At 74.3% G+C, this 43,811-nt stretch carries 42 protein-coding genes (1 of these 42 only partly in view); 27 read left to right on the forward strand and 15 right to left on the reverse strand.

Going from position 1 to position 43,811, the window contains the following annotated elements:
• Both BM165_RS14200 and BM165_RS14205 read right to left on the reverse strand, forming a co-directional pair.
• Window positions 1–697, reverse strand: the 5' portion of a protein-coding gene (locus BM165_RS14200) for a methyl-accepting chemotaxis protein (RefSeq protein WP_075014160.1). Its footprint begins 254 nt before the window's first position; only the first 697 of its 951 coding nucleotides appear in the window; it begins with the start codon at window positions 695–697; its stop codon lies beyond the left edge, outside the window.
• A gap of 1 nt (window position 698) precedes the next feature.
• Window positions 699–1,277 (reverse strand): PAS domain-containing protein, encoded by a 579-nt coding sequence (locus tag BM165_RS14205; RefSeq protein WP_208976742.1) that lies wholly within the window; start codon window positions 1,275–1,277, stop codon window positions 699–701.
• A gap of 177 nt (window positions 1,278–1,454) precedes the next feature.
• Between BM165_RS14205 and dcd the strand changes: the two genes are divergently transcribed.
• Window positions 1,455–2,045, forward strand: coding sequence for a dCTP deaminase (dcd, locus tag BM165_RS14210; RefSeq protein WP_075014161.1), 591 nt, complete (start codon window positions 1,455–1,457; stop codon window positions 2,043–2,045).
• Here the strand turns inward: dcd and BM165_RS14215 are convergent.
• From BM165_RS14215 to BM165_RS14225, 4 genes are all read right to left on the reverse strand, one after another.
• Complete coding sequence (locus BM165_RS14215; RefSeq protein ID WP_075014162.1) at window positions 2,011–3,285, reverse strand: CynX/NimT family MFS transporter; 1,275 nt, start codon at window positions 3,283–3,285, stop codon at window positions 2,011–2,013. The genes dcd and BM165_RS14215 overlap by 35 nt on opposite strands.
• 67 nt (window positions 3,286–3,352) lie before the next feature.
• Window positions 3,353–3,889, reverse strand: coding sequence for a DUF389 domain-containing protein (locus BM165_RS25200; protein WP_208976743.1), 537 nt, complete (start codon window positions 3,887–3,889; stop codon window positions 3,353–3,355).
• An 8-nt stretch (window positions 3,890–3,897) separates the two neighbouring features.
• On the reverse strand, window positions 3,898–4,323 hold the full coding sequence (locus BM165_RS25205) for a hypothetical protein (RefSeq protein WP_208976744.1): 426 nt from the start codon (window positions 4,321–4,323) through the stop codon (window positions 3,898–3,900).
• Between the two features lie 152 nt (window positions 4,324–4,475).
• Window positions 4,476–6,767: a (Fe-S)-binding protein gene (locus BM165_RS14225; RefSeq protein ID WP_075014163.1), complete on the reverse strand. Its 2,292-nt coding sequence runs from the start codon at window positions 6,765–6,767 to the stop codon at window positions 4,476–4,478.
• 545 nt (window positions 6,768–7,312) lie between these two features.
• On the opposite strand from BM165_RS14225, the gene BM165_RS14230 reads away from it, so the two are divergent.
• The 6 genes from BM165_RS14230 to BM165_RS14255 all read left to right on the forward strand — a co-directional run bounded on the left by BM165_RS14230 (window position 7,313) and on the right by BM165_RS14255 (window position 13,485).
• Entirely contained in the window at window positions 7,313–8,329 is a 1,017-nt protein-coding gene (locus BM165_RS14230) for a type IV toxin-antitoxin system AbiEi family antitoxin domain-containing protein (RefSeq protein ID WP_075014164.1), read from the forward strand.
• A gap of 316 nt (window positions 8,330–8,645) precedes the next feature.
• Window positions 8,646–10,517: a molecular chaperone DnaK gene (gene dnaK / locus BM165_RS14235; RefSeq protein ID WP_075014165.1), complete on the forward strand. Its 1,872-nt coding sequence runs from the start codon at window positions 8,646–8,648 to the stop codon at window positions 10,515–10,517.
• On the forward strand, window positions 10,514–11,230 hold the full coding sequence (gene grpE, locus BM165_RS14240; RefSeq protein ID WP_075014166.1) for a nucleotide exchange factor GrpE: 717 nt from the start codon (window positions 10,514–10,516) through the stop codon (window positions 11,228–11,230). Before dnaK ends, grpE begins: the two co-directional genes overlap by 4 nt.
• Before the next feature lie 46 nt (window positions 11,231–11,276).
• Window positions 11,277–12,497: a molecular chaperone DnaJ gene (dnaJ, locus tag BM165_RS14245; protein WP_075014167.1), complete on the forward strand. Its 1,221-nt coding sequence runs from the start codon at window positions 11,277–11,279 to the stop codon at window positions 12,495–12,497.
• The gene (locus BM165_RS14250) at window positions 12,494–12,970 is read left to right on the forward strand and encodes a heat shock protein transcriptional repressor HspR (protein ID WP_075014168.1); all 477 of its coding nucleotides are present in this window, start codon (window positions 12,494–12,496) and stop codon (window positions 12,968–12,970) included. The genes dnaJ and BM165_RS14250 overlap by 4 nt, the downstream gene beginning before the upstream one ends.
• A complete protein-coding gene (locus BM165_RS14255) occupies window positions 12,967–13,485 on the forward strand; it encodes a MarR family winged helix-turn-helix transcriptional regulator (RefSeq protein WP_075014169.1) in 519 nt (172 codons plus the stop codon). The genes BM165_RS14250 and BM165_RS14255 overlap by 4 nt, the downstream gene beginning before the upstream one ends.
• 108 nt (window positions 13,486–13,593) lie before the next feature.
• On the opposite strand, the gene BM165_RS14260 is transcribed toward BM165_RS14255, so the two are convergent.
• Together BM165_RS14260 and BM165_RS14265 are read right to left on the reverse strand one after the other, a co-directional pair.
• The gene (locus BM165_RS14260) at window positions 13,594–14,037 is read right to left on the reverse strand and encodes an OsmC family peroxiredoxin (RefSeq protein ID WP_075014170.1); all 444 of its coding nucleotides are present in this window, start codon (window positions 14,035–14,037) and stop codon (window positions 13,594–13,596) included.
• A 94-nt stretch (window positions 14,038–14,131) separates the two neighbouring features.
• Window positions 14,132–14,563: a MarR family winged helix-turn-helix transcriptional regulator gene (locus tag BM165_RS14265; protein WP_075014171.1), complete on the reverse strand. Its 432-nt coding sequence runs from the start codon at window positions 14,561–14,563 to the stop codon at window positions 14,132–14,134.
• A 231-nt stretch (window positions 14,564–14,794) separates the two neighbouring features.
• Here BM165_RS14265 and clpB point away from each other — a divergent pair, with 231 nt between their 5' ends.
• The 8 genes from clpB to BM165_RS14305 all read left to right on the forward strand — a co-directional run bounded on the left by clpB (window position 14,795) and on the right by BM165_RS14305 (window position 24,595).
• A complete protein-coding gene (gene clpB / locus BM165_RS14270) occupies window positions 14,795–17,380 on the forward strand; it encodes an ATP-dependent chaperone ClpB (protein ID WP_075014172.1) in 2,586 nt (861 codons plus the stop codon).
• 120 nt (window positions 17,381–17,500) lie between these two features.
• Window positions 17,501–18,223 (forward strand): hypothetical protein, encoded by a 723-nt coding sequence (locus BM165_RS24800; RefSeq protein ID WP_075014173.1) that lies wholly within the window; start codon window positions 17,501–17,503, stop codon window positions 18,221–18,223.
• Window positions 18,224–18,359: 136 nt separating this feature from the next.
• A complete protein-coding gene (locus BM165_RS14280; protein WP_083427350.1) occupies window positions 18,360–20,018 on the forward strand; it encodes a molybdopterin-dependent oxidoreductase in 1,659 nt (552 codons plus the stop codon).
• Window positions 20,019–20,188: 170 nt separating this feature from the next.
• The gene (locus BM165_RS14285; protein ID WP_075014174.1) at window positions 20,189–20,881 is read left to right on the forward strand and encodes a fasciclin domain-containing protein; all 693 of its coding nucleotides are present in this window, start codon (window positions 20,189–20,191) and stop codon (window positions 20,879–20,881) included.
• Between the two features lie 124 nt (window positions 20,882–21,005).
• Window positions 21,006–21,560 carry an orotate phosphoribosyltransferase gene (gene pyrE / locus BM165_RS14290; protein ID WP_075014175.1) on the forward strand — a complete coding sequence of 185 codons (555 nt, stop codon included), beginning with the start codon at window positions 21,006–21,008 and terminating at the stop codon, window positions 21,558–21,560.
• A 116-nt stretch (window positions 21,561–21,676) separates the two neighbouring features.
• Window positions 21,677–23,071: an FAD-binding oxidoreductase gene (locus BM165_RS14295; RefSeq protein ID WP_075014260.1), complete on the forward strand. Its 1,395-nt coding sequence runs from the start codon at window positions 21,677–21,679 to the stop codon at window positions 23,069–23,071.
• Window positions 23,072–23,151: 80 nt separating this feature from the next.
• A complete protein-coding gene (gene fbaA, locus BM165_RS14300; RefSeq protein WP_075014176.1) occupies window positions 23,152–24,186 on the forward strand; it encodes a class II fructose-bisphosphate aldolase in 1,035 nt (344 codons plus the stop codon).
• Between the two features lie 4 nt (window positions 24,187–24,190).
• Entirely contained in the window at window positions 24,191–24,595 is a 405-nt protein-coding gene (locus BM165_RS14305) for a DUF3151 domain-containing protein (protein ID WP_075014177.1), read from the forward strand.
• A gap of 42 nt (window positions 24,596–24,637) precedes the next feature.
• Here the strand turns inward: BM165_RS14305 and BM165_RS14310 are convergent, their stop codons facing one another.
• The 3 genes from BM165_RS14310 to BM165_RS14320 all read right to left on the reverse strand — a co-directional run bounded on the left by BM165_RS14310 (window position 24,638) and on the right by BM165_RS14320 (window position 27,230).
• A complete protein-coding gene (locus BM165_RS14310; protein ID WP_244274228.1) occupies window positions 24,638–25,438 on the reverse strand; it encodes an ATP-binding cassette domain-containing protein in 801 nt (266 codons plus the stop codon).
• An 8-nt stretch (window positions 25,439–25,446) separates the two neighbouring features.
• A complete protein-coding gene (locus BM165_RS14315) occupies window positions 25,447–26,511 on the reverse strand; it encodes an ABC transporter permease (protein WP_083427351.1) in 1,065 nt (354 codons plus the stop codon).
• A gap of 104 nt (window positions 26,512–26,615) precedes the next feature.
• Complete coding sequence (locus BM165_RS14320) at window positions 26,616–27,230, reverse strand: hypothetical protein (RefSeq protein ID WP_075014179.1); 615 nt, start codon at window positions 27,228–27,230, stop codon at window positions 26,616–26,618.
• Between the two features lie 66 nt (window positions 27,231–27,296).
• Between BM165_RS14320 and BM165_RS14325 the strand changes: the two genes are divergently transcribed.
• Window positions 27,297–28,586, forward strand: coding sequence for an adenylosuccinate synthase (locus tag BM165_RS14325; RefSeq protein ID WP_075014180.1), 1,290 nt, complete (start codon window positions 27,297–27,299; stop codon window positions 28,584–28,586).
• Between the two features lie 31 nt (window positions 28,587–28,617).
• Here the strand turns inward: BM165_RS14325 and BM165_RS14330 are convergent, their stop codons facing one another.
• Window positions 28,618–29,658, reverse strand: a complete 1,041-nt coding sequence (locus BM165_RS14330; protein ID WP_075014181.1) for a glycerophosphodiester phosphodiesterase family protein — start codon at window positions 29,656–29,658, stop codon at window positions 28,618–28,620.
• Between the two features lie 105 nt (window positions 29,659–29,763).
• On the opposite strand from BM165_RS14330, the gene rsgA reads away from it, so the two are divergent.
• Together rsgA and purD are read left to right on the forward strand one after the other, a co-directional pair.
• The gene (gene rsgA, locus BM165_RS14335) at window positions 29,764–30,795 is read left to right on the forward strand and encodes a ribosome small subunit-dependent GTPase A (protein ID WP_083427352.1); all 1,032 of its coding nucleotides are present in this window, start codon (window positions 29,764–29,766) and stop codon (window positions 30,793–30,795) included.
• Window positions 30,796–30,817: 22 nt separating this feature from the next.
• Window positions 30,818–32,074 (forward strand): phosphoribosylamine--glycine ligase, encoded by a 1,257-nt coding sequence (gene purD / locus BM165_RS14340; protein ID WP_075014183.1) that lies wholly within the window; start codon window positions 30,818–30,820, stop codon window positions 32,072–32,074.
• A 120-nt stretch (window positions 32,075–32,194) separates the two neighbouring features.
• On the opposite strand, the gene BM165_RS14345 is transcribed toward purD, so the two are convergent.
• Window positions 32,195–33,622 (reverse strand): AI-2E family transporter, encoded by a 1,428-nt coding sequence (locus BM165_RS14345; protein ID WP_075014184.1) that lies wholly within the window; start codon window positions 33,620–33,622, stop codon window positions 32,195–32,197.
• A gap of 102 nt (window positions 33,623–33,724) precedes the next feature.
• On the opposite strand from BM165_RS14345, the gene purB reads away from it, so the two are divergent.
• From purB to BM165_RS14385, 8 genes are all read left to right on the forward strand, one after another.
• Entirely contained in the window at window positions 33,725–35,032 is a 1,308-nt protein-coding gene (purB, locus tag BM165_RS14350; protein ID WP_075014185.1) for an adenylosuccinate lyase, read from the forward strand.
• 14 nt (window positions 35,033–35,046) lie between these two features.
• Window positions 35,047–35,904: a phosphoribosylaminoimidazolesuccinocarboxamide synthase gene (locus BM165_RS14355; RefSeq protein ID WP_075014186.1), complete on the forward strand. Its 858-nt coding sequence runs from the start codon at window positions 35,047–35,049 to the stop codon at window positions 35,902–35,904.
• Between the two features lie 129 nt (window positions 35,905–36,033).
• Entirely contained in the window at window positions 36,034–36,906 is an 873-nt protein-coding gene (locus BM165_RS14360; protein ID WP_075014187.1) for a DUF559 domain-containing protein, read from the forward strand.
• Window positions 36,907–37,040: 134 nt separating this feature from the next.
• Window positions 37,041–37,280, forward strand: a complete 240-nt coding sequence (gene purS / locus BM165_RS14365; protein WP_075014188.1) for a phosphoribosylformylglycinamidine synthase subunit PurS — start codon at window positions 37,041–37,043, stop codon at window positions 37,278–37,280.
• A gap of 3 nt (window positions 37,281–37,283) precedes the next feature.
• Window positions 37,284–37,955: a phosphoribosylformylglycinamidine synthase subunit PurQ gene (purQ, locus tag BM165_RS14370; RefSeq protein ID WP_075014189.1), complete on the forward strand. Its 672-nt coding sequence runs from the start codon at window positions 37,284–37,286 to the stop codon at window positions 37,953–37,955.
• Window positions 37,952–40,285 (forward strand): phosphoribosylformylglycinamidine synthase subunit PurL, encoded by a 2,334-nt coding sequence (gene purL / locus BM165_RS14375; RefSeq protein WP_075014190.1) that lies wholly within the window; start codon window positions 37,952–37,954, stop codon window positions 40,283–40,285. The genes purQ and purL overlap by 4 nt, the downstream gene beginning before the upstream one ends.
• Window positions 40,285–40,680, forward strand: coding sequence for a sterol carrier family protein (locus tag BM165_RS14380; protein WP_075014191.1), 396 nt, complete (start codon window positions 40,285–40,287; stop codon window positions 40,678–40,680). The genes purL and BM165_RS14380 overlap by 1 nt, the downstream gene beginning before the upstream one ends.
• 85 nt (window positions 40,681–40,765) lie before the next feature.
• Window positions 40,766–41,644, forward strand: a complete 879-nt coding sequence (locus BM165_RS14385; protein ID WP_208976745.1) for an ATP-grasp domain-containing protein — start codon at window positions 40,766–40,768, stop codon at window positions 41,642–41,644.
• On the opposite strand, the gene BM165_RS24805 is transcribed toward BM165_RS14385, so the two are convergent.
• Window positions 41,634–41,792, reverse strand: a complete 159-nt coding sequence (locus tag BM165_RS24805) for an MFS transporter small subunit (protein ID WP_177225185.1) — start codon at window positions 41,790–41,792, stop codon at window positions 41,634–41,636. The genes BM165_RS14385 and BM165_RS24805 overlap by 11 nt on opposite strands.
• Window positions 41,789–43,204, reverse strand: coding sequence for an OFA family MFS transporter (locus BM165_RS14390; protein ID WP_075014193.1), 1,416 nt, complete (start codon window positions 43,202–43,204; stop codon window positions 41,789–41,791). Before BM165_RS14390 ends, BM165_RS24805 begins: the two co-directional genes overlap by 4 nt.
• 153 nt (window positions 43,205–43,357) lie before the next feature.
• On the opposite strand from BM165_RS14390, the gene BM165_RS14395 reads away from it, so the two are divergent.
• Window positions 43,358–43,811, forward strand: a 454-nt coding sequence (locus tag BM165_RS14395; protein ID WP_177225197.1) for an alcohol dehydrogenase catalytic domain-containing protein, incomplete at its 3' end; no start/stop codon positions are given.

The following is a 43,811-nucleotide window of genomic DNA, read 5'->3' on the forward strand; positions in this document are numbered from 1 at the left end:
GGTCGGCGAGGTCCTTGACCTCGGAGGCGACGACGGCGAAGCCCTTGCCGGCCTCCCCCGCCCGCGCCGCCTCGATCGTGGCGTTGAGGGCCAGCAGCCGGGTCTGCGCGGCCACCGACTCGATGAGCGCGATGACCTCGCGGATCTCGGCGGAGGTGCGGGTCAGCGAGGTGAGGGTGCCGGAGGCGTCGGCGACCGCGTCCGACGCCGCCGTCGACGCCGAGGTCAGGCCCGCGGCCGAGGCGCTCATCTCCGTGGCGGCCGTGGCCACCTGCTCGCTCATCGCGAGCACGACGGCCTCGAACTCGTCGGCCAGCCGCAGCCGGGAGGTCGTGGCGTCGGTGACCCGGCCCGCGGTGGCCCGCATGGCGTCGCGGGCGGTGTTGATGTCGGTGGCGGCCTGGCGGTAGGCCCCCTGCAGTCCGGTGAGCAGCACCTCGCGGTGGTACCGGCCCTCCGCGGCGGCGGTCAGGGCGGCACGGGACTCGCGGACGAAGGCGTCGCTGACGTCGAGCGCCCGGTTGACGCCGCGCTGCAGGGCGACGAGCTCCGGGACGGCGTCGGAGCCGTGCACGGGCATCGCGCGGGCCTCGAGGTCACCGCGCGCCACGGCCTCGCAGGTCTCCGTCACGCGGCGGACGAAGGCGCGGTAGGCGGCGAGCTCCCCGGCGTCGGAGCGGTTGCGGGTGCGGGTCACGTCAGTTCTCCTCCTGGCCGATGACCGTCCACACGAAGTCCTCGTAGGAGGCGGCCTGCTCGGCGATCAGCCGGTCGAGCAGCTCCGAGGACGCGGCGACCGCCGCGCGGGCGTTCGGGTGGCGCCGCTCCTCGACCAGCAGGCGCTCGTAGAGCGGGCGGACCCGGTCCAGGGCCCGCGGGGAGGGCCGGCGGCGGCTGGAGTGGTAGCCCACCACCGAGCCGTCGGGGCCGTAGGACGGCGTCACGTGGGCGAGCACCCAGTAGTTCGCGCCGTCGGCGGCGAGGTTGTTGACGTAGGCGAACAGCTCCTGGCGGGCGGCCAGGGTGTCCCACAGCAGCTTGAACACCGCGCGCGGCATGTCCGGGTGCCGGATGAGGTTGTGCGGCTGACCGATGACCTCGTCGAGGGAGTAGGCGCCCACGCGGAGGAAGACGTCGTTCGCGTAGGTGATCACCCCGCGCGGGTCGGTCTTGGACACGATCAGCTCGTCAGCCGGGAAGCTGCGCTCCTCGCCGGTCGGTCTCACGGCGGGGCGGCCGCTGCGCGGCGCCGCCGTCCGGGGTCGGGTGTTCAGCACGCGCTCTCCTCTGCCTCCGGTGCGTCCACCGAGGTATCGGCAGGCGGAGAGCCGGGACGAGGCGAACCGCCCGGACCGGGACCTCCGTCCCGGTCCGCGCGGGGCGGAAGGCCCTCGGGGAGCGGGCCGCAGGGAACCCGGACGGGGAAGGCCGGGGCGCTCCCTAGACTCCGCGCCATGCTGCTGTCCGACCGCGACATCCGCGCCGCGATCGCCGAGGGGCGTCTCGGCATCGAGCCGCACGACGCGGGGCTGGTGCAGCCCTCGAGCATCGACGTCCGGCTCGACCGCTACTTCCGGGTGTTCAACAACGCCCGCTACACCCACATCGACCCGGCGCAGCAGCAGGACGACCTGACCACGCCGGTCGAGCCCGACGGCGACGAGCCGTTCGTGCTGCACCCCGGGGAGTTCGTGCTGGGCTCGACCCTGGAGGTCGTCTCGATCCCCGACGACCTCGCAGCCCGGCTCGAGGGAAAGTCGAGTCTGGGACGTCTCGGATTACTGACCCACTCCACCGCGGGCTTCGTCGACCCGGGCTTCACCGGCCACATCACGCTGGAGCTGTCCAACGTGGCGAACCTGCCCATCACGCTGTGGCCGGGCATGAAGATCGGCCAGCTGTGCCTGTTCCGGCTCACCTCGGCGGCCGAGCACCCGTACGGCTCGGCGGTCTACGGCTCCCGGTACCAGGACCAGCGGGGCCCGACACCGTCGCGGTCCTACCGGAACTTCAGCCGCGCGGAGACCCGGCCGGTCCCGGACTGACCGCTGCGGGCGACCAGCCGGGCACCTCGTCGTCGACGAAGCGATCGCGGGTGGCCAGCCAGCCGGTGACGGTCAGCCCGACCGTGGCGAGGCCCACCAGCACGAACATGCCGGTGTAGCCGCCGGTGGCGCCGCGGAGTACGCCGACGAGCAACGGGCCGGTGCCGGCCAGGAGGTAGCCCCAGCCCTGGGTCACCGTCGACAGGGCGGCCACCGTCTCCGGCGTCCGGGCGCGCATGCCCAGCAGCGCCAGGACCATCGAGAACGTCCCCATGCCGACGGCGAGCACGCTCATCCACAGCCACGGCACGGTGCGCGGGGCCAGCCACAGGCCGGTCCAGCCGACCGCGTAGCAGGCCATGAACCCCAGCAGCAGCGGCCGCTGCCACCGCTGCCGCACGGTCAGCGAGGGCACGACGGCGTTGATCGGGATGACGACGACGGAGTTGACGCCGAGCAGGAGGCCAGCCGTGGCGGCGCTGAGGCCGGAGTCGCGCAGGTACTGCGCCGACCAGCCCATCACCACGTAGGCCTGCATCGCCTGCAGGCCGAAGAAGGCCGCGAGGGTGAGCGCCAGCGGGCTGCGCAGCAGCGGCGCCATCCGCACCGCCCGGTGCGCGCCCCGGGAGGCGCCGGGACGGCTCGGGGTCACCAGCCACGGCAGCGCGGCGACCAGCGCGAGCACCGCCCAGATGCCCAGCGACCAGCGCCACCCGCCGGGTCCGACGGCCGCCGCGATCGGCGCGGTGCTCACGGCCGCGACCGCTCCGCCGATGGCCATGCTGGCGCTGTAGGCGCCCACCAGCAGGCCGGTGCGTGCGGGGAACCAGCGCTTGACCAGCCCGGGCAGCAGCACGTTGCCGAGCGCCCCGCCGACCATCGCCAGCGTCGTCCCGACGAGGAACAGCGCGAAGGAGTCGACGACGGCGCGCAGCACCAGGCCCGCGGCCATGGTGAGCAGGGCGCCGGCGAGCACGTGGGCGTCCCGGAAGCGGGCGGCCAGCGGAGGGCCGGCGAACCCGATGGCGGCGAAGCAGACCACTGGCATCGTCGTCAGCACGCCCGCCGCGGCGCTGGAGACCCCCAGCCCCGCCTCGATCTCCTCCAGCACCGGCCCGACCGAGCTGACCGCCGTCCGCAGGTTCGCCGCCGTCAGCACGATCGCGACGGCGACCAGTGCCAGGCCGCGCCGTCGGTCGGTGGCGTCCTGGGGGAGCGGGGCGTCGGCCGTGCGGGTCACCCGTCGATGGTGCGCCCCGTGCCGGCTCCGCCGGCAGTCGGGTGCACCACACAACCATCTGTGCTGGTCAGGTGCGCGAGCGCTCGCGGGTGGTGGTCTCCAGCCGCGGCACGACCTGCGGCACCCGCCGCCACAGGGCCCGCTGCAGGGCCAGGGTGACGACCGCGGCGACGAGGATCCCGGCGAGGTCGATGCCCAGCTGTGCGGAGGCGCGCCAGAACTCGTCGCCGCCCTCGAGGGCCAGGGAGACGGCCATGTCGGCCGCGGCCGGCACGGTGGTCACCGAGATGAAGACGCCGACCAGCGCGCTGCTCCTGGCCGACGTCAGCGAGAGCACCCCGGCGACGCCGACGAGCACCGCGACGACGACCGACCAGCGGTCCGGGCGGGTGATGAAGCCGGTCTGCGGGCGCGCCGTGTCCAGGACCTCGGGGCCGAACCAGCCCAGACCGCGCGCGGCCAGGGTGACCAGCGCGGTCAGCGCGATCGCCACGACGAAGCCGACGGCCAGTGCCTTCGCCGCGGCCCGGGCGATGCCCCGCCGCCGGTGGACGAGCGCCACGGCGAGGCCGGCCAGCGGGGCGAACTCCGGGCCGAGCACCATCGCGCCGATCAGCAGGACCGCCGAGTCGTTGACGACGGCACCGCGGCCAGGAGCGTCGCGATGGTGAGGAAGGCCAGGTAGGAGACCGACAGCGACGAGTCCGCCGCTGTCGTCCGTACCACCTGCTCCCACACGACGGCGTCCGAGCCGTCGCCGGGCGCCTCCTCCTCGGCCCGCTCGGCGCTGGTCGACACGGCGGTGTCGACGGCCTCGATGGTGATCCCGCCGTCCCGGTCGACGCGCAGGGCGCGCAGGCCGGCCACCAGGGCGTCGGCGGACTCGCGGGCGACGTCGGCGAGCACCATGTCGCCCGGCGGGGTCACCGAGACGCCGGGCAGCACGGCCAGGTGGGCCGTGCCGGGGCAGCGGTCGAACAGGTCGCGGACGGCGTCGGTGCGGTCGGCCGGCACGGTCACCCGCAGTTGCAGCAGCACGCGGGCCGTTCTACCGGAGCGGAGGGCCCCGCAGCCGACGGACGCCGCCGGCGAGGTGGTCCTCGCCGGCGGCGTCCTGGAGACATGCTGGAACGGCCCCCTGCAGGGCCCCGCCGCGAGCGTGCGAGTGGTGGGGGGCAGGGGGTCCTTCCTCAGGCCTGGCTGTGTCCCGTGGCGGCCGACCCGGTGCCGGCGACGTCGTCGTCGGCCGTGCCGACCTCGGCGCCGTGCTCGGTGCCCGGGGTGCCGGCCGGGGCCATCGAGCGGAGCAGGATCTGGCTGACGTCGAGGACCTCGACGTGCTCGGCGGCCTCGCCGTTCTGCTTCTTCGACGTCAGGGCGTCCGAGAGCATCGTGATGCAGAACGGGCACGCGGTGGAGATGACGTCGGGGTCGAGCCCCAGGGCCTCCTCCGTGCGCTCCACGTTGATCCGCTTGCCGATCTTCTCCTCCATCCACATGCGCGCGCCGCCGGCGCCGCAGCAGAAGCCGCGGTCCTTGCAGCGGTGCATCTCCTGGGTGGAGAGGCCCTTGACGCTGTCGAGGATCTCCCGCGGCGGCGTGTAGACCTTGTTGTGCCGGCCGAGGAAGCACGGGTCGTGGTAGGTGACCTTGCGGTCGACCGGGGTGACCGGGGTGAGCCGGCCCTCCGCCACCAGCTGGCTGAGCAGCTGGGTGTGGTGCACGACCTCGTACTCGCCGCCGACCTGCGGGTACTCCTTGCCCAGCGAGTTGAAGCAGTGCGGGCAGGTGGTGACGATCTTGCGGGTGCCGGGCACGCGGCCCTCGAAGACGCCGTTGAGGGTCTCGACGTTCTCCTGGGCCATCATCTGGAACACGAACTCGTTGCCCATGCGGCGGGCCGGGTCGCCCGAGCAGGTCTCGCCCGAGCCCAGGACGGCGAACTCGACGCCGGCGGTGTGCAGCAGCTCGGCGACGGCCTTGGTGACCTTCTTGGCGCGGTCGTCGATGGCGCCGGCGCAGCCGACCCAGAACAGGTACTCGACGTCGTAGGGCAGCGGGCCGTCGGCCATCCGCACCTCGAAGTCCATCTCCTTGATCCAGTCCTCGCGGGTGCTCGGGCTGACGCCCCAGGGGTTGCCGCGGTTCTCGAGGTTGCGCAGCATCACGCCGGCCTCGGACGGGAAGTTCGACTCGATGAGCACCTGGTAGCGGCGCATGTCCTCGATGTGGTCGACGTGCTCGATGTCGACCGGGCACTGCTCCACGCAGGCGCCGCAGTTGGTGCAGCTCCACAGGACGTCGGGGTCGATGACCCCGCCCTCCTCGAGGGTGCCGACCAGCGGGCGGTGCGCCTGCGCGTCGTTGGTGCCCTCGATGCGGGCGTAGCCCGACGCCCAGACCTGCTCGTCGCTGGGCTTGAGGACGTCGTAGTCCGGAGCGGTCTCGGCCGCCGTCTTCTCGCCGAGCAGGTACGGGGCCTTGGCGTACAGGTGGTCCCGCAGGTCCATGATCACCATCTTCGGGGACAGCGGCTTGCCCGTGTTCCAGGCAGGGCACTGGCTCTGGCACCGCCCGCACTCGGTGCAGGTGGTGAAGTCGAGCATCCCCTTCCAGGTGAAGTCCTCGATCTTGCCGCGACCGAAGACGTCGTCCTCGCCCGGGTCCTCGAAGTCGATCGGCTTGCCGTTCGAGGTCATGGGCTGCAGCGGGCCGAGGGCGACGCTGCCGTCGTCGTTCCGCTTCCAGTAGATGTTGAAGAACGCGCTGAAGCGGTGCCAGGCGACGCCCATGTTGAGGATGCGGCTGACGACCACGAGCCAGGCCAGCGAGACGACGATCTTGACGAACGCGACGACGCTGAGCAGGTCGGGGCTGTCGGGCAGCACGGTGGCCAGCAGGCTGGAGACCGGGTGCGACCAGGCCGGGGCCTCGGTGAGACCGGAGGAGACCTTGAGCGCGCGGATGAGCAGGATGCAGAGGCCGACGGTGAGGACGACGGCCTCGACGAAGTAGCCGCGGCCCTCGTTGGAGCCGGCGAAGCGACTGGTGCGGCCCTGGCGGCGCGGGTGGTCCTTCTGGCGCCGGTAGATCAGGTACAGGATCCCGAGGACCGTGCCCGCGCCGATGACGTCGGCGAAGAGGTTCCACAGGCCCCACTCGCCGATGAGCGGCAGGTGGAAGGCCGGGTCCCACACCTCGCCGAAGGCCTCGACCAGCGTGAGGAACAGGCCGTAGAAGCCGATGAAGACGAACCAGTGGGCGGCGCCGATGGCCGACCACTTGAGCATCCGGGTGTGGCCGAGCGACTCGACCGCCAGCGTCTTCAGCCGGGGGCCTACGGGTCCGTTGCGGGTGGCGTCCGGCTGGCCGGTGCGGATGATCCGCACCATCGCCCGGACGGCCCGGTAGGCGAAGACCACCGCCACGATGAGGAACAGCACGCTGATCGTGCCGAGCACGACCTGCAGGGGGCCCGTCATGTTTCCCTCTCCCCACGCCGCGTGGCGTCGGTTGGCTCGTCCGCACGGACGGCGCGAGGGGGGCCTCGCCGCCGTCGTCACCGGTCCGCGGGACCGGCGGCGGATCACGCGCGGGCGCCTGTGCCCACGCGACCCAGCACGATAGCTGCCGCGGGCTCAGGTTACCCGCCGGTAACCCGGTGCGCCGCGCCCTCGATCCGGCAGCCGGGACGGTGCTCCGAGCCCATGGCACGGCCCGCTGACCGGCGCGTTCACGTCCGCTCCCGGCCGGGTGCCGAGTCCCCTTCTGACGGGCCGGCGAGGGCGGAGGTGACCGGCCTCACGACGGCACGTCGCGCCCCCGTCCGCGGCCCGGTCAGTGTGCGGTGGGGCCAGCAGGATCAGGTGACCTGATCGTGCTGCGTCCTGGCTCACGGTCGGGGGCGAGCCAGGACGCCGTGCGGTGAGCCAGGACGCCGTGCGATGAGCCAGGACGGCGCAGGGTCGCCATCCACAGATCCGCCGCGGGTCTGGGTCGCCGGTCGTCCTCCTCGAACACTGCGGACGTGCACCCAGACCTCGCGTCCGCCGCTGCTCGTCGTCTCGGCGTCTTCACGGCACGCGACGCCGTCCGCGTGGGCTACCGACCCGACGAGATCCGCGCCGAACTCGCATCCGGCCGGTGGCACCGGCTGCGGCGGGGCGTCTACATCCGCGCTGTGGACCTGCAGGCGACGGCGGGGGACGCGCGCGCCCGACACGTCGTCGACTGCATCGCCGTGCTCGCGTCCCTGCGTCCCGGACCGGTGGTCAGTCACGCCTCGGCCGCGCGCGTGCACCGGTTGCTCGTGCCGGCCGGCGTCGACGACACCGTGCGCCTGACCGACGGGGTCCAGTGGCGCCGCGGGCGCGGGTACGTCGTCACCCGGGCGTCGCTGCCCACCGGCGACGTCGGTCGCCTCGAGGCGCACGGGGTGACGACGCCCGCACGGACCCTGGTCGACTGTGCCCGGGAGTGGGACCTGGTGGACTCCGTGGTGGCCATGGACGCCGCGCTGCAGCACGGGGTCCTCTCGCGGGAGGACCTGCACGAGGCCGTCCTCCGGGCGACCCACTGGGTGGGCATCGGGGACGCCGCCCGGGCGTTCGGGCTGGCCGACGGTCTGGCCGAGTCGCCCCTGGAGTCCCGCGGTCGCCTGGCGCTCCTGGCGGCCGGGCTCCCGCGGCCCGAGCTGCAGGTGGAGCTGCACGGGCCGCGGGGTCCCCTCGCGCGCGTGGACGCCTGGTACGAGCACGCGGCCGTCGCGATCGAGTTCGACGGTCGCGTCAAGTACCTCGACCCGTTCGACGGTCGCGATCCCGGTGAGGTGCTCTGGCGGGAGAAGCGTCGCGAGGACCTCGTCCGGGAGCTCGGCGTGCGCGTCGTCCGTCTCACCCAGGAGGACGTCCTCCCTCGCCGGCGGGCCGACCTCGCCGCCCGGTTGACGCCCCTCCTGGCTGCCCCGCTCGCCGGGGTCCGGCGCTTCACCGTCGTCCGCCGGCGCGAGCCCGCTGTCGGGGGCCTCGCGGGCGCTGTGCGCTGACCGCTGGCGTCCTGGCTCACCTCCACATGTCCTGGCTCACCTCCGCGCGTCCGGGCTCACCGTCGACGCTGAGCCAGGACGCAGCACGATCAGGTGACCTGATCCTGCTGCGGACGCACGAGACCTCCACCGCACCCGCGACGGCGGGGGTGTGGGCCACGTCACGGCGACGTCGTCCCGTGTCCCCGGGAACACGCACCTCGGGTGTGCCGTTAGGGTGGGCAGGAAAGTTGAGCGGACCCCACGCAAGGTGAGTCGGTCCCTCGACCGGACCCCGAGACAGCACCACCCAGCTCACGGAAGAGGAGCCAGCTCCATGGCACGAGCGGTCGGTATCGACCTCGGCACCACCAACTCCGTCGTCACCGTCCTGGAGGGCGGCGAGCCGACGGTCATCGCCAACAGCGAGGGCTCGCGCACCACGCCCTCGGTCGTCGCCTTCGCCAAGAACGGCGAGGTCCTCGTCGGCCAGTCGGCCAAGAACCAGGCGGTCACCAACGTCGACCGCACCATCCGCTCGGTCAAGCGCGAGATGGGCACCAACTGGAAGACCTCCGAGATCGACGGCAAGCAGTACACGCCGCAGGAGATCAGCGCCCGCGTGCTGCAGAAGCTCAAGCGGGACGCCGAGACCTACCTGGGCGAGCCGGTGACCGACGCCGTCATCACCGTCCCGGCCTACTTCGAGGACGCGCAGCGCCAGGCCACCAAGGAGGCCGGTGAGATCGCGGGCCTCAACGTCCTGCGCATCGTCAACGAGCCGACCGCGGCCGCACTGGCCTACGGCCTGGACAAGGGCGAGACCGAGCAGACGATCCTGGTCTTCGACCTCGGCGGCGGCACCTTCGACGTCTCCCTGCTGGAGATCGGCGAGGGCGTCATCGAGGTGAAGGCCACCGCCGGTGACAACCACCTCGGTGGCGACGACTGGGACGAGCGCGTGGTCAAGCACCTCGTGCAGACCTTCAACGCGGCCAACGGCATCGACCTGTCCAAGGACAAGCTGGCCATGCAGCGCCTCCGCGAGGCCGCCGAGAAGGCCAAGATCGAGCTGTCGGGCGCGCAGTCGACCAACGTCAACCTGCCCTACATCACCGCCGGCGCCGACGGCCCGCTGCACCTCGACGTCACGATGACCCGCGCGGAGTTCCAGCGCCTCACGCAGGACCTGCTCGACCGCGCCCGCGCGCCGTTCAACCAGGCGATCCGCGACGCCGGCATCTCCGTCGGCGAGATCGACCACGTCGTCCTGGTCGGTGGTTCCACCCGCATGCCGGCCGTCAGCGACCTGGTCCGCGAGCTGACCGGCGGCAAGGAGCCCAACAAGGGCGTCAACCCCGACGAGGTCGTCGCCATCGGCGCCGCGCTGCAGGCCGGCGTCCTCAAGGGCGAGGTCAAGGACGTCCTGCTCCTCGACGTCACCCCGCTGTCCCTGGGCATCGAGACCAAGGGCGGGATCATGACCAAGCTCATCGAGCGCAACACCACGATCCCGACCAAGCGCTCCGAGATCTTCACGACGGCCGACGACAACCAGCCGTCCGTGCAGATCCAGGTCTTCCAGGGCGAGCGCGAGATGGCGATGTACAACAAGAAGCTCGGCATGTTCGAGCTGACCGGTCTGCCGCCGGCGCCCCGCGGCGTCCCGCAGATCGAGGTCGCCTTCGACATCGACGCGAACGGCATCGTGCACGTGTCCGCCAAGGACCTCGGCACGGGCAAGGAGCAGTCGATGACGATCACCGGCGGCTCCGCCCTCCCCAAGGAGGACATCGAGCGGATGATGCGCGACGCCGAGGCCCACGCCGAGGAGGACAAGCGCCGTCGCGACGAGGCCGAGACCCGCAACCTCGCCGAGTCGCTGCAGTACCAGACGGAGAAGTTCCTCGCGGAGAACGGCGAGCGGATCCCGGCTGACAAGAAGGAGGAGCTCGGCGAGGCCCTGACCGAGCTGCGCTCGGCCCTCGGCGGCTCCGACATCGCCGCGATCAAGTCGGCGCAGGAGAAGGTGGCCCGCGTCTCGCAGGAGGTCGGCGGGGCGCTCTACGCCCAGCAGGCCGAGGCCGGCGCGGCGGGCACCCCCGGTGCCGAGGGCGCGGCCGGCGCGGCCGGTGGCAGCACGGCGGCCTCCGGTGACGACGACGTCGTCGACGCGGAGATCGTCGACGAGGACACCGACCGCCGATGAGCCAGGGGGACGAGCAGCCGCGGGTCGTGATCCGTGACAAGCGGCGGATCGACCCCGTCAGCGGCGCGGTGCGGGCGCCGGCCGGCGAGCAGCCGGCCGGCGCCCCGCCGGGCCCCTCCGACCACCCATCGCCAGGGGAGCGCATGAGCGAGAACCAGACGGCCGCCGGTCCCGAGGTCACCGTGCAGGAGGCCGTCCCGGCCACCGGCGACGGCGACCTGTCGCGCCAGCTGGCCGAGCGGACCGAGGACCTGCAGCGGGTCACCGCCGAGTACGCCAACTACCGGCGCCGGGTCGACCGCGACCGCACCGTGGTCGTCGACCAGGCCGCCGAGCGGTTCGCCACCCAGCTGTTCCCGATCGTCGACGACATCGAGCGGGCCCGGGACCACGGCGACCTGACCGGGGCCTTCAAGGTCGTCGCCGACCGCGTGCTGGGGCTGCTCGACGGCCTCGGCGTCGAGGCCTTCGGCGTCGCCGGGGACCCGTTCGACCCGGCACTGCACGAGGCCGTCCTGCACGACACGTCCGACGAGGTGACCGTGCCGACCGCGACGACGGTCCTGCGGCAGGGTTTCCGCCGCGGGGACCGGGTGCTGCGCACCGCGATGGTCTCGGTGAGCGAGCCGTCCGGCGCGCCCGCGACCCCCGCGGACGTCAGTGGCGACCAGGTGGGCGACGAGGTGCCGGGGGAGACCCCGGCCGCCGGCTGACCGGCCCGGTGCAGACGGTGGGGACGCGCAGGAGAGGAGGCGCCCGATGAGCACTCGGGACTTCATCGAGAAGGACTACTACGGGGCGCTGGGCGTCTCCCAGAACGCCGACGCCGCGGAGATCAAGAAGGCCTACCGCAAGCTCGCCCGCGACCTGCACCCGGACAAGAACCCCGGCAACGCCGACGCCGAGGCCCGGTTCAAGGAGGTCTCCGAGGCCTACGACGTGCTCTCCGACCCCAAGCGGCGCGGTGAGTACGACGAGGCCCGGCGGCTCTTCGGCGCCGGCGGTGCCGGGGCGCGGGCGGGCTTCCCGGGCGGCTTCCCCGGCGCCGGCGGGGGCGGCCAGCCCTTCGACCTCGGCGACCTGTTCGGAGCCGCCGGCAACGCCGGCCGGGCGGGCGCCGGCGGGCTCGGCGACTTGTTCGGCAACCTCTTCGGCGGCGGCGGCGCCGGGACCCCGCCCGGCTCGGCCCGCGCCCGGCAGCAGGCGGCCTCCGGGCCGGCCCGCGGCCAGGACGTCGAGACCGAGGCCACGCTCTCGTTCGACGAGGCCGTCCTGGGCGTGACGGTGCCGCTGCGCATGCAGAGCCCGGGCACCTGCCCGACCTGCGCCGGCAGCGGCGCCAAGCCGGGCACCAGCCCGCACACCTGCCCGGTGTGCGACGGCGCCGGCGTGACCAGCCGCAGCCAGGGTGCGTTCGCCTTCTCCGAGCCCTGCCGCAACTGCCGCGGCAGCGGCCAGGTGGTCGACGACCCGTGCCCGACCTGTGCCGGCAACGGCGTCACCACGCAGACCCGCACCATCACGGTGCGGATCCCGGCGGGCGTCAAGGACGGCCAGCGCATCCGGCTGGCCGGCAAGGGCGCGCCGGGACGGCGGGGTGGCCCGGCCGGTGACCTGTTCGTCGTCGTGCACGTCAGCGACCACGAGCTGTTCGGCCGCCGGGGTGACGACCTGACGCTCACCGTCCCGGTCACCTTCCCCGAGGCGGTGCTCGGCACGACGCTGACCGTGCCCGCGCTCGACGGCAACGTCACGCTGAAGGTGCCCGCCGGCACCTCGAGCGGGCGCACGCTGCGGGTCCGCGGGCGGGGCGTCCCCGGCCGCGGCCGCTCCGGCGACCTGCTGGTCACGATCGAGGTCGCCGTCCCGCAGCGCCTCAGCCCGGAGGCCGAGCGGGCGGTGAAGACCCTCGACGCCGAGCTCGGGGACCCGCGCCCGCAGATCACCGCCGCCACGCAGACACGGGGGAGCGACCGGTGAGTGCGCCGGGCACCGACGGGCGTGAGCGGCAGGACGGCGCCCGGGCCGTCGCCGACGACGCGCCGGTGTTCGTCATCTCCGTCGCCGCGCAGCTGGCCGGCATGCACGCCCAGACGCTGCGCCAGTACGACCGGCTGGGCCTGGTCACCCCGGGGCGCACCCCGGGCGGCGGGCGCCGCTACAGCCCGCGCGACGTCGCCCTGCTGCGGGAGGTGCAGCGCCTGTCGCAGGAGGACGGCGTGAACCTCGCCGGGATCAAGCGGATCATCGACCTCGAGTCGCAGGTCGACGCCCTGCAGCAGCGGGTGGAGGAGCTGGTCGCCGCGCTCGAGGAGGCGCAGCGCCGGGCGATGGCCGCCGAGTCGGCCGTGCACCCCGGCTTCGGCACCGCCTTCGGCCGGCGCGCCGACCTCGTGCCGCTGCGGCAGGCCAGCTCGGCGCTGGTCGTGTGGCGGCCCCGGGATCCCCGGTGAGCGGGAACGGCGGGCGGGGCGCCGTCGTCGAGGAGGGCGTGGACGGATCCCGCGACGAGCAGCACGAGTCCTTCGCCCGGCTCGAGCGCGAGATCGGCCTGCTGCTGCGCCGCTCCCGGGCCATCTCCGCCCGGCTGGCGCGGGAACTGCACCCCGACCTCGACGGCGCGGCCTACGGCCTGCTGGCGCTGCTCGCCGACACCGGCCCGCTGCGCGCCAGCGACCTCGTCGCCCGGCTGGGCCTGGACAAGAGCACGGTGAGCCGGCAGGTGTCGTCGCTGGTGGCGCTCGGCATGGTCGACCGCGAGCCCGACCCCGCCGACGGCCGCGCCCAGGTGCTGCGCACGTCTGCCGAGGGCGCGGCACGCCTGGCCGGCATCCGCGAGGCGCGCCGCGCCCGCTGGGAGGCCGACCTGTCCGGCTGGCCGGCCGACGACATCGCCGTCCTCGCCGAGCTGCTGGCCCGACTCAACCGGATCGGTGAGGCCCGCGAGGCCCAGTCCACCGGCTCCTGAGCCTCCACGACGACACCGACGGCGCCCGGACCCACGGTCCGGGCGCCGTTCCACGTCCGGACGGGCGGCAGCTCAATCGGAGACAGCGGCTGCGACCGGGACCGCGGCTCAGGACTCCAGCGCGGCGTCCAAGGTGATGTCGACGGCAGCGAGCGCCTTGCTGACCGGGCAGCCGGCCTTGGCCTCCTGCGCGGCCTTCTCGAAGCCGGCGGCGTCGAGGCCGTCGACCTCGCCGCGCACCTTCAGCGCGATGCCGGTCAGCTTGAAGCCGCCGTTCTCCTGGTCCGGGCCGAGGGAGACGTCGGCACTGACCTCGAGGGACTGCGGGGTGCCGCCGGCCTGGGCGATGTTGGCCGACAGTTGCATCGCGAAGCACGCGGAGTGGGCGGCGGCGACGAGCTCCTCGGGGCTCGTCGTGCCACCGGCCTCGTCGGCCGCGCGCTTGGGGAAGTTGACCTCGAAGGTGCCGACCTGGGAGCTGGAGAGCTCGACCTGGCCCGAGCCCTGCTCGAGAGTGCCGTTCCAGGCGGTGCGTGCGGTGCGGGTGGGCATGGCTGCCTTCCGGGACGGGGGAGCCGGCGTCGCTGGCCGGCGGGGGACCCCGCGGCCCTACCCGTGTGGGTTGCGTGCAACCCACACGGCCGGGTCAGCTGCCGCGGGGCGCCTCGTTGACGCGGTGGGTGAGCAGGTTGAGGGTCTGCTTGAGGTCGGAGAACTCGTCGACCCCGAGGTCCAGCGCGCAGATCATGTCCTGCGAGATGGCGAAGGCCTTGTCCCGCAGCACCCGGCCGGCGTCGGTGAGGACGATCGCGACGGAGCGCTCGTCCTCGACGCGCCGGTGCCGGCTCACCAGGCCGGCGGCGGTGAGCCGCTTGAGCAGCGGGGAGAGGGTCCCGCTGTCGAGGGCCAGCCGCTGACCGAGCTGGCCCACGGTCTGCTGGTCCTCCTCCCAGAGCAGCATCATCACCAGGTACTGGGGGTAGGTGAGGCCGAGCTCCTCGAGCATCGGCCGGTACCGGGCCGTCATCGCTCGCGACGCCGCGTAGAGCGCGAAGCACAGCTGGTCGTCCAGGGCCACGCTCGGGGCGGGGAGGCGGTCCTACGCGCTCGTCTGTTCCATGACCTGAGTGTAGGGACGAAAAGGTCGCGCGGCATGCAGTTGCCGTCGTCCCGCTCCAGGGCGGGTCGGTGCGTCGTCGGCGGGAGTTGAGTGGAACAGACTCAACCCCTGGTCCGTTGGACCTCTCGACACGCCGATCCGCCGGGAGCCGTCCCGGCGACCCCGACGAGAGGACGATCCGCACCCGTCATGGAGAGCAAGCTGACCACCCGTTCGCAGGAGGCGTTCGCGGCCGCCCAGCGGCTGGCGGTCGACCGGGGGCAGGCCGCCCTCGAGCCCCTGCACCTGCTCGTCGCCCTGCTGCAGCAGACCGACGGCATCGCCGGCCCCCTGCTGACCGCGGTCGGCGCCGACCCGGCCGACGTCCGGGCCAAGGCCGAGGCCGCGCTGCGCCGGCTGCCCAGCGTCAGCGGCGCGACCGTCGCCGCGCCGTCGGCGTCCCGTGAGCTGCTGCGGGTGGTGAACGCCGCCGGTGAGCAGGCGAGCGCGCTGGGCGACGAGTACGTCTCCACCGAGCACCTGCTGGTCGGCCTGGCCGGGTCCGAGGGCGAGGCCGGCGCGGTGCTCACCAGCTCCGGCGCGACGCGCGACGCGCTGCTGGCCGCCTTCCGCACCGTCCGCGGCAACCGCAAGGTCACCACCGCCGACCCGGAGAGCACCTTCCAGGCTCTGGAGAAGTACGCCGTCGACCTCACCGAGCGCGCCCGCGAGGGGCGGGTCGACCCGGTCATCGGCCGGGACACCGAGATCCGCCGCGTCGTGCAGGTGCTCTCCCGGCGGACCAAGAACAACCCGGTGCTCATCGGCGAGCCCGGCGTCGGCAAGACGGCGATCGTCGAGGGCCTGGCCCAGCGCATCGTCGCCGGCGACGTCCCCGAGAGCCTCAAGGGCAAGCGGCTCATGGCGCTCGACCTGGGCGCGATGGTGGCCGGCGCCAAGTACCGCGGCGAGTTCGAGGAGCGGCTCAAGGCCGTGCTCCAGGAGATCACCGAGGCCGAGGGACAGGTCGTCACCTTCATCGACGAGCTGCACACCATCGTGGGCGCCGGTGCCACGGGCGACTCCGCCATGGACGCCGGCAACATGATCAAGCCGATGCTCGCCCGCGGCGAGCTGCGCATGGTGGGCGCGACCACGCTCGACGAGTACCGCGAGCACATCGAGAAGGACCCCGCCCTGGAGCGCCGCTTCCAGCAGGTGTTCGTCGGCGAGCCCTCGGTCGAGGACACGATCGGCATCCTGCGCGGCCTCAAGGAGCGCTACGAGGTGCACCACGGCGTGCGCATCACCGACGCCGCGATCGTCGCCGCCGCCACGCTGTCGGACCGGTACGTGACGGCCCGATTCCTCCCCGACAAGGCCATCGACCTGGTCGACGAGGCGGCGAGCCGGCTGCGCATGGAGATCGACAGCCGCCCGGTGGAGGTCGATGAGGTCGAGCGCGCCGTGCGCCGCATGGAGATCGAGGAGATGGCGCTGTCCAAGGAGGACGACCCCTCCTCCCTGGACCGGCTGGGCGCGCTGCGCGCCGACCTCGCCGACCGGCGCCAGCAGCTGGACGAGCTGACCGCCCGCTGGCAGCAGGACAAGTCGGCCATCGAGCGCATCCAGCGGATCAAGGAGGAGTTGGAGGCCGTCCGCACCGAGGCCGACCGGGCCGAGCGCGACGGCGCCCTCGCGAGGGCAGCCGAGCTGCGCTACGGCCGGCTGCCGGAGCTGCAGCGCTCCCTGGCCGCCGCCGAGGAGTCGGTGCAGACCGGCGAGTCGATGCTCAAGGAGGAGGTCGGCCCCGACGACATCGCCGAGGTCGTCCAGGCCTGGACCGGCATCCCCGCGGGCCGGTTGCTCGAGGGCGAGACGCAGAAGCTGCTGCGGATGGAGGAGGAGCTCGGGCGCCGCGTCGTCGGCCAGCCCGCCGCCGTCCGCGCCGTGGCCGACGCCGTCCGCCGCGCGCGCTCGGGCGTCGCCGACCCCGACCGGCCCACGGGCTCGTTCCTGTTCCTCGGCCCGACCGGCGTCGGCAAGACCGAGCTGGCCAAGGCGCTGGCGGAGTTCCTCTTCGACGACGAGCGGGCGATGGTCCGCGTCGACATGAGCGAGTACTCCGAGAAGCACTCGGTGGCCCGCCTGGTCGGTGCGCCCCCCGGCTACGTCGGCTACGAGGCCGGCGGTCAGCTCACCGAGGCGGTCCGGCGGCGTCCCTACACGGTCGTGCTGCTCGACGAGGTGGAGAAGGCCCACCCCGACGTCTTCGACGTGCTGCTGCAGGTGCTCGACGACGGCCGGCTCACCGACGGGCAGGGTCGCACGGTCGACTTCCGCAACACGATCCTGATCCTGACGTCGAACCTGGGCTCGCAGCTGATCGCCGACCAGTCGGTCGCCGAGGATCGGCGGCGGGACGCGGTCATGGACGTCGTCCGGTCGCACTTCAAGCCGGAGTTCCTCAACCGCCTCGACGACGTCGTGGTGTTCCGGGCGCTGGGCAGCGAGGAGCTGGCCGGGATCGTCGACATCCAGGTCGGCGTGCTCGCCCGCAGGCTGGCCGCGCGCCGGCTGACGCTCACCGTCACCGACGCCGCCCGCGAGTGGCTGGCGATCAACGGGTTCGACCCCGTCTACGGGGCGCGGCCGCTGCGCCGGCTGGTGCAGTCGGCGATCGGCGACCCGCTGGCCCGCGCGCTGCTGGCCGGCGAGATCCGCGACGGCGACGGCGTCGTCGTCGACGCCCCGGAGGACCTCGCCGACGAGGGCCTGAGCGTGCGCCGCGCCTAGTGCGGCACCCGCGGGCCCGCCGTCCACCCCGCCGGGGGAGCGGCGGGCCCGTGGCTGGCCGGACGCGATCCGGTCGACCATGATCACCCGGAGCACCGACACCAGAGGGGACGTGCAGCGATGACCGCAGGACAGGGTCCGGGACCGCAGGGCTGGGGGCAGCAGCCCGAGGGCCAGCCGCCCTACGGCCAGCAGCCGCAGGGCCAGCCGTACGGGCAGCAGCCTCCCGGCCAGCAGCCGTACGGGCAGCAGCCTCCCGGCCAGCAGCCGTACGGGCAGCAGCCGTACGGGCAGCAGCAGTACGGCCAGAACCCCTACGGGGGCTACGGGGCCGCGCCCTCCGCCCCGGAGTGGGGCCCGTCCGCGCCGATGGAGCGCCCGCAGGCGGTCAAGCTCGGCATCGGCGCCTGGCTGGCCAACACCCTGCTCGGGGTCCTCGGCGTGATCGTCACCTTCGCCCAGTTCGACCAGCTGGTCGACCAGGCGCTCGTCGAGCAGGGCCTCGACCCGGCCGACTACGCCGACCTCGAGGGCGCGACGACCGCCGCCATCACCGCGGGCGTCGTCATCGCGCTGATCTTCGTCGGCCTGCAGCTGCTGTTCATCTGGTTCGCCTGGCAGGGCCGCAACTGGGCCCGCATCGTGCTGTGGGTCCTGGGCGGTCTGTCGCTCCTCTCGGGGATCGTCACGCTGGCCGGCGGGACGGCCGGCACCAGTGGCCTGCTGACGACGCTGTCGCTGGTCCAGACGCTGCTGGTCCTCGTGGGCGTCGTGGCGCTGGCCCAGAAGCCGGCCCACGCCTGGTACCGCCACCGCGGTCAGCAGCGCGCCCGCGGCCTCTGACCCGGCCTCTGACGGGCCCGCCCGCTCCTCCGGGAGCCGGCGGGCCCGTCGTGCGTTCCGGGGACGTCGCCGGCTCGTTACCGCATCGTGATCAGCCCCGGTGAACCGATCGGTCGTCCACCGCCGAAGTCAGTGCGTGACCACCACCGAGCAGGCCCCCGCGCCGGCCACCGGACCGGACGGGGCGCAGCCCCCCGCCCGCCGCGGCGCGCGCCGGTCGCTCGGCGCGCTCGCCGGCCTCCTGGCCGCCGCCGTCGCCCTGGGCGTCGCCGAGCTGGCCGCCGCGCTCGTCGGGCCCGCGTCCTCACCGGTCGTGGCAGTCGGCGACACCGTGATCACCGTCGTGCCCGAGCCGGTCAAGCAGTTCGCCATCTCGACCTTCGGCGAGAACGACAAGATCGCCCTCGTCGTCGGCACGCTGGTGGTCGTCGCCCTGTACGCCGTGGTCATCGGGCTGGTCTCGCTGCGGTCCCGCCGCGCCGGCGCCGCCGGGATCGCGCTCTTCGGGGTCATCGGCGCCCTCGCCGCGGCCACCCGGCCCGCCGGTGGCCTGCTCGACGCGCTGCCCTCGGTGGTCGGTGCCCTCGCCGGCGTCGTCGCGATCCTGCTGCTGGTCGACCCGCTCACCGCGCCCGCCGCGGACACCCCCCGCTCCGCCGACGACGACGTCATGGAGCGCCTGCGCGGCGTCCTGTCGATGGCCGACCGCAAGGGCGCCGGCATGGACCGCCGCCGCTTCGTCGTCACCAGCGGGGTCGCCCTCGGCGCGGCCGCGGTCACCGGCGGCGGCGGCCGGCTGCTGCAGCGCCGCTTCGACGTCGGCAACGCCCGCGACGAGCTCGCGCTCCCCTCGCCGTCGTCCCCCGCCGCGGCCCTGCCGCGGGGCGCGGACCTGGCCGAGAGCGTCGACGGCGTCACCCCGCTGTTCACCGCCAACCGCGACTTCTACCGGGTCGACACCGCGATCACCGTGCCGCAGATCCGGCCCGCGGACTACCGGCTGACGCTGTCGGGGATGTTCGACTCCCCGCGCAGCTACACGCTGACCGAGCTGTTCGACCGCGACGACGTCATCGAGCGCGACATCACCCTCACCTGCGTCTCCAACGAGGTCGGCGGCGGCCTGGCCGGCACCGCCCGGTGGATCGGCGTCCCGCTCGGCGACCTGCTCCGCGAGAACGGCGTCTCCGGCGACTCCGACCAGCTGGTGTGCCGCTCCGTCGACGGCATGACGATCGGCGCCCCGACCGCCGCGGCCCTCGGCGTCGAGAACGCGATGATCGCCTTCGGGATGAACGGCGGGCCGCTGCCGGTCGAGCACGGCTTCCCGGTGCGGATGCTCATCCCCGGCCTGTACGGCTACGTCTCGGCCTGCAAGTGGATGACCGGGATCGAGGCGACCACCTTCGACGCCTTCGACGCCTACTGGGTCGAGCGCGACTGGGCCCGGGAGGCGCCGATCAAGGTGGCCTCCCGCATCGACACCCCCGCCCCGCTGCGGCAGTTCCCCGCCGGCCGGCGCCCCATCGCCGGCGTCGCCTGGGCCCAGACCCGCGGCATCGCCCGCGTCGAGGTCCGGATCGACGACGGCGAGTGGCAGGAGGCCGAGCTCGCGCCGCAGGCCGCGACCGAGCTGTGGCGCCAGTGGGTCCTGCCCCACGACTTCGCCCCCGGCTCCTACCAGCTCACCGTCCGGGCCACCACGGCCGACGGCGAGGTGCAGACCGACGAGCGCGCCCGGCCCTTCCCGAACGGGGCCAGCGGCCTGCACTCGATCCGGGTGATCGCGAGGTAGCGGTCCCCGCCCCGCCGGCGCACCGACCGGCAGGGCAGCACACCCCAGAGCCCGTCTCGGCCACCGCGCCGCAGACGCCTCTCCCGACCCCTCGAAAGGGTCGGGAGGGACCACCGAGGGGGCCACCCGGTCCCCGAACGGACGAGCACGACGACTGAGGAGATCCCACCGTGAAGAACACCCTGACCCGCGGCGTCCTGCTGGCCACCGCCTCCACCCTGGCCGTCACCCTGAGCGCCTGCGGCTCCGAGGACACCAGCTCGGCCAGCGAGGACACCGCCGCGGACAGCAGCAGCTCGTTGCCGGAGAGCTCGTCGTCGGAGAGCTCGAGCCCGATGGAGAGCAGCTCCCCGGCCGCCGGCGCCGCCATGGACGAGCCCTTCGGCGACGGCTGCACCGCCGTCCCCGCCGACGGCGAGGGCAGCTTCGCCGGCATGACCGACGACCCGGTCGCCACCGCCGCCAGCAACAACCCGGTGCTGTCCACGCTGGTCACCGCCGTCACCCAGGCCAACCTGGTCGACACGCTGAACACCACGCAGGACATCACCGTCATCGCCCCGGCCAACCCGGGCTTCGAGGCCATCCCGGCCGACGCTCTGCAGGCGGTGCTCGCCGACAACGCCCAGCTGACGGCGATCCTGACCCACCACGTCATCCCGGGCCGGCTCTCGCCCGACCAGCTCGCCGGCACCCACACCACGGTGAACGGCGACCAGGTCACCATCGAGGGCTCGGGCGAGATGTTCACCGTCGCCCAGACCGTCACCGGCACCCCGGCGAACGTGATCTGCGGCAACGTGCAGACGGCGAACGCCACCGTCTACATCGTCGACCAGGTGCTGGCGCCCACCCCGGCCTGACGCGCCCGCCGGTGATCCGCCGGTGAGAACGGGCCGCCGTCCGACCACTGCCCCCGGTCGGACGGCGGCCCTCCGGCGTCCCCGGGTGCGGCGGCTCCCCGGCTCCGTCCCTAGGGTCGCGGTCATGCACCCGGCCGCCGCGACGCCCGACCGCCACCGACTGCTCGAGCTCGTCGTCGACCTCGCCGTCGTCCGCGGGAGGGTCACCCTGTCCTCGGGCCGGGAGGCCGACTGGTACGTCGACATGCGGCGGCTGACGCTCCACCACGAGGGCGCGCCGCTGGTTGGCCGCGTGATGCGCCAGCTCACCGGCGACCTGCGCTACGACGTCGTCGGCGGGCTCACCCTCGGTGCCGACCCGGTGGCGACGGCGATGCTGCACGCGGCCGCCGCCGGCGAGGGCTTCCTCGACGCGTGCGTGGTGCGCAAGGCCGGCAAGGCGCACGGCCTGCAGCGCCGCATCGAGGGCCCCGACGTCGAGGGGCGGGCGGTGCTCGTCGTGGAGGACGTCTCCACCACCGGCAGCAGCCCGCTGGCCGCCGTCGAGGCGCTGCAGGAGGCCGGGGCGGAGGTCATCGGCGTCGCGGTGGTCGTCGACCGGGGCGGGCGGGCCGCCGTCGAGGCCGCGGGCCTGGAGTACCGGGCGGCGTTCGAGCTCGCCGACCTCGGCCTGGAGTAGCCGCCGCCGGGCCGTCCTGGCTCACCGGAGCGCGTCCTGGCTCGGGACCGGCGGTGAGCTGGGACGCAGCACGATCAGGTCACCTGATCATCCGCGGGTCGCCGTACGGTGTGGCGGTGACCACACTCGCCACCGCGTGGGTCGACGAGCTCACCGCCGCGCTCGGCGGGGACAGCGTGCTCACCGACCCCGACGTCACCGCCTCCTACGCCCGCGACCAGGCGATGCTGGCCGAGGCCGGCACCCCCGCGGCCGTGGTGTTCCCCCGCCGCACCGAGGACGTCGCCGCGGTCATGCGCATCGCCTCCCGGCACGGCGTCCCGGTGGTCCCGCGCGGCGCGGGCTCGGGGCTGGCCGGGGCGAGCAACGCCGTCGACGGCGCGGTCACGGTGGTCATGACCCGCATGGACGCCGTCCTGGAGGTCTCGCCGTCCGACCGGCTCGCCGTCGTGCAGCCGGGCGTGGTCAACAAGGCGCTGCGCGACGCCGTCGCCGGCTCCGGCCTCTTCTACCCCCCCGACCCGTCGAGCTACGACTGGTGCACGATCGGCGGCAACCTCTCCACCAACTCCGGCGGGCTGTGCTGCGTCAAGTACGGCGTCACCACCGACTACGTGATGGGCCTGGAGGTCGTGCTCGCCGACGGGCAGGTGCTGCGCACCGGCCGCCGCACGGTCAAGGGCGTGGCCGGCTACGACCTGGCCCGGCTGTTCGTCGGCTCGGAGGGCACCCTCGGCGTCATCACCGAGGCCACGCTGGCGCTGCGCCCGGCCCCGCAGCGGCCGGTGACGCTGGTGGCCACGTTCGCCACCACCGCGCAGACCGGCCAGGTCGTCGAGCGCGTCGTCACCTCCGGGCTGGTCCCCAGCCTGCTGGAGGTCATGGACAACACCTGCATCCGCGCCGTCGACGACCTGCTGCACGCCGACCTCGACCGCGACGCGCACGCCCTGCTGGTGGCCCAGTCCGACACCGGGGGAGCGGCCGCGCTCGACGAGATCGAGGCCCTGGCGCAGCTGTGCCGCGACGCCGGCGCCCAGCTGGTGCACACCACCGACGACCCGGCCGAGGGCGACCTGCTGCTCGCCGCCCGGCGGATGGCGCTGCCCGCGCTCGAGCAGCTGGGCACCACCCTCATCGACGACGTCGCCGTGCCGCGCTCGCGGATCGCGGCGTTCCTCGACGGCTGCGACGGCATCGCCGTGCGGCGGGAGCTGACGATCGGGGTGGTCGGCCACGCCGGCGACGGCAACATGCACCCGACCATCTGCTTCGACCCGTCCGACGCCGGCCAGCGGGCGCGTGCCTTCGCCGCCTTCGACGACATCCTCGAACTCGGGCTCGCGCTGGGCGGCACGGTCACCGGCGAGCACGGGATCGGCTCGCTGAAGGTCGAGTGGCTGGAGCGCGAGGTCGGCGCGGTGTCGCTCGACGTGCACCGCCGCATCAAGGACGCCCTCGACCCGGCCGGCCTGCTCAACCCCGGCAAGGTGCTGCGCCGCCGCGGCTGAGCCCCGCCTCCCGCTGTCGGGGCACCGGCCCGGCACGCGATACTGGCCGCCGTCCCGCGTCGATCGACAGGAGAGCCCCGATGCCCATCGCGACCCCCGAGGTCTACGCCGACATGATCAGCCGGGCGAAGGAGGCGGGCTTCGCCTACCCGGCGATCAACTGCACCTCGTCCGAGACGGTCAACGCGGCGCTGCGCGGCTTCGCCGACGCCGGCAGCGACGGGATCATCCAGTTCTCCACCGGCGGCGCCGAGTTCGGCTCGGGCACCCGGGTGAAGGACATGGTCACCGGCGCGGTGGCCCTCGCGGAGTTCGCGCACGTCGTCGCCGAGAAGTACCCGGTCAACGTCGCGCTGCACACCGACCACTGCCCGAAGGACAAGCTCGACTCCTACGTCCGGCCCCTGATCGCGCTGTCGAAGGACCGGGTCGACGCCGGGCAGGCGCCGCTGTTCCAGTCGCACATGTGGGACGGCTCCGCGATCGACCTGGAGGAGAACCTGCAGATCGCCGAGGAGCTCATCGACAAGTGCGCCGCGGCCAAGATCGTCCTGGAGCTCGAGATCGGCGTCGTCGGCGGCGAGGAGGACGGCGTCGCCCACGACATCAACGAGAAGCTCTACACCGCCCCCGGCGACTTCGTGGCCACGGCGAAGTCCCTCGGCCTCGGTGAGCGCGGCGTCTACCTGCTGGCCGCGACGTTCGGCAACGTCCACGGCGTCTACAAGCCGGGCAACGTCAAGCTGCGGCCGGAGATCCTCGAGCAGGGCCAGGAGGTCGTGGCGGAGGAGCTGGGCCTCGGTGAGGGCGCCAAGCCCTTCAACTTCGTCTTCCACGGCGGCTCGGGCTCGCTGCAGTCGGAGATCCGCGAGGCGCTGTCCTACGGCGTGGTGAAGATGAACGTCGACACCGACACCCAGTACGCCTTCACCCGGCCGATCGCCGGCCACATGTTCAGCAACTACGACGGCGTGCTCAAGGTCGACGGCGAGGTCGGCAACAAGAAGACCTACGACCCGCGCACCTACATGAAGCTCGCCGAGACGAACATGGCCGCCCGCGTGGTCACCGCCTGCGAGGACCTGCTGTCGGCCGGCCAGTCCCAGGGCGCCTGAACCCATGACGCACTCGCACAACCTGCTCGGCGAGCCGCCGGCCACGCTGCTGCCCGGCGACCCCGAGGCCGAGGCTGCGCTGGCGGCCGGCACCGACCCGGCCGAGGTCGCCGCCGGGCACCCGCGCGCCAGCGCGGCCTGGGCGGCCCTCGCCGAGGGGGCGCTCGACGGCGGCCGCACGATCGAGGCCTACGCCTACGCCCGCACCGGCTACCACCGGGGCCTCGACGCGCTGCGCAAGAACGGCTGGAAGGGCTACGGGCCGGTGCCGTGGTCGCACGAGCCCAACCGCGGCTTCCTGCGCTGCGTCACCGTGCTCGCCCGCGCCGCCGAGGTGATCGGCGAGGTCGACGAGCAGCAGCGCTGCACCCAGCTGCTGCGCGACTGCGACCCGTCCCTGGCCCCCTGACACCGCCGGCCCGACCCGTGCGCCTCCGCGGAGGTGCACGGGTCAGCGGTCGCCGAGCTCGGGGTGCAGCTCCTGCAGGCGGGTGGTCAGGGCGGTGAGCTCCTCACCGCCGGCCATGAGCCGGGTGAGGTCGTCGGCGTCGACGTCGGCGCGGGTGAGGTCCCCGGCCACCTGACCGCGCGCCAGCAGGAGGAACCTGTCGCCCACCAGGTGTGCGTAGCGCGGGTTGTGCGTCACCAGCACCACCGCCAGGCCCCGCGCCCGGGCGCCGAGCACCGCCTGCCCGACCAGCGTGTGCTGGGCGATGGTCATCGGCTCGGTCGGCTCGTCCAGCACCAGCGCGCGGGCACCGAAGTGCACCGCCCGGGCGATGGCCAGGCTCTGCCGGGCACCGGCCTGCAGGGAGTTGACCGGCTGGTCGGGGTCGACGCCGGTGACGCCGATGCGCTCCAGCGCCCGCACCGTGGTCTCGCGGGCGGCGTCGACGTCGAGGCGGCGCAGCGGCCACCGCCCGCGTGTGGGTTCGGCGCCCAGGCACAGGTTGCGCCACACCGATAGCAGCGGGGCGACGGCGAGGTCCTGCCACACCGTCGCGATGCCGGCCTCGCGGGCCGCACGGGGGCTGCGGAAGCGCACCGGGACGCCGTCGAGGAGCAGGTCGCCGTCGTCGTGGGCGCGCAGCCCGGACAGCACCGCGACCAGCGTCGACTTGCCGGAGCCGTTCTCGCCGAGGACGCAGGTGATGCACCCGCCCTCGAAGGTCACCCCGACCCGGTCCAGCGCGGGCACGCCGCCGTAGCGGACCGACAGCCCGCGCAGCTCCAGCACCGGAGGAGCGGGCACGGCCGTGCTCACGAGCGCGGCGCGGCCCGCAGCCGGGCGCGCACCACCCCTCCGACGAGCAGGGCCACCAGGAGGAACACGCCGAGCAGCGCCTGGGACCACCGCGGGTCCCACCCTGCCAGCTCCACGCCGCGGCGGGCGACGGCGTAGAGCAGCGCACCCGCCGCGGCCCCCGCCATCGAGCCGTAGCCGCCGGTGAGCAGGCAGCCGCCGATCACGGCGACGACCACGAAGTCGATCGCGAGGATGAGCGACGGCGTGGCCGCGACGCTGGCGGCCGGGACCAGCGCCAGCGTGCCCAGCAGCCAGCCGGCGGTGGCGGTGAGGGCGTAGAGCGTCAGGGTGGTGCGCTGCACCGGGACCCCCAGCTCGCGGGCCGCGCGCCGGGAGCTGCCCATCGCCAGCACGTCGTTGCCGAAGCGGGTGCGCCACAGCAGCCAGCCGGCACCGGCGGTCCCCGCCAGCCACCACAGCAGGGACACGCGGAAGACGCCGCCGCCGACCTCCGCCGTCGACCCGAACAGCGCCGCGGCCGATGACCACCCGGGCGCCTCGTCGAGCCCGGTGATGCGCGGGCCGCCGGCCACGAGCGGCAGGGCGGACACCGTGGTCCCCTGCAGGACCAGCGCCGTCGCCAGCGTCACGAGGAAGCTCGGCAGCCCGGTGCGCACGACCAGCCAGCCGTTGACCAGCCCGACGGTGAGCGCGGCGGCCAGCGAGACGGCCAGGGCGGGCCAGATGCCCCACTCCATCGGCCCGGCCAGCACGCCCGTGAGGACGGCACTGGCGACGGTCACCGTCCCGATGGAGAGGTCGAAGTGGCCGCCGACGAGCAGCAGTCCCACCGCCACCCCGCCGATGCCCAGCAGCGCTGCGGCGTCCAGGACACCGGCGAGGCCCTCGAGGGTGAGCAGCCCGGGCACCCGGACCCCGAAGACGGCGACGACGACCAGCAGGGCGAGCACCGCGGCGATGCTCGGCCGGGCCAGCACGCGGTCGGCCACGCGGCGGCGGTGGGCGGCCGCGACCCTCGCGACGGGCAGGCGGTCGACGATCACCGGGTCACCGGGCACGCGCGCAGCGGGGCCTCCTCGGGCGGGGGGATCCCAGTGTCCACGACCGCGGGCGCCCCGCGCGCGGCCGCGCTCCGGAGGCCCGTGGGCAGCGGGGTCCTCCGTCAGGGGCGCAGGCGCCAGCGCACCCGGTCGTCGGCGTACCAGGTCCAGCGCACGACCGGACGCGGGAAGACGACGCCGTCGCGGGTGACCTGCGCCGGGTCGCTGGCCAGCTGCAGCGCCCGGCCGGTGCTGCGCCGCGGCGGCCGCATCAGCTGCGGGGAGACGACGACTCGGATCGTGTCGACCGCACGCCAGTCGGGCCGCACCTCGATCCGGGCGACCATGCCGTCGGCGACCTTCGCGTCGTCGTGGTGGGCCTGCACGCCCAGGCGCGCGGCCAGCGGCAGGCGGCCCTTCTCGGCCGGCTCGTAGCGGCCGTGCTGGAGCAGGACCCCGCCGTGGTCGTCGCGGACGAGCGACAGCTCCCGCTCGCCGCCGGTGCCGATGCCGAGGTCGCGGGCCAGCCCACGGGAGGCGGGGTCGTCGGCCGGCTCCCAGGACACCGGGGCCTCCGCCGTCCGGCCGGCGGCGTGCAGGGCGGCGAGCACCGCCGACAGCGCCGGGACCGGCCCGCGCACGAGGAGCGCACCGGCGTCGGCCGCGCCGCGGACGGCGGCACGCTCGGGTGCCTGCCCGGGGCCGAGACCGCGCAGGTCGAACTCGACGAGGGACATGCCGATACCCTGCCACCTGCCAGCCGGTCGACCGCCGGTGACGAGTCCCAGGGGGATGACAGCGAGATGCCGGCAGTCGTGCTGATCGGCGCCCAGTGGGGCGACGAGGGCAAGGGAAAGGCCACCGACCTCCTCGGCGGCCGGGTGCCCTACGTGGTCCGCTACCAGGGCGGCAACAACGCCGGCCACACCGTCATCACCCCCGACGGCGAGCGCTACGCCCTGCACCTGATCCCGTCGGGGATCCTCACGCCGGGCTGCACGCCGGTGATCGGCAACGGCGTCGTCGTCGACCCGCAGGTGCTCATCGGGGAGCTCGCGGGGCTGGAGGAGCGCGGCGTCGACACCTCGAAGCTGGTGATCTCCGCCGACGCGCACCTGATCATGCCGCACCACCGGGCGCTGGACCGCGTGACCGAGCGGTTCCTCGGCAAGCGCAAGATCGGCACCACCGGCCGCGGCATCGGCCCGGCCTACGGCGACAAGGTGGCCCGCACCGGCATCCGGGTGGCCGACCTGCTCGACCTGTCGATCCTGCGCCAGAAGCTCGAGGGCACCCTGGTCGAGAAGAACCAGGTGCTGGTCAAGGTCTACAACCGCAAGGCCATCGACGTCGACGAGGTCGTCGAGGAGTACGCCGGCTACGCCGAGCAGCTCAAGGAGCGCATCGCCGACACCCGGCTGCTGCTGGGCAACGCCCTCGACGCCGGCGAGTGGGTGCTGCTGGAGGGGTCGCAGGGCACGCTGCTCGACGTCGACCACGGCACCTATCCGTTCGTGACGTCGTCGAACCCGACGGCGGGCGGCGCGGCCACCGGCAGCGGGATCGGCCCCACGCGCATCTCCCGGGTCGTGGGGATCCTCAAGGCCTACACGACCCGCGTGGGCTCCGGCCCGTTCCCGACCGAGCTGTTCGACGCCAACGGCGAGTACCTGCGCAAGCAGGGCGGCGAGGTCGGCGTCACCACCGGCCGCGACCGGCGCTGCGGCTGGTTCGACGCCGTCGTGGCCCGCTACGCCAGCCGCGTCAACGGGATCACCGACTACTTCCTCACCAAGCTCGACGTGCTCTCCGGGCTGGAGACGGTGCCGATCTGCGTCGCCTACGACGTCGACGGCGTCCGGCACGAGGAGATGCCGATGACGCAGACCGGCTTCCACCACGCGAAGCCGGTCTACGAGGAGATGCCGGGCTGGTTCGAGGACATCCGGAGCTGCCGCTCCTTCGACGAGCTGCCCGCGAACGCGCAGGCCTACGTGCGCCGGCTCGAGGAGCTCGCCGGCGCGCGGATCAGCGTGATCGGCGTGGGCCCCGGCCGCGACGAGAACGTCGTCGTCCACGACCTGCTGGAGTAGCGGAGGGCCTCCCCGCGGGGAGGCCCTCCTCCTAGGCTGCGGAGCGGGCCGGGGCGGGCATCTCGAGCTCGGCGCGGGCCGCGACGACGACGTCGGGGTTGTCGGTGATGACCCCGTCGACGCCGAGCGCGAGCAGCAGGCGGGCGGCACCGAGACCGTCGCCGGCGGCGGCCGGGTCGTCGCTGCTGCGCAGGTGCCGGGGGAGGAAGGCGTTCTCCGCGGCCAGCGTCCACGGCACCACCCGCAGGCCCGCCGAGTGCGCCCGGGACACCAGGTCGGAGACGCCGGTCATCGTCCCGTCCTCGTCGCGCAGCAGGATGCGGTGGACGCTGGGCGCGATGCCCTGGGCGTAGGTGGAGACCGCGCGCAGACCGGCGTTGGTCAGCAGGTGGTCGTCCGACGCCGTGATGTCGACCAGCTGGAACATCGTCGGGCCGTCGTCGCCGAGGTCGGCGCGCAGCCGGCGCAGGCCCGCGGTGTCGAAGGACTGCAGGACCACGGTGCCGTCGGGGGCGACCGCGTCGAGGCGGCGCAGCTCGGCGGCCACGAGCTCGGTCATCGGCTGGCCGCGCTCGGCCGACCAGGTCGGCTTCTTCAGCTCGGCCAGCACGCGGACCTGCCGCTGCGGCGTGGACCGGCGGCGGGCCAGCTCGACGACCTCCTCCAGCGTGAGGACGCCGAACTGCCCGTCGTAGGCGGTGTTGAGCGGGCGCAGCTCGGGGTGGCGCTCGACGGCGCGCAGGGTGCGCAGCTCGGCGAGGGTGAAGTCCTCGGCGAACCAGCCGGTGCGGCGCTTGCGGCCGACGCGGCGGGTGGTGCGCCGGTCGGCGAACTCCGGCCGGGTGGCGACGTCGGTCGTGCGCGAGAGCTCGTTCTCGTGCCGCGCGATCAGTGCGCCGTCGCTGGTGACGACGATGTCGGGCTCGATGAGATCGGCGCCCATGTCGATGGCCAGCTCGTAGCTGGCGATCGTGTGTTCCGGGCGGTACGCGCAGGCACCGCGGTGGCCGACGACGAGGGGGCGCGCGATGCGGACCCGTGCGTGAGTCGCGAGCGACTCGGTCGCGTGCATGTCCTCAACAACACCCGACCGAGGTGTCGGGATGGCGAACGCGGGCTGGCGAGTCGCTGAGAAATGGGAGGACGCCGCGCTGACCTGCGCGGGACCATCCGTCTCGTGACGCATCTCTCAACGATCGGCTGGTCCCCGGCGTTTCATGACCACCTCCCGGAGGGCACGTCACCCGGTCGGGTGAGCCGGGTCGACCGCGGCCTGCTGACCGTCCTGACCGCCGGCGGCGAACGGCGGGTGCACCCGGCCGCCGCCCTGTACGACCCCTACGGCGTGACGTCCCCCGCCGTGGGCGACTGGGTGGCGCTGCGCGGGGAGCTGGCCGTGGCCCTGCTGCCCCGCCGGTCGGCGTTCACCCGCACCGTCGCCGGCCGCACATCGGCCGGTCAGGTGGTGGCCGCCAACGTCGACCTGGTGTTCGTCGTCGACGCCCTGGCCGGGCCGACCCGCGCGCGCCGGGTGGAGCGCTACCTCGCCGTCGCGTGGGGGAGCGGGGCCACGCCGGTCGTCGTCCTCACCAAGGCCGACCTCTGCGACGACGTCCCCGCCGCGGTGGCGGCGGTGGCCGAGGACGCCATCGGCGTCGAGGTGCTGGCCGTGAGCGCGCGCACCGGCGAGGGGCTCGACGCGGTACGGGCGCTGCTCGGGGAGGGGCGGACGGCGGCGATGGTCGGGCCGTCGGGCGTCGGCAAGTCCTCGCTGGCCAACGCGCTGGCCGGGCACGAGGTCGCGCCCACACAGGACGTGCGGGAGGCCGACGGCCGCGGCCGGCACACCACCACCGCCCGTGAGCTGCACCTGCTGCCCGGCGGCGGGCTGCTCGTCGACACCCCCGGCATGCGGGAGCTCGGCCTCTACGACGACGAGGGCGTCGACACCGCCTACGCCGACGTGGCCGGGCTCGCCGGGGCGTGCCGCTTCCGCGACTGCGAGCACCGCACCGAGCCCGGCTGCGCGGTCGCGGCCGCGATCGACGACGGCCGGCTCGACCCCGCCCGGCTCCTCGGGTGGCGCAAGCTGCAGGCCGAGGCGCGGCGCCAGGAGCTGCGCGCCGACGCCCGCGCCCGCGCCGCGGAGAACGCCCGCGTGCGGGCGCTGCACCGCGCGTACCGGTCGCGGCCGGACCGGGTGCGGTGACCTCTCGCTAGGGTCGTCGTCCGTGCGCGTGCTCGTGATCGGCTCCGGAGCCCGGGAGCACGCCCTGTGCGTGGCTCTGTCGTCCGACCCCGCGGTGACCGCGCTGGCCTGCACACCGGGCAACGCCGGCACGCGGGCGCTCGCGGAGGCTGCGCCACTCGACGTCGGCGACCCGGTCGCGGTCGCCGCGCTGGCCACCGGCTGGGGTGCCGACCTCGTCGTCATCGGGCCCGAGGTGCCGCTGGTCGCCGGCGCCGCCGACGCCGTCCGCGAGGCCGACATCGCCTGCTTCGGCCCGTCGGCGGAGGCCGCGCAGATCGAGGGCAGCAAGTCCTTCGCCAAGCACGTGATGGCCGCCGCGGGCGTCCCGACCGCCCGCGCGTGGCCGGTCGGCGGCGCCGCGGAGCTGGAGACGGCCCTCGACGAGGCGGGGCCGCCGTACGTGGTCAAGGACGACGGGCTGGCCGCCGGCAAGGGCGTCGTCGTCACGACCGACCGGGACGCCGCGGTGGCGCACGGGCACCGGGTGCTCGACGCCGGCGGGACGGTGCTGGTCGAGGAGTTCCTCGACGGCCCGGAGGTGTCGCTGTTCGCCGTCACCGACGGGACGACGGTGCTGCCCCTGCTGCCCGCGCAGGACCACAAGCGCCGCGACGACGGCGACGCCGGCCCCAACACCGGCGGGATGGGCGCCTACGCGCCGCTGCCGTGGGCGCCGCCCGGGCTGGTCGACGAGGTGCTGGCCACGGTGCTGCAGCCGACGGTCGACGAGATGCGCCGCCGCGGGGAGCCGTTCAGCGGGCTGCTGTACGCCGGGCTGGCGCTCACCTCGCGTGGTGTGCGGGTGGTCGAGTTCAACGCCCGCTTCGGCGACCCCGAGACGCAGGTGGTGCTGCCGCTGCTGGAGACGCCGCTGGCCGGGCTGCTGCACGCCGCGGCCACCGGCACGCTGGCCGACCACCCGCCGCTGCGCTGGCGGCCCGGGGCCGCCGTGACCGTCGTCGTCGCCGCGCCGGGCTACCCGGAGGCGCCGCGCACCGGCGACCCGGTCACCGGTGCCGACGGCGAGGGCGTGCTGCACGCCGGCACGACCGTCGACGCGCGGGGCACGGTCCGCTCGGCGGGCGGGCGGGTGCTCGCGGTGACCGCGACCGGGCCGGACCTCGCCGCCGCCCGCCAGACGGCCTACGAGCGGGTGGCCGCCGTCCGGCTCGACGGCGCCCACTGGCGCACCGACATCGCCTTGGCCGCCGTCGAGGGCCGCATCGCCCTCCCGTAGCCGCCGGTCACCCCGTCCTCCCGCACCGCAGCGCGTCCTGCCGCACCGCAGCGCGTCCTGCCGCACCGCCCACCGTGCGGGAGGACGCCCCATGATCAGGTCACCTGATCCCCGGGGCGGTCAGCCGCGGACACCCACCGCCGGCTTCGCGCGGTCGGGACGCGGCTCGGGCGGCCGCGGCCCGTCGTGGCGCCGCGACAGGTAGGTCCCGGCGACGTTCGCGCAGGCCACCACCGGCACCGCGATGAGCGCGCCGAAGATCCCGGCGACGAGCAGCCCGGCCGCGATGGCCAGCACGACGGCCAGCGGGTGCACGTGCACGGCCTTGCCGAGCAGCACCGGCTGCAGCAGGTGCGCCTCGATCTGCATGACCACGATGACGACCGCCAGCGCGATCAGCGCCTTGACCAGGCCGACGGCCACGAGCGCCACGAGCACCGCCACCGTCCCCGCGAGGAACGACCCGATGATCGGGATGAACGCGCCGAGGAACACCAGCGCCGCCAGCGGGACCACCAGCGGGACACCGAGGATCGCCAGGCCGATGCCGATGCCGACGGCGTCGAAGAGCGCGACGACCACGGTGGCGCGGACGTAGGAGATCAGCGTGCGCCAGGACCGGCGGGCGGCCTCGTCGAGGTAGGCGCGCGAGTCGCGGGGCAGCAGGCCGACCAGCCACAGCCAGATGGACCGGCCGTCCTTGAGGAAGAAGAACAGGGTGAACAGCGTCAGGACGATGCCGGTGAAGACCTCACCGACGGTGGCGGCGGTGGTGATCGCGCCGCTGGCGACGGTCTCCTGGTTGTCGGTGACGAAGGTCTGCAGCTGGGTGAGGGCGTCGTCGATCTGCCGCTGGGTGACGGGGAAGGTGTCGACGACGAAGTCGCGGATCTGGTCCAGCCCCTGGGTGACCTGGTCGGCGAGGTCGCTGAAACCGGCGGTGACCTGCTGGACGACCAGCGTGATGATCCCGGCCACCACCGACAGCCCGACCAGGAGCATGAGCGCGGCGGCCAGCGAGCGCGGCCAGCCGCGCCGGATCAGGGCGGCCGCGCCAGGCTGGAACAGGGCCGCCAGCAGCAGCGCCACCATCACCGGGACCAGGACGACGGCGACGTGGGAGGCCAGCCAGAGCAGCACGTACAGGCCGGCCAGGACGGCGATGAGCCGCCACGAGTACGACGCGGCGGTGCGCAGCCCGCTGGGCACTGCGGCGTCACCGCTCGGGGTCTCGCGCCCGGGACCCAGCAGCCGGCGGGTGCGCTCGCCGGGGCGGTGGGGACGGCCGCCGTTCGGCGGGCCGCTGACCCCGCCCGGGGCGAGCGGGCCGTCGAGGTCGGGGGCGCCGGGCTCGGGACTGCCCAGCGGCGCGTCGACCTCGGCGGTGGGCTCGTCGACGACGGCGTCGGGGACGTCGTCGGGGACGTCGTCGTGCACGAGGATGGCCCGGTGGTCGTCGCGCTCGGGCCAGGCGTGCGGGTCGCGCTCGGCCGCGGCCCGGATGCGCTCGCGCGCCCGGGCGACCATGTGGGTGGCCCGCTGCAGCATCGGGGTCCTTCCGCGGGGATGGGGGCCGTGCCCGGTCACGCTAGCCCTGCGGGAGACTGCTCCCGTGCTGCGAAGAGCTGACCGGGTGCGGGCGGTACCCGCGTGATCGACCGCTACACGCTCCCCGAGATGGGCCGGGTCTGGAGCGACGAGCACAAGTACGAGCTGTGGTGCCGGGTGGAGACGCTCGTCCTGGAGGCGCACGCGGCCGCCGGGCGGGTGCCGGCCGACGTCGTGCAGCCGGTGCGCGAGGCCCCGCCGCCCACGCCGGAGCGGGTCGCGGAGATCGAGGAGACCACGCAGCACGACGTCATCGCCTTCCTCACGGCGTGGGCCGACAACACCGAGCCCCGCTCGGCCGCGGCGTACGTGCACCACGGCATGACGTCGTCGGACCTGCTCGACACCGCGCTCGCCGTCCAGCTCACCGAGGCCACCGACGTGCTGCTGGCCAAGGCCGACCGGCTGGTCGCCGCGCTGCGTGACCACGGCCTGGCGCACCGGGCGACGCTGCGGGTCGGCCGCACGCACGGCGTGCACGCCGAGCCGGTGGTGTGGGGGCACCGGGTCGCCGACCTGGCCTTCGCCATGGCCCGCTCGCGGGACCGGCTGCGGGCGGCGCGCGAGCGCGTCGGCGTCGTCGCCATCTCCGGCGCGGTGGGCACCTACTCCCTCATCGACCCGTCGGTCGAGGTCGCCGTCGCCGAGGCGCTGGACCTGCGCCCGGCCGACGCCTCCACCCAGGTGGTCATCCGCGACTCGATCAGCGAGTGGGTCGCCGCGCTGGCAGTCGTCGCGACGGTGTGCGAGACGATCGCGCTCGAGGTGCGGCACGGCCAGCGCACCGAGGTGCGGGAGCTGTCGGAGGCCTTCGGCTCCGGCCAGAAGGGCTCCAGCGCCATGCCGCACAAGAAGAACCCGATCCGCTCCGAGCGCATCGCCGGGCTGGCCCGGGTGGTGCGCGCCGCCGTCGTCCCGGTGATGGAGGGCATCCCGCTGTGGCACGAGCGCGACATCTCGCACTCGTCCACCGAGCGGGTGTTCCTGCCCGACGCCGCGATCACCACCGACTACCTGCTGCACCTCACCACGGGGCTGGTGGAGAACCTGGTGGTCGACGTCGACCGGATGCGCGCCAACCTCGACCTGACCGGCGGGCTGATCTACACCTCCGCCGTCCTGCTGGAGCTGGTGGAGTCCGGGCTGTCGCGCGAGGACTCCTACGCGCTGGTCCAGGGCGCGGCGATGCAGACGTGGAACTCCGGGACGCCGTTCCGCGAGACCCTGCGCGACCGGGCCGCCTCGTCCGGGGTGACCCTCGACGAGGCGCGGCTGGACGGGATCTGCCGGCCCGAGGGCTACGTGCGCAACCTGGGCCCGCTGTTCGACCGGCTGGCCGCGCTCACGTGAGCCCGGACCCGGCGGTGGACCTGCCCCTGGTCGCGCGCGGCAAGGTGCGCGAGGTCTACGACGCGGGTGACGACCGCCTGCTGCTCGTCGCCTCCGACCGGATCTCCGCCTACGACCACGTGCTGCCCACGCCGATCCCGGACAAGGGGCGGGTGCTCACCGCGCTCTCGGTGTGGTGGTTCGAGCAGCTCACGCCGGTGCTGCGGGCGGCCGGCGCCTCGCACCACCTGCTGTCGGCGACCGACGTCCCGGCCGACGTCGCCGGCCGGGCGGTGCTCGTCCGGCGGCTGGACATGCTCCCGGTCGAGTGCGTGGCCCGCGGCCACCTGTCGGGCTCGGGGACGAGGGAGTACGAGCGCACCGGCGCGATCGTCGACGTCGCCCTGCCCGCGGGCCTGGTCGAGGGCTCCCGGCTCCCGGAGCCGGTGTTCACGCCGTCGACGAAGGCCGCGGTGGGGGAGCACGACGAGGCGATCGGGTTCGCGCGCGTGGAGTCGCTGGTCGGCGCCGCGCGGGCCGCCGAGCTGAGGGAGCTGACGCTGGCGCTGTACCGGCGCGGAGCCGAGATCGCCGCGGGCGCCGGCATCGTCCTGGCCGACACCAAGTTCGAGTTCGGGCTCGCGGCCGACGGCGGGCTGGTCCTCGGCGACGAGGTGCTCACCCCCGACTCGTCGCGCTTCTGGCCGGCGTCGTCGTGGTGCCCGGGCGCGCCGCAGCCCTCGTTCGACAAGCAGTACGTCCGTGACTGGCTGACCGCCTCAGGCTGGGACCGCGTCTCACCGCCGCCCGAGCTCCCCGACGACGTCGTCGCCGCCACCCGCGAGCGCTACGTCGCCGCCTACGAGCGGCTGACCGGCACGGCCTTCCGCTGACGCCCCACCCCGTCGAGATCCCGTGATCTCGTACGGATCGAGCGCCCCGCGCGTACGAGATCCCGCGATCTCGACCGGGCCTGTGGACAGGCGCAGCGAGCGGGTGCGTCCTGACGGCAGGGTGCCGCGGTGCGCACTCGACGCCCGTCCCGCATCACGGGGCCCACGACCAGGGCCGGCGCCCGGGTTGCCGGGTTCAACGACCGCCACCTGCGCCATCCCGGTCTGCAGCGACTGTCCAGGGACACCTACCTGCCGCGCGCGCTGGCCGACGACGTCGGGGCCCGGCTCGCCGCAGTCCTGCTGACCGCACCGCCGAGCGCCGTCGCCAGCCACCTGACCGCCGCCGCGATGTGGGGCCTGCAGGTCCCGCTCCAGGACCGTGACGACGGCCGGATCGACCTCACCGTCCCCGGTGCCACCCGCGCGGAGAGCCGGCGTGACCGCCGCGTCCACCGGCTGGCGCTGGAGGCCGACGACGTCACCCACCGCTGGGCCCACCCGGTCACCTCGCCGGCCCGTACCTGGCGGGACCTCGCCGGTGTGCTCGAGCCCGCTGCGCTCCTCGCGGTCTCCGACCAGCTGGTGGCCTCCCACTGTTCGCCGCCGGACCTCGAACGGCAGCTGGCCCGGCGACCGGCGGGGCGGGGGTCGGCCAGGGCCCGTGCCGTCCTGCCGCTGGCGGATCCCCGCGCCGAGTCGCCGATGGAGTCCGTCCTGCGGTGGCTGCTCCACGTCGCCCGGCTGCCGCGACCGGAGCTGCAGGTCGACATCCGTGACGGGAGCGGCTTCGTGGGCCGTGCCGACATGGCGTGGCCGGACCGGAGGGTCCTCGTCGAGTTCGACGGCGACCTGCACCGGGGACGCGACGTCTTCGTCCGGGACCTGCGCCGGCAGAACCGGCTCATCGCTGCCGGGTGGACGGTCCTGCGCTTCACCTCCGCCGACGTGCTCGGGCGTCCGGACGACGTCGTCGCGACGATCCGGGCGGCCCTGCGCTGACGAGATCACGTGATCTCGTACGCGACACGACGCTGACGCGTACGAGATCACGTGATCTCGACCGGAGGGTCGGAGACCAGAGGACGGCGGACGGCGGACGGGGCGCGCAGGCGTGCCCGGTAGGCTGGGGAACCGTGCCGCAGGTGGTCGTCGACGTCGTCCTCAAGCCGGAGATCTCCGACCCCCAGGGCCAGGCGGTGCTCGGCGCCCTGGGCCGGCTGGGCCACACGCAGGTCACCGGGGTCCGCCAGGGCAAGCACTTCGTCCTCGACGTCGAGGGCGCGATCAGCCGCGACGACCTCGAGCGGATCGCCGAGACGCTGCTGGCCAACCCGGTCATCGAGGACGTCGAGCTGCACCTGCCGGAGGCCTGAGCCGTGCGCATCGGGGTCATCACGTTCCCGGGCTCCCTGGACGACGTCGACGCCGCCCGCGCGGTGCGCCTCGCCGGAGCCGAGCCGGTCGTCCTCTGGCACGCCGACCACGACCTGCGCGGCGTCGACGCCGTCGTCCTGCCCGGCGGCTTCTCCTACGGCGACTACCTGCGGGCCGGCGCCATCGCCGCGCGGGCGCCGATGATGGCCGACGTCGTCGACCGGGCGCGGCAGGGCATGCCGGTCCTCGGCATCTGCAACGGCTTCCAGGTGCTGTGCGAGGCCGGCCTGCTGCCCGGCGCGCTCACCCGCAACAGCCACCTGCACTTCCGCAACCGCGACCAGCGGCTGCGCATCGAGCGGGCCGACACCGCCTGGACGTCGGACTACGTCGAGGGCCAGGAGATCGTCGTCCCGGTCAAGAACGGCGAGGGCCGCTACGTGGCCGCCCCGACCGAGCTCGAGCGGCTCGAGGGCGAGGGCCGGGTCGCGGTGCGCTACGTCGGCGGCAACCCCAACGGCAGCCTCCGCGACATCGCCGGGGTGACCAGCGAGGACGGCCGGGTCGTCGGGCTGATGCCGCACCCCGAGCACGCCGTCGAGGACCTCACCGGGCCGTCGACCGACGGGCTCGGGTTCTTCACCAGCGTCCTGAAGGCGGTCGTCGGCGCATGACACAGGGGCTCTCCGACCTCGACACCGGGCCCGGCCCGCTGTCGCACCGGCTCGACACCGTCGCCCTCGCGGAGAGCACCCCCGACGTCGAGCAGCCCTACGCCGACCTGGGGCTGAAGAGCGACGAGTACGCCCGCATCCGCGACATCCTCGGCCGCCGGCCGACCACCGCCGAGCTGGCCATGTACTCGGTCATGTGGAGCGAGCACTGCTCCTACAAGAGCTCCAAGGTGCACCTGCGCTGCTTCGGCGACCTGCCGCGCGGCGAGCACCTGCTGGTCGGCATCGGCGAGAACGCCGGCGTGGTCGACGTCGGCGACGGCTACGCGGTCACCTTCAAGGTCGAGAGCCACAACCACCCGAGCTACGTCGAGCCCTACCAGGGCGCGGCCACCGGGGTCGGCGGCATCGTCCGCGACATCCTCACCATGGGTGCTCGCCCGGTCGCCGTCATGGACTCGCTGCGGTTCGGCCGCGCCGACGCCCCCGACACCGCCCGGGTGCTGCCGGGCGTCGTCGCCGGCGTCGGCGGCTACGGCAACTGCCTGGGCCTGCCCAACATCGGCGGCGAGCTGCTCTTCGACGAGTGCTACGCGGGCAACCCACTGGTCAACGCGCTGTGCGTCGGCGTGATGCGGCACGAGGACGTGCGGCTGGCCAAGGCCGAGGGCGTGGGCAACAAGGTCGTCCTCTTCGGCGCCCGGACCGGCGGCGACGGCATCGGCGGCGTCAGCGTCCTGGCCAGCGAGACCTTCGATGCCGAGGGCCCGGCCAAGCGGCCGTCCGTGCAGGTCGGCGACCCGTTCACCGAGAAGCTGCTCATCGAGGCCTGCCTGGAGATCTTCGCGGCCGACCTCGTCACCGGGATCCAGGACCTCGGCGGCGCCGGCCTCTCCTGCGCCACCAGCGAGCTGGCCAGCGCCGGCACCGGCGGCATGCACGTCGACCTCGACGCCGTCCCGCTGCGCGACTCCACCCTCACGCCCGCCGAGATCCTGATGAGCGAGTCGCAGGAGCGGATGTGCGCGATCGTCGAGCCGGGGAAGGTCGAGGAGTTCCTCGCCGTCTGTCGGAGGTGGGACGTGCTGGCCACCGTCATCGGTGAGGTCACCGACGGCGACCGGCTCACCGTCGACTGGCACGGCGAGCGCATCGTCGACGTCCCGCCGCGCACCGTCGCCCACGAGGGCCCGGTCTACGAACGGCCGATGCAGCGCCCGCCCGACCTCGACGACCTGCAGGCCGACGACCCCGCCGCGCTGCCCCGCCCGCAGACGCCCGAGGAGCTGGCCGCGCACTGGCTGGCCGTCGTCGCCAGCCCCGACGGCGCGGACAAGACCTGGGTCACCGAGCAGTACGACCGCTACGTCCGCGGCAACACCGTGCTGGCCCAGCCCGATGACGCCGGCGTGGTGCGCATCGACGAGGACAGCCACCGCGGCATCGCGCTGGCCCTCGACGGCAACGCCCGCTTCGCCCGGCTCGACCCCTACGCCGGCGCGCAGGCCAACCTCGCCGAGGCCTACCGCAACGTCGCCGTCACCGGCGCGCGGCCGCTCGCGGTCACCAACTGCCTGAACTTCGGCTCCCCCGAGGAGCCGGCGGTGATGTGGCAGTTCGCCGAGGCGGTCCGCGGCCTGGCCGACGCCTGCCGCGACCTCGGCCTGCCGGTCACCGGCGGCAACGTCAGCCTCTACAACCAGACCGGTGACGTCGCGATCAACCCGACGCCGGTCATCGGCGTCCTCGGCGTGCACGACGACGTCCGCACCCGCGTCCCCACCGGCTGGCGGGCCGGCGGCGAGACCGTGTTGCTGCTGGGGGAGACCCGGGCGGAGTTCGGCGGCTCGGCGTGGGCGTCGGTCGTGCACGGCCACCTCGGCGGCCGCCCGCCCGCGGTCGACCTCGAGGCCGAGCGCCGGCTCGGCGAGGTGCTCCGGGCCCTCGGCCGCGAGGGACAGGTCACCTCCGCCCACGACCTCGCCGACGGCGGCCTCGCGCAGGCGCTGGCGGAGTCGGCGCTGCGGTACGGCACCGGCGCGCGGCTGACGCTCGACGGCGACCCGTTCACCGCGCTGTTCAGCGAGTCCGGCGCTCGCGCGGTCGTCACCACGAGCGACCCCGAGGCCGTGCGCGCCACCGCCGAGTGGGCCGGCGTCGCGGTCACCGAGCTCGGCACCACCGGCGGGGACGTGCTCGCCGTCGAGGGCGTCGGCGAGCTCCCCCTGGACGGGCTCCGGGCGGCGTGGACGGCGACCCTCCCGGCGCTGTTCGGGACGCCGGAGGCCACCGTGGGCAGCGTCCCGGCGGGCACCGTCCCCACCAGCTGATGCCCGCGCAGCAGCCGATCCCCGCGGAGGCGCTGCGCGCGGCCGTCGACGCGGTCCGCCCGTGGCTGGCCGGCGACGCCGAGCAGCCGCCGCGGTCGGTGCTCGGCGCGGCGGTGAAGACGAGCACCCGCTGGCTCGCCCAGCAGGTGCCCGGGCGGTCGGTGGAGCTGCGGGTGCCGCCGCACGTCGCCGTCCAGCTGGTGCCCGGCCCGCGGCACACCCGCGGGACGCCACCGAACGTCGTCGAGACCGACGCCGCCACCTGGCTGCGGCTGGCGACGGGGGAGCTCACCTGGGAGCAGGCGGTCGCCGACGGGGAGGTCAGCGCCAGCGGCAACCGCGCCGACCTCTCCGCCCACCTGCCGCTGCCGCCGCTGCGCGGAGGACCGTCGTAGGCCCCGCCTAGCCTCACCGCGCCCGCCCACCACCGGGACGGACGGACGACGGGAGGTCGGCGTGGCCGCGGTCGGGAGCAGTCGCGTGCGCATCGGGGTCGCCACCTGCCGGGCGGCACCGGACCTCGACGAGGACGGCCCCCTGCTGCTCGCCGCGCTGGACGGCGCCGGCGCCGACGCCGTCCCGGCCGTCTGGGACGACCCGGACGTCGACTGGGCAGGGTTCGACGGGGTCCTCGTCCGCAGCACGTGGGACTACCCGCTGCGGCGCGCCGCCTTCCTGGAGTGGGTGGGCCGCTGCCGGGCGACGGTCAACCCGCCGCCGGTCCTCGCGTGGAACACCGACAAGCGCTACCTGCACGACCTCGCGCGGGCGGGCGTGCCCACGGTCCCCACGGTCTTCCTCGAGCCGGGGGAGTGGTCCCCTGCCGGGGCCGGCCCGGGTGACGTCGTGGTCAAGCCGGCCGTCAGCGGGAGCGCCACGGACACCGGGCGGTTCACCCACCTCTCCGCACCCGACGCGACCGCCCTGGTCGCGGCGCTGCACGCGCAGGGGCGCACGGTGATGGTCCAGCCGTACCTGCCCGGGATCGACACCGAGGGCGAGACCAGCATGGTGTTCCTCGGCGGCCGGTTCTCCCACGCGGTCCGGCGGGAGCCGCTGCTGGCCGGCCAGGGGCTGAGGGAGGCGGTGGTCGTCGCCGACGTCCTCGGCACCGTCCGCCCCGCCGAGCCCGACGAGGCCCAGCTCGCGGTCGCCCGGGCGGCGCTCGACGCGGCGCCCGGCGGCCGGGCCGCCCTGTCCTACGCCCGGGTCGACGTCATCCCCGGCCCGGCCGGCCCGGTCCTGCTCGAGCTGGAGGTGACCGACTGCTTTCTGTTCCTGGGCTCGGCCACGCCGGAGGCACGTGCCCGGCTGGCCCGGCACGCGCTGGCCGCGCTGGCCGGTGACCTCAGCCGGTGAACAGCGAGGACGCGGTCTTGACCGTCTGGTAGAGCCCGTAGGCCAGCGGCACGCCGACCAGCGTCCAGGCGAAGGCGATGAACGCGGCCGGGGTGTGCACCGCTGGCTGCCCGTCGCCGGACTGCTCCTTCGAGATCGACGTGCTCATCGGACGGCGCTCCTAGCGGGGGTCGGGGAGGTGGTGGCGTCGTCGTGACGCGGCTCGTGCCACTTGCTCGCCACGGGGCGGACCAGCAGGTTGGCGACGAAGCCGACCGCGAGCAGCCCGACCATGATGAACAGCGCCGGGCGGTAGTTGGCCGCCACCAGCGAGCCCGGCTCGCCCTGCGTGTCGAGGACGCTGTTGACGATCAGCGGCCCGGCGACCCCGGCGGCCGACCACGCGGTGAGCAGCCGGCCGTGGATGGCGCCGACCTGGTAGGTGCCGAACAGGTCGCGCAGGTAGGCCGGGATCGTGGCGAACCCGCCGCCGTAGAAGGACAGGATCACCGCGGCCAGGATCACGAACAGCCAGGTGGCGCTGCTGCCGACCGTCGCCAGGAGCACGTAGAGGACCAGCCCGACGCCGAGGTAGACCATGTAGATCGGCTTGCGGCCGATGTAGTCCGACGTCGAGGACCACACGAACCGGCCGGCCATGTTGAACAGCGACAGGACGCCGACGAAGCCCGCGGCCGCGGTGGCGGCGACCGTCGAGGTGTCACCGGTGCGGAAGAAGTCCTGGATCATCGGCGCGGCCTGCTCGAGGATGCCGATGCCCGCGGTGACGTTGCAGAACAGCACGACCCACAGCAGCCAGAACTGCGGCGTCTTGACGGCGTTGGCCGCCGACACGCTCTCTGAGGTGACCAGCGACTTCCGCTTGACCGAGGCCGGGTCCCAGCCGGCCGGCCGCCAGCCCTCGGCCGGCACCCGGACGATGAACGCCCCGAACATCATGAAGACCAGGTAGACCGCGGCGAAGGTGAAGAACAGCGCCGCGACGGCGGCGCCGCTGGGCACCGAGCCCGGGGTGGCGGGGTCGTAGGCCGGGTCGTACCAGCTCATGAGCTGGCGGGACAGCGGCGAGGCCACCAGCGCGCCACCGCCGAAGCCCATGATCGCCATGCCGGTGGCCAGGCCCGGCCGGTCGGGGAACCACTTGATGAGCGTGGAGACCGGCGAGATGTAGCCGATGCCCAGGCCGATGCCGCCGATGACGCCGTAGCCGAGGTACAGCAGCCACAGCTGGCCGGTCTGGATCCCGATGCCGCCGACGACGAAGCCGCTCACCCAGAAGCAGGCGGAGGTGAACATGGCCGCGCGGGGCCCGTTCCTGTCCACCCAGGTCCCGAACAGCGCCGCCGAGAGGCCCAGCATCACGATGGCGATGGAGAAGACGATGCCGATGGCCGTCTGGGAGGTCCCGAAGTCCTCGACCAGCGCGGCCTTGTAGACACTGGTGGCGTAGGCCTGACCGATGCACAGGTGCACCGCGAGCGCCGCCGGCGGGATCAGCCACCGGTTGAAACCGGGGCGGGCGACGATGCGCTCACGCTGCAGGAAGCCGGGTAGCGCCACGGAGTCCTCCGCTCGGTCGGGACGAACGGCCCCGTTCGGGTGCAAACAGGAACGAACGCTACGTCCGTGTCCCGGAACCCGCGCGGTGAAGGGCTCCCGGCCAGCGGGAACGCGCGGGCGCGGAGCCGCCGGGCCCGCCCATAGGCTGCGGCCATGACCTACGAGGTGAGGGGCGTCGTCGCCCGCGGCAAGGGAGCACCGGTCAGCGTCGAGACGGTCCTGGTGCCCGACCCCGGTCCCGGTGAGGCGGTCGTGGACGTGCAGGCCTGCGGGGTGTGCCACACCGACCTGCACTACCGGGAGGGCGGCATCAACGACGAGTTCCCGTTCCTGCTCGGCCACGAGGCGGCCGGCACGGTGGCCGCGGTCGGGGACGGCGTCACCGACGTGGCCGTCGGCGACTTCGTCGTCCTCAACTGGCGGGCGGTGTGCGGCCAGTGCCGTGCCTGCCGCCAGGGCCGGCTGCACTACTGCTTCGACACCCACAACGCCACGCAGCAGATGACGCTGGCCGACGGCACCGAGCTGTCCCCGGCGCTGGGCATCGGCGCGTTCGTGGAGAAGACGCTGGTGCACTCCGGTCAGTGCACGAAGGTCGACCCCGAGA

This window comes from Geodermatophilus obscurus (assembly GCF_900115395.1).
GTDB classification, from domain to species: Bacteria; Actinomycetota; Actinomycetes; order Mycobacteriales; family Geodermatophilaceae; genus Geodermatophilus; species Geodermatophilus obscurus_B.

Excerpts from the sequence above, each read along its gene's own strand:
- dcd (WP_075014161.1), top strand. The coding sequence starts at position 1,455 with ATGCTGCTGTCCGACCGCGACATCCGCGCCGCGATCGCCGAGGGGCGT.
- BM165_RS25200 (WP_208976743.1), bottom strand. The coding sequence starts at position 3,889 with ATGGTGCTCGGCCCGGAGTTCGCCCCGCTGGCCGGCCTCGCCGTGGCG.
- BM165_RS14225 (WP_075014163.1), bottom strand. The coding sequence starts at position 6,767 with ATGACGGGCCCCCTGCAGGTCGTGCTCGGCACGATCAGCGTGCTGTTC.
- dnaK (WP_075014165.1), top strand. The coding sequence starts at position 8,646 with ATGGCACGAGCGGTCGGTATCGACCTCGGCACCACCAACTCCGTCGTC.
- grpE (WP_075014166.1), top strand. The coding sequence starts at position 10,514 with ATGAGCCAGGGGGACGAGCAGCCGCGGGTCGTGATCCGTGACAAGCGG.
- dnaJ (WP_075014167.1), top strand. The coding sequence starts at position 11,277 with ATGAGCACTCGGGACTTCATCGAGAAGGACTACTACGGGGCGCTGGGC.
- BM165_RS14260 (WP_075014170.1), bottom strand. The coding sequence starts at position 14,037 with ATGCCCACCCGCACCGCACGCACCGCCTGGAACGGCACTCTCGAGCAG.
- clpB (WP_075014172.1), top strand. The coding sequence starts at position 14,795 with ATGGAGAGCAAGCTGACCACCCGTTCGCAGGAGGCGTTCGCGGCCGCC.
- BM165_RS24800 (WP_075014173.1), top strand. The coding sequence starts at position 17,501 with ATGACCGCAGGACAGGGTCCGGGACCGCAGGGCTGGGGGCAGCAGCCC.
- pyrE (WP_075014175.1), top strand. The coding sequence starts at position 21,006 with ATGCACCCGGCCGCCGCGACGCCCGACCGCCACCGACTGCTCGAGCTC.
- fbaA (WP_075014176.1), top strand. The coding sequence starts at position 23,152 with ATGCCCATCGCGACCCCCGAGGTCTACGCCGACATGATCAGCCGGGCG.
- BM165_RS14305 (WP_075014177.1), top strand. The coding sequence starts at position 24,191 with ATGACGCACTCGCACAACCTGCTCGGCGAGCCGCCGGCCACGCTGCTG.
- BM165_RS14320 (WP_075014179.1), bottom strand. The coding sequence starts at position 27,230 with ATGTCCCTCGTCGAGTTCGACCTGCGCGGTCTCGGCCCCGGGCAGGCA.
- BM165_RS14325 (WP_075014180.1), top strand. The coding sequence starts at position 27,297 with ATGCCGGCAGTCGTGCTGATCGGCGCCCAGTGGGGCGACGAGGGCAAG.
- BM165_RS14330 (WP_075014181.1), bottom strand. The coding sequence starts at position 29,658 with ATGCACGCGACCGAGTCGCTCGCGACTCACGCACGGGTCCGCATCGCG.
- BM165_RS14345 (WP_075014184.1), bottom strand. The coding sequence starts at position 33,622 with ATGCTGCAGCGGGCCACCCACATGGTCGCCCGGGCGCGCGAGCGCATC.
- purL (WP_075014190.1), top strand. The coding sequence starts at position 37,952 with ATGACACAGGGGCTCTCCGACCTCGACACCGGGCCCGGCCCGCTGTCG.
- BM165_RS14380 (WP_075014191.1), top strand. The coding sequence starts at position 40,285 with ATGCCCGCGCAGCAGCCGATCCCCGCGGAGGCGCTGCGCGCGGCCGTC.
- BM165_RS24805 (WP_177225185.1), bottom strand. The coding sequence starts at position 41,792 with ATGAGCACGTCGATCTCGAAGGAGCAGTCCGGCGACGGGCAGCCAGCG.